Genomic DNA, 51,763 nt, shown 5'->3' with positions numbered 1-51,763 from the left:
CGATGTTCGGCCATTTTTTCATATTTTGTTCCCGGTCTGCCGTAGTTTGTATACGGGTCAATGGAGATTCCGCCTCTAGGCGTGAATTTGCCCCATACTTCAATGCAGCGGGGGTTCATTAATTCGATCAAGTCATTCATGATGATGTTCATGCAATCCTCGTGGAAGAAAAGGCAGGTCAAAGTCTTGTCCCATAAGTACTTGCTCTAGACATTAATCATGAAGTCACACCAATTTCACACCTTACCAAACGATTGATTTTAACCTTTTTTGGGGACTATTTGTAATCTCTACGAAGTGAAATTATACCTGTGCTAGCCCGCCATCTACGAACAATTCAACACCCGTCAAGTAACTGCTTTCGTCTGAAGCAAGGAAAGATACAGCGTTTGCTACTTCTTCAGGTGTCCCAACTTTTCCAGCTGGAACAGTATTTCTGCTATTTTCCATTACTTCTTCAAGTGCATCACCAAAAAGCTCATCGTAGGCAGGTGTAAGAATAGCTCCTGGACTAACCACATTTACACGGATTTCAGTACCTTTTAGGTCAAGAATCCAGTTGCGAACTAGTGCTCTTAATGCTGCTTTAGATGCTCCATATACACTAAACGCTGGGTTGCCAATTGATCCAGCAGTAGAGCCCGTTACAATAATAGAACCTGCTTTGTCCGGGAATAGTGATAACGCTTTTTGAACAGTAAAGATGGTTCCTTTAACGTTAATGTCGAACGTTCTATCAACCTGCTCTTCAGTAATTTCACCTAATGGAAGGAAGTTGCCGATGCCTGCATTAGCAAAAAGAATGTCCAACTTACCTTTTTCCTGCTTTATAATGTCATATAGTTTGTCTAAGTCTTCAAGCTTAGAAATATCACCTTGAACACCGGTTACGTTCTTGCCAATTTGGTTAACAGCTTTATCAAGTTCGTTTTGTCTACGTCCCGTGATATAAACATATGCACCTTCGTTTACAAATTTTTGTGCTGTAGCAAGACCAATCCCACTTGTTCCACCCGTTACAAGCGCTATTTTACCTTCAAATTTACCCATACTTAACACTCCTTTAGAATTAATATTATTTTATGTCTAGTACCTTTAAGTACTTGAAGAACAACTTACAAGATATAGTATCCTTCAGTAAGCACATTATCGGAAGTACCCACTTTTTTGTGATATAGTAACTAAAAAGTAATAAATGTGGAATGGAGAGCTTTAGACATGAAAAAATTTAGCTGTGGGTTTGAAGTGACAAAGGAAGTTATTGGCGGAAAATGGAAAGGCCTTGTATTATACTTTTTAATGAATGGACCAAAGAGAACGAGTGAATTAAAGCGCATTATCCCAAATATAACTCAGAAAATGCTGATTCAAACACTTAGAGAGCTTGAAGCCAGTGGACTTGTGAGCAGAAAGATGTATAATCAAGTACCGCCGAAGGTTGAATATTCATCCACTGAACTTGGAGAATCTCTTAAACCTATCTTGCAGGAGCTCTGTCAATGGGGAGGCTATTATGCGGAGCAAGAGTATGCAGAAGGTGAATATGAAATTGTACAACCAGAACAACTAAGTTAGGATTGATGTAGCTGCTGAAGTAAATGCTAAACAACTTCAATACCATCACCTAACAGATGAAGAACAGTCAGAAATAAATGAGATATTGATAATAATATTTAATGCCTATGATCTCTAGATAGGCATTTTTTCTTTCGGATAAAAAAGAAAAGACGTACAAATTGTACGCCTTAATCTGCTTCTGTACTATCAATTTTTCACTGCATAAAAGTCACAGTTCAGGTTGCACCAGGTCACACTTTTATTGAGCTTAGTGCGGGTCACACTCCGTATCACACAACGGAATAATTACCGATTATCAATCGTCTCCGGATACATATCATGATTCATCATCCGATGTTCGGCCATTTTTTCATATTTTGTTCCCGGTCTGCCGTAGTTTGTATACGGGTCAATGGAGATTCCGCCTCTTGGCGTGAATTTGCCCCATACTTCGATATAACGCGGATCCATTAATTCGATCAAATCATTCATGATGATGTTCATGCAGTCCTCGTGGAAATCTCCGTGGTTGCGGAAGCTGAAAAGATACAGCTTCAGCGATTTGCTTTCCACCATTTTTTCATCCGGAATATAGCTGATGTAGATAGTTGCGAAGTCCGGCTGTCCCGTTTTCGGGCAAAGCGACGTAAATTCCGGGCAGTTGAATTTAACGAAATAATCACGGTTCACGTGTTTATTCGGAAATGATTCCAAAACCTCCGGCGCATATTCAAATAAATAGTTTGTTCCTTGATTCCCCAGGAGCGTAACTCCTTCTAATTCTGATTCTTTTCTTGTCATATAAATCTCCCTTTCTATTAAACTCCCCGTTTATTGCCCCAAAGCAATGTATGCAGCTGAGGCAGGACTCTGACGAGATTCAGATCCGAATCGGCAGAAACCTTATCAACAAGTGTTTCGTATTTTCCGAGCAGATGTGCGATCAATGCCCGGTCGTCCGTCGTATGGACGTTATCGTTTCCGACCTGAAGGTAAAATGGAATATTCGGATACCGCTTGTGCACGGTTTTCGCAAATTGCAGATCTTCATCATTAAAAATGACGACCTTTAAGCTGACCGCGTTAAGCCTTTCTGCCGCATCAAGCGAAGACACAATGTGATCGAGCTTTGCAAAATCGGTTGTCATCCCCGAACTTGGCGGCTTCGGTGAAATCGTCAGGTCGTTAATCATTGTGAACCAATCCTGATAGACCGTTCCCTGCGTTTCTAAAGCGGCGCGCACCCCGTGCTCTTTCAGCAGCAAAATCAGCGCGTCAAGCTGCTTTAACAGCGCCGGGTTTCCTCCTGAGATGGTGACATGAGAAAAGGCGTCTCCGCCGATTTCTCTCAGCTCGCGGTAAATGTCTTCCGCTGTCATCCAGCGGATATCTTTTTTGGCTGAGCCGTCCCATGTAAAAGCGGAGTCGCACCAGCTGCAGGAGTAGTCGCAGCCCGCCGTGCGGACGAACATGGTTTTCTGGCCGATAACCATGCCCTCCCCTTGTATCGTCGGGCCGAAAATTTCTAATACCGGAATTCCTTTAGCCATTCCTATCACCTTTTTTCGGGCGGTATACGCAATAGCTTGTCGGGGTTTCCCTGACAAAAATCTGCACGCAGACCGGCTGATTCTCCAGTGTTTCGAGGTAGGACTGCACCTTATCGTAAATCGTTTTGGCCACGACCTCGGTCGTCGGCAGTGAATATCTGTCATCATCAGAAAATTCCTCATGGTCATTCAGCAATGTATGGTCATAAGCGCCGTGCACCAATTTCTTCAGCACGCTGAAATTCACGAGAAAGCCTGAATCGTCCAGTTCATCCCCCGCAACTGTAATATTTACTGTATACGTGTGCCCGTGGACTCTGCTGCACGCTCCGGCGCTTTCGCGGGGAATAAAGTGCGCGGCTGAAATGTGCATATCCTTATTCAACTCAAACGAATAAGGATGCTGAACCTGCGGGTAAATTTGAGAAAGCAATTAGTTCCGCTCTCCTTTCATTTTCATATATTCATCATATCCTTTATTGCGGAGCAGGCATGCCGGGCATTCGCCGCATCCGTCCGCAATGATGCCGTTATAGCAAGTCAGTGTGTTATTCTTTACAAAATCAAGCGCGCCGAGCTCATCCGCAAGTTTCCACGTTTCCGCTTTGTTCAGCCACATAAGCGGCGTATGAATGACGAACGGCTTTTCCATCGCCAAGTTGACGGTGACGTTGCAGGATTTGACAAACTCGTCACGGCAGTCCGGGTAGCCGCTGAAATCAGTCTCGCAAACACCGGTGATAATGTGGCGCGCGCCGATTTGATATGCAAGAATCGATGCAAAGGATAAAAATACAAGGTTTCGTCCCGGCACAAAGGTTGTCGGCAGTTCCCCGTCCTTCGCTTCAATTTCGATATCATCTCTTGTCAGCGCATTCGGCGCGAGCTGATTTAAAAGAGACATATCAAGCAAGTGATTTTTGACACCGAGCTTTTCGGCAATCGATTTTGCCACATCGATTTCTTCTTGGTGACGCTGATTATAATGGAATGTAACGGTTTCCACTTCTTCAAAGTTTTGCAAAGCCCATAATAAACAAGTCGTGCTGTCTTGGCCTCCGCTGAACACCACAACTGCTTTTTCTTTTTTCATGTCTTTCTCTCCCTTATCTATCATTCCATAAAAAAAGCGCCTTTTTCGGAGAAGGCGCCCTAAAAAACATAAAAAAAACCGTATCCAAGGATACAGCTCGTCCTTAGTTTTTTATAGAGGGTGTAGCTAGAACCTCTCCCGCATACATACGGATTTTCTTCTTTTTTCACTTTCGCTATCATACCATAATGTTGTTTCCCGTGACAATAAAAAAACAGCCTGAACCTGTGTCAGGCTGCAAAAGCGGGATTAGGCCCCGCGTTTTTTCCCGGGAAATACCATCAGCGCAATCCCGATCAGAACAAATAAAGCAGGCCAGAAAACAGAAACCGGGATGATCGGCTGAGACGTCATCATAAAGCAAAGTGCTGTCAAGGTCAGCACCGCAATCGGGATGAGCAGCGCCTTCTCTTTCCCGCCGAACAGCCACAGCTCAAATAAACCGAATGCCGTTGCAAGCAGGTAAACAGGCCATGTCACACCGGAGTAGGACCAATTGGTTGCCGTTTCAAAGACAAACAAGATCCCCGTAATCAACAAGATGCCGCCCGGTACGAGAAGTCCTGCGTTTTTGACAGGTTTCGGGCCGAAAATCGGAATGTGAAAAGCGGCGCCCAGCAAAAGAATGAGAGCGGGCCAGCCGCGTTCGCTGATGACTTCATTTGCATTGGTGAATATGCCGAAAATGCCCGCGGCGCACAGAACCGCAGCAGCAGTCAAAAGCCCCCTTTTCCTTCTGCCGAACAGCCAAGCTTCAAACAGGCCGAACGCAACGGCAAAGAGGTAGACAGGCGATGTCACATTTGCGTATGTCCAATCCGTCAGCGTTTCAAACCATAACAAGCCGCCCGTCACAAGCAAAATGCCGCCCGGAATAAGAAGGCCCGATCTTTTTTTCGGCTGCATAAAGGCAGCGGCGTGAAACAAAAGCGCGGCTGCGATGATCAAAAGCGGCCACAGCCCCGGCATCAGCATTCCGGCAAAGCATAGTGCTCCCGCGGCTGTCAGGATGAAAGCAGGAATCAATACGCCGATCTTTCTCCCGCCGAAATACCACAGCTCAAACAGACCGAGAGCAGGCGCCCATATATAAACAGGCCACGTCACGCCTGAATACGTCCATCCCGTTGCGGTCTCAAAACAAAACAGGCAGCCCAGCACAAGAAACATACCGCCGGGAACGAGCAGTCCCGCCTGTTCAGTCGTTTTTTTCGCAAAAATAAATCCGGCGTGAAATCCTGCGGACATTATAATGAAAAGAAACGGCCACGCCGAACCTGCGGATATATGTATAACTCCCGCCTTCTGTAAAAAAAATACAATTCCGATACAAATAAAAATAAATCCCAATAATACACGTCGATCCTTCATCTCTTACTCCTCCCCATCATTTCCCAATTCATTATACAGAAATGGCAGGAAAAAAGAAGGGGAATTCCCAAAAAATACAGACATTTTCCTTATATCCTTATTTTTCTTTCGGGATTTTTTTGCAAATCAATGCGCCGATAAAAGCGAGGCTCACATACCCAAACACCGGGTAAACGGTGGAAATCAGCTGTCCGTAGCCGATTTGGCTGATAATGAAAGCAAACGCCAAAATGCCGCCATAAATATATGTACTTTTTATATGAAGAAAACTGTTTAATTGTTTTTCCAATCCGTATAGATTGCCGATGACCGACGTAAACACTTCCCCGAAAATAATAAACAAATAAATGATATGAAGCGAACGCGAATACGAATAGACAACTTGAGCCATCGGAATGTCAAACTCCAGCACATCCGGCAGCACCGATAATGATAAAAAGCTCGCGGCAAGCACCAGTGTCAAAAGAACACCGCCTAAATAAGCCCCCTTTCTGATCACCTTCTCTGAAGACATTTCGTTCGCAAGCGGCACAAGGACGGCTTGGGCGAGCGATAAATTTAACGCGCCGTAAGAGACGGCGGACAAAAGCCAGTTCCACTTGTCAGGCCATACCCATTCGTCCGCGTTTCTCGTGCTTGTAAATACAAATGAATCAGCTGTCACGATAAAAGAGAAAGAAATTAAAAGCGGCACAACCAATATATTGACGCCGAACACACCTTTAACACCGCTTGTCATGACGGCAAAGCTCAGTACGATCGTCAAAAGGATCCCCGCTTGTGCGGACCATCCAAGCTGTTCATGAAACAGCGCCCCCGCTCCGGACAGCATGACAGAGGTCACTCCCAGCAATATAAACATCATAAACATGTTTACGGCACGGCCGATGGACTGGCCGAATAAATATGTGTTCAATTCCTGATAAGATGCTGCGTGAATCCGTTTGGAAATGATCATGATTTTGGCGCCTAAATACGTAAACATCAGACCGCTTACCACGATACCGAACAGACCGATCCAGCCAAACTTCAGAAAAAACTCAACGATTTCCCGTCCCGTGGCAAAACCGGCTCCTACAACCGTGCCTACGTATACAAATGCAAGCTGACTTGCAGAACCTTTTGTTTGTCCCATTTCACCCTCCGGCTAAGCGCAGATTTGTCCAGGCCTTTATATATGCTTATGAGACAAGTCGCCCGAAAAGACGAACAAATCGTCCTTCCCCGGAGAAAACAGATTCAGCTCTCTCCTCTAAGCAAAAATATTGAAAGAAAAAAAGGGCCGGCGTATACTCTTCATCAAGAAAGGTCAAAGCATTTCATTTCCTTTCTGACTATATTGGTCAAAAATAATCAAACCTCACAAATATCACTTATCATGCTGTAAACATTTATTTTTCGGGGTTTGAAACAAAATACTTGAAAGTCAAAGAAGGTCAGAGTATACTATTAATCAAAGAAGGTCAAAGTTAAGACCTTATTTTCTAATCCATTTGGTCAAAGATGATCAAACATTTTTCAAGGAGGTTTTGGCAAATGCGTTGTCAACATTGTCAGAAAAACGAGGCGACGATTCGCCTGAACATGCAAGTCAATTCCATTCAAAAACAATTCGTTTTATGTGAAACATGTTATACAGAATTAACCCGAAAACCGTCTATGAGCATGGGGCCGCAATCATTCGGATTCCCGTTTGAGCAAGGTTTCGCTCCCAATCAAAATAAACAGCAGGCCGGCCCTGAAAAAGGCCTGCTCGACGAGCTCGCTCAAAACGTCACAAACGGCGCAAAAGCAGGTCTGATTGACCCTGTGATCGGCCGCGATAATGAAGTGGCGCGCGTAATTGAAATTTTGAACCGCCGGAATAAAAACAATCCGGTGCTGATCGGTGAGCCGGGCGTCGGTAAAACGGCTATTGCAGAAGGCCTCGCGCTTAAAATCGCTGAAGGCGATGTGCCGAACAAATTGAAAAACAAAGAGCTTTACCTGCTTGACGTCGCTTCTCTCGTCGCCAATACAGGGATCAGAGGCCAGTTTGAAGAAAGAATGAAACAATTAATGAACGAATTAAAAGAACGGAAAAACGTCATCTTGTTCATTGATGAGATTCATCTTCTTGTAGGCGCCGGCTCTGCCGAGGGATCAATGGATGCCGGGAACATCCTGAAACCGGCGCTTGCCAGAGGCGAGCTGCAGGTCATCGGGGCGACAACGCTGAAAGAGTACCGCCAGATTGAAAAAGATGCGGCGCTTGAAAGACGCTTCCAGCCCGTCATGGTTCACGAGCCTACAATAGAACAAGCCATCAGCATTCTGGAAGGCATTAAAGATAAATATGAGAAATACCACGGCGTCACATTCAGCAATGAAGCGATAAACGCCTGTGTTACGCTTTCATCCCGTTACATTCAGGACCGCCACCTGCCGGATAAAGCGATCGACTTATTAGATGAAGCCGGCTCTAAGGCGAACTTGGAGCTTGATACCGTAAATGAAGAAGATGCGGCTGAGAGACTCAAAGCAATTGACGCGGAGAAAACAAAAGCGCTTCATGAAGAAAATTATGAGCTTGCCGCGAAACTGCGTGATGAAGAAGCGGCGTTGGAAAAGCAGCTGGCGCATGAAACACCGGCCTCTTCACCTGAAATCGGGGCGGAGCATATTCAAGCCATCATTGAACAGAAAACAGGCATTCCGGTCGGAAAACTCCAGGCTGATGAACAAGTAAAAATGAAGGAACTTGAAGAGCATCTTCATCAGCGCGTCATCGGTCAGGAAAAAGCCGTGAAAAAAGTGGCGAAAGCGGTCAGACGAAGCCGCGTCGGCTTAAAATCCAAAAACAGACCTGTCGGCTCCTTCCTCTTTGTCGGACCGACCGGAGTCGGAAAAACCGAGTTATCAAAGACACTCGCAGATGAACTGTTCGGTACAAAAGATTCCATTATCCGTCTCGATATGAGTGAATACATGGAAAAACACGCCGTATCAAAAATCATCGGTTCACCGCCGGGATATGTCGGACACGATGAAGCCGGTCAATTAACGGAAAAAGTGCGCCGCAATCCGTACAGCATCGTGCTGCTCGATGAGATTGAAAAAGCCCACCCTGATGTCCAGCATATGTTTCTGCAGATTATGGAGGACGGCCGTCTGACAGACAGCCAGGGCAGAACGGTCAGCTTCAAAGATACCGTTTTGATTATGACAAGCAACGCTGGAACCGGCGAAAAACAGGTGAAAGTCGGATTCCAATCTGAAGAGAGCGTCCTGGAAGAACAAACGCTGATTGATTCACTGAGCGCGTTCTTCAAACCGGAGTTTTTAAACCGGTTTGACAGCATTATTGAATTCCAATCCCTGAAAAAAGAACATCTCGTGAAAATCGTCAGCCTGCTTCTCACAGAGCTTGAAGACACATTAAAAGAGCGCGGCATCAGCCTGAGCGTCACCGATGATGCGAAAGAACAAATCGCTGAAATCGGCTACCACCCAGCTTTCGGAGCACGCCCGCTCAGAAGAACCATCCAAGAATTGATCGAGGACGAAATGACAGATCTCTTATTGGATGACAACGAAATAAAAGCCTTCCGTGTCGTAATGGAAGAGGACGGCATCAAAGTCCGGGCACAATAAGAAAAAAGCGGTTCCCTCCTTTCGGGGAGCCGCTTTTTTGTTTCTTTCTCCATGCCGGAAGGGAGAAACTGTGAAGAATTCGGGAACAATTTCTCAATCACCCTAAAGTTCCATGCACTGCCACCGATATTAACCATAGAAAGCTAGTATAAAGGATTTGGTGAAAACTATGGATAAAACATCGATTATCGGTATCATCCTCGCCTTGATTGCTTTAAGCGTGGGCATGGTGCTGAAAGGGGTCAGCTTAAGCGCACTCGCTAACCCGGCAGCTATTCTGATTATTTTGTTCGGTACGATTTCTGCGGTGATCATCGCATTCCCCGGAAAAGAAATCAAAAAAGTGCCTGCCCTTTTTAAAGTGCTGTTTAAAGAAAACAAACAGCTGACAATTGCGCAATTAATTCCTATGTTCTCTCAATGGGCGCAAATCGCCAGACGTGAAGGTCTGCTCGCATTGGAAGCAAGCATTGAAGACGTGGATGACGCATTTTTGAAAAACGGCCTGAGCATGGCGGTTGACGGACAAAGCGCAGAATTTATCAGAGATATTATGACTGAGGAAGTTGAAGCGATGGAAGACAGACACCAGGCCGGCGCAGCCATCTTTACACAAGCCGGCACATATGCGCCGACACTCGGCGTTTTGGGTGCGGTCATCGGCCTTATCGCCGCTCTTTCCAACATGAACAACACCGAGGCGCTCGGACATGCCATCAGTGCGGCGTTTGTCGCCACCCTTCTCGGGATTTTCACAGGATATGTACTATGGCATCCCTTCGCCAACAAACTGAAACGCAAATCAAAGCAGGAAGTCAAACTGCGTGAAATCATGATCGAAGGCGTTCTGTCAGTGCTTGAAGGACAGGCTCCGAAAGTGATCGAACAAAAACTTCTCATGTATCTTCCTGCGAATGAACGCGCAAAAGTCGCTGAACAAGAAGGAGAGGCAAACAATGGCGAGAAAAAAGAAGAAGAAGCATGATGACGAGCATGTGGATGAGTCTTGGCTGATCCCGTACGCGGATTTGCTCACCCTTCTTTTGGCTCTGTTCATTGTATTGTTCGCCATGAGCTCGGTCGATGCGGCGAAATTCCAAATGCTGTCTAAATCATTTAACGCCGTGTTTACCGGAGGCACGGGTGTTCTTGAATATTCAAGCCTCACCCCTCCTGAAAACGAAAAAGACGGCGTTGATCAGTTAAAAAAAGACAAGGAAAAAGATAAAGAACAGAAAAAGAAAGAAAGAGAAGCAGCCGACCGCGAAGAACTTGAAGGCGTGCAAAAGCAAGTCAATCAATTTATAAAAAATAAAAAGCTTGAAACTCAGCTTGAAACAAAGCTGACTAAAGAAGGACTCTTAATTACGATTAAAGACAGTATCTTTTTTGATTCCGGACGGGCGGATATCCGTCAGGAAGATATTCCGCTTGCCAAGGAAATCTCGAATCTCCTTGTGCTGAATCCGCCGAGGAACATTATCATCAGCGGACATACGGACAATGTACCGATTAAAAACTCACAATATCAATCTAACTGGCATTTAAGCGTCATGCGGGCCGTCAACTTCATGGCTATTCTGACAGAAAACCCGAAACTTGACGCAAAAGTTTTCAGCGCCAAAGGTTTCGGAGAGTATAAACCGGCCGTGTCGAACAAAACCGCTGAAGGGCGCAGCAAAAACAGGCGCGTCGAGGTATTGATACAGCCTAGAAACGCCGCGACTGACCAAAATCAGTAATATAAAAAAGGAAGCCTTTCAAATGGCTTCCTTTTTTATTTCTGATGAAAATGTTTAGCGTTTAATCCCACTCTTTTCAGCATTTCCGTACACATTTCTATCTCTTCATCACTCAGCACACTGATCATTTCTTTAATTTCTTCAGCATGATCAGGGAAAATATCGTCCAAAAGACGGATTCCCTTTTCGGAAATCTGTGCGAAAGTCACTCTTCTGTCAGTCGGCGAAGCTTTTCTGATGAGAAGTTCTTTTTTCTCTAATTTGTCAACAACGTATGTAATACTTCCGCTCGCTAATAAAATTTTGTCGCCGATCTGCTGAAGCGGCTGGTTGCCTTTGTGGTACAGCAGCTCAAGCACCGCAAATTCCGTCGGGTTCAGGCCGTGCTTATGAATATGTTTATTCATATGGTCGTTAATAGATCGGTACGCACGTGACAGTACAATAAATAATTTCAATGAGTTTTCTGTTTTATCCGTCATACATTCAATCATCCTTTTACAAAAGAAACCGTTACAGAGAAACATTAATAAACAAAATGAAAAATGTCAACAAAAATGTTTCCAAAATTTCTCTTCTTTTTGTCTGACCTTAATAAAATAATTTGTTTTTCTATCATTTTGGTTATTTTTTCTTATTAAAGAAGTATAAAAATGATATAATACCTCTATTCAAGTGTAATGTTGGAGCGATGCAGAGTGAATACATTTAAAGGTGCCCGGGGAAAGATCAAGCTTTATCTCATATTGGTGATCATCCCGGCACTTATTATCAGCTTTTTCATTTATGAAAAAGAAAAGCAGAAAATAGCCGATAAACACATACAGGAAGCCAGTATGATGCTCAACCTTCACCGCAATAAGCTCAATTATTTAATCGGTGAAACAAAAGCCCGGATGACAACACTTGCGATCGCTGTCGATAAGCCTGTCAATGAAGAAAAGATCATTGACATTCTCGATCAGGCTTTTGAGGATGAACCCAGATTCAGCGGTCTGTATATGCTGAATTCCAAAGGTGATGTCATCGCAAGCACAACTGATCTGAAATCAAAGGTGAATTTGGCCGACAGACCGTATTTTACGAAGGCGAAAAAGACGAAAAAAACGGTCATCACAAATGACTACTCCAGCAGAATTACAGGCCAGCGCATCTTCACGATCTGCGTGCCGGTGTTAGACGCAAAACGGGAAGTCACGGATTATTTAGTAGCCGCCATACAAGTCGATTATTTGAGAAATATGATCAATATGCTGAGCCCTGACGTTTATGTCAAGGCAACCAATCAGAATAAAGTGATATTTGCCAGCGGACGGGCTGATCAATCAGAAGGTGTGAAACCGGTCAGCGGCTATCTGGATGATATTAATTGGAATATCAATGTTTATCCGAAACCGGTTGAGCTGAATGAGCTGACCAAAAGCGTGCTGCTGCCGATGTCCAGTATTGCCGTGCTGCTGAATATTCTGTTCATCCTCGTTCAATATTATCTGCTTAAGCGCAAGACCCAGCTGGAGCGTGCTCAAAATGAAGCGCAGAAATTGGAGCTGATCGGAACGCTTGCCGCCAGCACCGCCCATGAAATCCGCAACCCGCTTACAGGGATCAGCGGCTTCATTCAGCTTTTGCAGAAAAAATACAAATCGGAGGAAGATCAGCTGTATTTCTCAATTATTGAGCAGGAGATTAAACGGATCAATCAGATTGTCAGTGAGTTTTTAGTGCTTGGAAAACCCACTGCTGAACGGTTGGAAGTGAACTCGCTGCAGGATATTCTTGATGAGATTATGCCGATTATTTATTCTGAAGGGAATCTGTATAATGTGGAAGTGAATGTGGAGATTCTCGTCAATCGGCCGCTCAAGGTCAACTGCACGAAAGACCATATTAAACAGGTGATTTTAAATGTCGCGAAAAACGCGCTGGAATCCATGCAGGAAGGCGGCCGGCTGTCCATCTATTTAGAAGCCCGCGATCATAAAGCAGTCATTAAGGTGGCCGACAACGGAATGGGCATTTCTGAAGATATGCTTGAGCACATTTTTCTTCCGTTTGTAACGTCAAAGGAAAAAGGCACCGGCCTCGGCCTTGTCGTATGTAAACGAATCATGCTGATGTACGGCGGTTCGATTGACATTCAAAGCGAAGTCGATAAGGGCACAGAGGTCACCATTGCCCTCCCTGCCGCTTCTCGATGAAAAAAACACCCTGGATCGGGGTGTTTTTTTATTTAAAGAAGAATATGTGTAAGAGGATATACCAGAGGAACGGCATCATAGCCGGCAGATAGTACGAGGCGCTTCGTGAGCCGTGCCAGCGGAAAAATCTGCTGACTGTACGCGGTCATCTTTCGGATGCGGCGCTTGATCAGGAAGCGCATTCAGTCTTCGTTATCTGTTTTATCATCAATCATTTGTTTGCTTCATATGCAGGCATGACGTCACCGCGGGAGAACAAGCCTATTTTCTTCACAAGGCCCTGTATTCCTTGGTGATGTGTACGATCACGGTTTACCAGCTGCTGATACGCGTTCATCAGACAGTCCAGTTCCTGGCTGTGCCTGATCGTGTCATATCCTGTAAACCCTTGCCTGTTAGCTGCATCTATCATCATTTTTCTTTTTTTATCAATAGATACAAGCAATTTTTCTTGTTCAGAATAACTGCCCATTCACTTCACCCCTCACCGCTAAAAGAATAGGAAACAAGTTTGATTGGGTTATTGAGCATTATTACAGATTATACTTTATTTGTAAACATTTTTTTACTAAATAACTTATTTTTTCATTTCATATTGGAATCTTTAGCATGAATACGAGAATAATACCCATTCGGGTAATGATATAAACAGAATGCGGCATATTCAAGATTTAAAAAACAGCCACAGCTGACTTTATATTACAATAAAAAACCTCTCATGCCGGTGGGTGCATGAGAGGTTCGGGCGTCTATCAGTTTTGCACACTTTCATTTTCGTAAATCGGCACCCAGCCCTCAGTCGTCACAAAGATTCGGATTGCGACGACCCGGCGGTCTTCCTGAAGCGTAAAGTAGTGGCGGATGTTCTCCGGAACTGAAATCAAATCTCCCGGATTTAAACGGACGTCGAAAAATGTGCCGTCTTTGCCTTGAATGACGAAGATGCCGTGTCCGCTGACGATAAAGCGGACTTCATCATCCGTGTGGTGATGTTCTCTTTGGAAATTTTTTAATAATTCATCAAGATTCGGCGTGGTATCTGATAAAGAAATGACATCCTGAGACTGATATCCGCGCCGGGCTGAAATGTCCTGAATCTCCGTGTCAAACGCCGCGAGAATCCGTTCTTTTTCATCTTCGGTTAGATCGTATTTTTCCGAAAGCTCAGACGGAAGTTTTTCAATGTTCCACTGCTCATAGATTACCTCTTGCTCGTCTAAGAAGCGCGCTACTTCTTCCTGATGTTCAATGATCGTATTCTTTTCGTCATGAATTCTGATGGTCGCCATTTTCTATTCCTCCTTTTATTTTACCAGCTGCGGACGAAGTGCCAGAAGCTTGAGGTGACAGCTGAATAAAAATTCATAGGCTTCCAGCACCCTTTTCGCTTCAAATGCGGTCCGCCCCCATGCCGTAATGCCGTGATTGCGGATTAACACCGCGCCTGATCCGGCGTCCGCATGGTGCGCGAAATTTTCGGCCAATGCCGGGATGTGCGCCGGATTGTCAATGATCGGAACGGTCACGGACGCGTTTTCCTCCCATAATCCGAGCGCCTTAATCATCTCCTGCCCCTGAAAAGTGATTTGTTTTTCATCCCCGTAAAGCTCTGAGATGACATTATTATTGACGGTATGGACATGCAGACAGCAGCCGGCGTCTGTCTTTTGGTATAAGTAAGTATGGAGAAGCGTTTCCGCTGAGGGTTTTAAAGAATGGCCGGTCTCAGCGGGCTTCCCGTTCTCATCGATTAAGAGAAAATCTTCGTCTGTTTCTTTTCGTTTGTCTTTTCCGCTCGCCGTAACGAGAAAAGTCAGCGGCCCGTCGGATACTTTGATGGAAAGATTCCCGCTCGTTGCCGGGAACCAGTCTCTTTCGGCCAGCTCGCGCTTTACCTCAGCAAGTTCGCGCCAGCGTTCTTCTTTTGCAGCCATGCCTGCACCTCCCCGATGTTTTCAATGCCTGTTTTCACCTCATGAAAATCTTGAAAAGGCAGATGCCGGAGGCCGAGTTCTTTGCATTCAGTCAAAAGATAATCTCTCGCAAAACACATATCGGATAACTTTGCAGCCTCGACATCCGTGACCGAATCACCGATCATAACGAGAAATTTCTGCTGATCGGATAGCTTCCGGATGACTGACGGTTTGCAGCAGCCGCATTGATTGGTACAGTCTCCGTCACAGGCATGCGGCCAGTCTATATGAATATATTCATTGTCAAAGGATGCATGATTGCAGAAAATCCGCTCCTTTTCTACGATCCCTTCCAAAAGCGGATGCACAAAAAAGTCCATTCCTCCGCTTACGATATAAAACGGGAGGTCGTTTGAGCGGACAAACGAGACAAAATCCAAAAAGCCGTCCCGTATTTTCGCATCCTTCAGGATAAAGCCGGTCAGTTCTTCTTTTAAGCTGCTCGGCAGCAGTCCGAACATCCGGCCGACTCCTTCTTGGATTGATATGCTTTTAGACAGAACACCGTCTTTTAATTCAAGCCACTCAGGAGGCGCGAATTCTTTCATCATGCTGACAATGTTGTCGTTCATGGTGACCGTTCCGTCGAAATCACAAATAATCAGCGGTGTGCGGGTCATACGGCTTCCACCCTTCCCCATTTGTCTAATGCGAGCTGAAGATCTTTGCACGACGCGGCTTTTTCTTCAATCGGCTGCGCTTCAAGCACCGCATCAATGACGGCGCGGAACGCTTTTCCGCCACCCTCGGCTCCTTTCGGGTGGCCGTGAATGCCTCCGCCGGCATTGATGATGTGATCGATGCCGAAATCGCGCATCAATAATGGCACCATACCGGGATGAATGCCTGCTGACGGGACGGCAAACGACGGATGAAAGACATCGTCTTTTACACATTCATCATGGATTGCAAGCGCGGACTCCTTCGGAAGAGCAACGGTTCCGTAAGGTGACGGAAATAAGCTGAAATCAGCGCCGCAATAGCGGTTCAGCTTGCCGAGCAAAAGCGCATGCGACAAGCCGTAAACGGGAGATGATGTGAACGCGCCGCTGACTGCCGGATGCGCCATGATCGGAAGCGGGATTTCCCTGTCTTCAGCAAGGCTCTGCATCACATCTAAACCGTAAGCGAACACATTCAATAAAAGCGCGTCCGCCCCGAGTTCTGCCGCGCGCCTCGCTTTATCCCGCAATTCAGCGGTCCTTCCCGTAAGGTTTACGGCATACAGCGTTTTATGCCCCGTCTCCTCCCGGGTTTCCTTCAGGACTTGTTTTCCTTCGATAATGCGGGTTTCAAACGGAGCCAGTTCATTTTCAAAGAAAATTTCGTCATCTTTAATAAGATCCACGCCGCCGAGCGCCTGCTGTCTGAGCTGTTCTTTAATGTCGGCGAGATCCCGTCCGATCACGCCTTTAAATATGCTCATCAGAAGCGGTCTTTCAAATTCGCCCAGCAGTTTGCGGATGCCGTATATACCGAATTTCGGCCCGGGAAGGGAGCGTTTAAACCCTTCGGAAAATTCAAGATCAGTCAATTTTATTTTTCCGTCCAGTGACAGCTTTCCGAATACCGTCGTCAGGACGGCCGGAATATCTCTTGAAAAGTTCGCCTCGGGATAGGCGATGGTGATGACGGATTGTTGTTCGTTTTCTGAGGTTCCTTCTTTCTCCTCAACTTTTACGACCCGCCCTTTATGTTTTCTGAGCTGTTCCTGCTTCACCAGGGGCAGGTCAGTCCAGGAGCCTACCGTCAGCCCCGCCGCAATCTGTTCCGCCCGCTTTTCACTGTCCGTTGTGTCTGTCAGAAGATATGTTGCCAATACTTCGCTCATGCGTGAACGCCTCTCTTTCTTTCGCAAAACATAAAAAAACCTCTTCCGTATGAGCAGAAAGAGGCTTCGTGTTATGTCCGAATCTTATCTCTCAGCTCCTGCTGCAAGAATTAGCACCGTGCTTTATCAGTCGGTTGCCGGGCTTCATCGGGCTCGTCCCTCTGCCTGCTCTTGATAAGAATAATGATTTTATAAAGTATTTTGAATTATCGCATTGTTATCCTGATATGTCAATGCTTTTTCGGGTGAAAAGATTCAGTTTCCCGATCCGTTCCGCAGCTTCTTTAAGTCTTTCTTCACTTGTCAGAAGACCGACTCTTATATAGCCTTCCCCCCATTTTCCGAACCCGTTTCCGGCAGCGACCGCGACATCCGCTTTCTCGAGCAGCAGGTCTGAAAACGACTGTGACGTATAACCGTCAGGCACAGGGAGCCATGCAAAAAAGGAGCCCGCCGGAGCCGTCACATCCCAGCCGATATCGCGGCAGGCTTCAATCCATGCATTGCGTCTCGATTCATATCTGTCATTTTGCGCTGCGACGCATGCCTGATCCGCTAAAAGAGCGGCTGCCGCCGCCTGCTGCGCCGCGGGAAACAAACTGACAAACATATGATCCTGATAAAGGTTGATCGCTTCGATGACAGAAGCGTTTCCGACGGCAAATCCGACCCGCCAGCCCGCCATATTATAGGTTTTAGACAAGGTATAGATTTCGATTCCCGTCTCTTTTGCGCCTTCGGTCTGCAAAAAGCTCAGCGGTTTATGCCCGTCAAAGCCGACGGCTCCGTACGCGAAATCATGAACGACACAAATGCCGTTTTGCTCCGCAAAACCGACCGTCTCCTCGAAAAACGCCTCTGTCGCCACAGCGCCGGTCGGATTATTCGGATAATTGAGATACAGCAGCTTCGCCTCGCTCCGCACCTTTTCAGGAATTACGCTGTAATCAGGGAGAAACCCTCTTTCCTCCGTCAGCGGCATCATTTCCATTTTCGCTTTCGCAAGGGCGACGCCTGACCAGTAATCAGGATATCCGGGATCAGGCACCAGAATGGTATCTCTAGGGTTTAAAAGACATTGCGGAAGCTCAACAAGTCCCGCCTTGCCTCCGAACAGCACGGCGACTTCCGTTTCCGGATCAAGCGTGACCCCGTACTCCCTTTCATAAAATGCAGCGGCTGCTTTTTTGAAGCTGTAAGCGCCCCGGAATGATGAGTATTTATGATTTTCCGGCCTTTCGACGGCGCGCTTCATTTCTTCAACGATATGCTGAGGCGTCGGCTGATCAGGGTTTCCCTGCCCTAAATTGATGACGTCTCTGCCTTCTTTCAGCTTTTGATTCACTTTTTGCACCAATGATGCGAAAAATTGTTCCGGCAGCTGTTTGAGTACATCTGAGATTTCAAAGTTCATATTTTCACCTTCTAAAAATGTCTTGAAATGATAGTCCATCATCATATATGGTTAAATAAAAAAAGTAAAGAGAAACTTGAGGTGTTAAAAAATGAAATGGACCGTTTCCTGTTTGCAATTTGATATTTCATACGGAAATCCTTCAGAAAACTTTAAAAAAACAGAATCTTTGATTGAGCAAGAAAGCCGCCATGCGGATGTAATCGTGCTTCCTGAGTTGTGGACGACCGGCTATGATCTCACACGGCTAGATCAGCTGGCGGATGAAAACGGCAAAGTTTCGGAACAATGGCTTAAAGAAACGGCAAAAACATACAACGTACACCTCGTTGCCGGATCTTTTGCGGTCAAAGAAGGCGAAAATGTCTATAACACCATGTACATCGCCGATAACAGCGGACAGATCGTGAAGCGGTATCAGAAAGCACATCTGTTTCAGCTGATGGATGAACACCTTTACTTGTCAGCAGGAAACAGTGACGGTTCCTTTGAGCTTGACGGTGTCAAGTGCGCCGGGCTGATCTGCTATGATATCCGTTTCCCCGAATGGATCAGAAAGCATACGTCCCAGGGCGCGAATGTCCTGTTTATCTCTGCTGAATGGCCTCTGCCCCGCCTTGATCATTGGCGAAGCCTGCTTATCGCCAGAGCAATTGAAAACCAATGTTTTGTCGCAGCCTCTAACTGCACGGGGTCCAATCCCGATAATGAATTTGCCGGCCACAGCCTGATTATTGACCCGTGGGGCCGGATTTTAGCCGAAGGAGACCGGACGGAAGGCGCAGTCCGGGCGGAAATCGATGTGTCAGAAAGCGCGGCCGTTCGCGGAACCATTCCGGTTTTCCAAGACTTGCGGCGTGATTTATATTAATTTTCAAAAAAACGTTGACAAGAATATCCGGCACCTGCTAATATTTTCATCAACTGATTAATCCGAATTGTGATACAAATCAATATATTTTTCTCTTATCGAGAGTTGGGCGAGGGATTGGCCTTTTGACCCCAACAGCAACCGACCGTAATTCCATTGTGAAATGGGGCGCGTACATTTTGCGCCGAGACGATTGTCTCATAAGGCACGGTGCTAATTCCATCAGATGTTATCTGAGAGATAAGAGGCGGACTGCACTGTTTCAGCCTCCTTCTCTTTCAGAGAAGGAGGCTTTTTTTCGGGCGTATTCTCCGTCACGATCTCTTACTGCCACTACATAATTGGAGGGTAAATCCATGTCAGCAACTAAAACAAGTCTTTATGAACAATTAACAGAAAGCTCCGCCGCCGCGTTAGCCGTCAAGCTCGGCTTATTCCAAAGCAAAAGCACTCTGACATGCCGTGAAATCGGCGACGGCAATTTAAATTACGTCTTTCATGTTTACGATAAAGAAAACAAAAAAGGACTGATTATTAAACAGGCAATCCCTTACGCGAAAGTCGTCGGTGAAAGCTGGCCGCTTACCATTGACCGGGCGAGAATCGAAAGCAGCGCCCTCATCCGCCAGGGCGAACACGTGCCGCACCTCGTTCCGGCCGTTTACTATTCCGATACTGAAATGGCCGTCACGGTAATGGAAGACCTCTCCCATTTGCGGATTTCAAGAAAAGGGCTGCTGGAAGGGCAGCATTATCCGAACTTATCGGTTCATATCGGTGAATTTTTAGGGAAAACGCTTTTTTACTCATCCGATTATGCGCTTGATGCGAAAGTAAAGCAGCAGCTCGCAAAGCAGTTTACAAATCCTGAGCTTTGCAATATTACAGAAAGGCTTGTGTTTACAGAACCGTTTCTCGACCATGAGACAAACGATTTTGAAGAGGAGCTGCGCCCATACGCAGAAAAAGTTTGGAACAATTCCCGGCTGAAAGAAGGCGCTGACGAATTGAAAGCCATCTTTCTGAATTCCGCGGAAACATTGGTTCACGGCGATCTGCACACGGGAAGCATCTTCGCCGATGAACATGAAACAAAGGTGATTGATCCCGAGTTTGCTTTCTTCGGACCGATCGGGTTTGACATCGGCCAATTTATCGCCAATCTGCTGTTAAACGCCCTCAGCCGCGACGGTGACGACAGACAGCCGTTATATGACCATACTGCCGCCGTATGGGATACATTTGTGAAAACATTCAGTGAAGCATGGGAGAAAGACTGCTTGCCTTCCCGCAGACACCTGCTGGAAGACACACTGAAAAACGCATTTGAGGAAGCGGTCGGTTTTGCGGGATGCGAATTGATCCGGCGCACGATCGGACTCGCCCATGTGGCTGACTTAGATGAAATCACTCCGTTTGACAAACGAATCGAACGGAAGAAGCTGGCGCTTGACATCGGCGCCTATTATATCGAAAACAGAAAAAAACTGAAGCATATCACCGAGGTTCTGGACCAATTTAAGCTCCGTGTAAAGGAATGATGCAGCATGACCAATGAATTTGCCATCCCCCGTTCTGTGGAATGGAAAGAAACCTACATCCGCATTTTAAATCAGCAAAAGCTTCCCGACGTCACTGAATATGCGGAACTTGAAACAAAGGAAGATGTATTCGACGCGATTGTCACGCTGAAAGTAAGGGGCGCCCCGGCCATCGGTATAACCGCGGCGTTCGGACTCGCGCTCTCCGCCAAGTCATTTGAAGCCCGCGACCTTTCAGATTTCCGACGTCAATTCGCGGATGTCAAAGCGTATTTAAACAGTTCGAGGCCCACTGCCGTCAACCTTGCGTGGGCGCTTGACAGACTTACGGATTCGATCAGGGATGCGATCTCAATCAATGAAGCGAAGACAACGCTCGTTCATGAAGCCATTCAAATTCAGATTGAGGATGAAGAAACATGCCGAATGATCGGCCAAAATGCTCTGCACCTTTTTAATAAAGGCGATCAGATCATGACCATCTGCAATGCGGGCTCGATTGCCACAAGCCGGTACGGTACGGCGCTTGCTCCCTTTTACTTAGCGAAACAAAAAGACCTCGGCCTTCATATCTACGCATGTGAAACAAGACCCGTTCTTCAAGGATCACGGCTGACGGCGTGGGAGCTGATGCAGGGCGGAATTGATGTCACGCTCATTACGGACAGCATGGCCGCCCATACAATGAAGGAAAAACATATTTCTGCGGTCATTGTCGGCGCTGACAGAATTGCAAAAAACGGTGATACGGCCAACAAAATCGGAACGTACGGCCTCGCTATTTTGGCAAACGCCTTTCAAATTCCGTTTTTTGTGGCCGCACCGCTTTCGACATTTGACTTGCAGATTGAAAACGGCGATCAGATTCCGATTGAAGAAAGAGATCCGGATGAAGTCAGACAGATCTCCGGCATACGCACCGCTCCCGAGGATGTTCCGGTCTTCAATCCGGCCTTTGACATCACACCGGGCAGCCTGATTTCCGGCATAATAACCGAGAAAGGAATTGTGACCGGTTCTTACACGGAAGAAATTGAACAATTATTCGCTGACTGCCAGCTGAGCTGAAAAACCGCTGATGATATTGCCTCAGGCAATGTCAGCGGTTTTTTTGTCTGCACAATGTAATCACTTCATCTTTTTGGGCGGCTGTAATGAGATGCATTTTAAAAAACAGCTCTGCATAACCGGCTATCTTTTGCGGACGGCTCATTTTCATCAGGCTTCGTCCTCCTTTTTCATCAGGGCAACTTTTTTCACTTAATAAAATGATATGTCGGACGCGAAAAAACGGAACGTGCCATACGCTTTATTTTTCTTTATAGGATATTTGTTCGATGTTCAGCAGCACCGCTTTTACATCCGTCTTCGTGCCTGCGTATCCCGTTAAGGCGCTGTTTTTGCCGATTACCCGATGGCACGGGATCAAAATCGGCAGCCGGTTTCGTTTATTGGCTTGTCCGATGGCGCGCACCGCTTTCGGTTTTCCGATCGCTTCAGCCATATCGCCGTAGCTTCGGGATTCCCCGTAAGGAATCATCGTCAGCGCGTTCCACACCCTTTCCTGAAAGGGTGTGCCTTTTTGTCTCAGAGGCAGAGAGAATTGCTTTCTTTCTCCTGAAAAATATGATGCCAACTGCTGTTTCGCCTCCGACAGCAAAGCGGTTTCGCACGGCTTTACGCCGGGCGCGTCTTTCCGCCATTCCTCAAAATCTTCCCCGGTGAGAAACAGGCCGGTAATAAAGCTCTCTTCCTCTGTTACGATGACGGTTCCAAACGGCGCTCTTACACTTGTAAAACAGATCATTCCCCGCTCCTTCTTTCTTCCGTATTCTGCCGGATCGGAAGCGTCAAATGAAAAACGGTGCCCTTCCCTTCTTCACTTTCCACATGAATGCGGCCCTGATGCTCTTCGATGATTTTATAACTGACCATGAGGCCGAGGCCCGTTCCCCTGTCTTTTGTCGTGTAAAATGGTTCACCCAGACGTTTTAATTTGTCTTCGGAAATGCCCGTTCCTTCATCTTGAATAGAAATCAAAATGTGGTCTTGATCAGAAGACTGAATGGTCACGTAGATATTGCCGCCGCCCGGCATGACTTCAATGGCGTTTTTTAAAATATTGATAAACACCTGTTTTAATTGATTCGGTTCACAGTAAATCGGCGGGATGTTTCCGGTCAGGTTCAGATGGATCTGCACATTGACAAGATTGGCCTGGGCATTCAAAAGATCAGCCGTGTCTTTCATAATCTGCGTCACGTCTTTTTCTTCATATAGTATCGCTTGGGGTTTCGCTAAAATTAAAAATTCAGTGATGATAGACTCGATGCGTTTTAATTCTGAGGTAATGACGTTAAAGTACAGAGAATATTCGCCTTCAATGCTTCCTTGAAGAAGCTGAATGAACCCTTTCAGCGCCGTCATCGGGTTTCTGATTTCGTGGGCGATGCCCGCCGCCAGCTCCCCTACAACATGAAGAGTATCGGATTTCCGCAGCCTCTCTTCAAGCTCTTTGGCCTCTGTGACATCTTTAAAGATGGCCAGATTCATATTTTGAATGATATTTCTTTTGAAGGAGAATTCCAGTTTGCGGCTGTCGCTGCTGCTTAACAGGAAGGGGATTTCATTATCCATTCCTTCTAAATCAATCTTTCTGGCGGGAACACCCGCGTTTTCAATATCAAATAAAGAAAGAATATCCGGAACGGTGTACGCTCTCAGCTCCTCATCCGGCATACCGAGTATACGGCTTGCGAGAGGATTCGCGTCAATAATGCGGAATTGGTTGTCAAATAAGACCTTGCCGTCCATTGAGCCGTTGAATACTTTTCTGAATTTCAGCTCGCTTTCCCGCAATTCTTTTTCCATGCGCTTACGATCGCTGACATTTCTTAAAATGGTTAAATGCTGACCTTCAAGTATGGTTCGTTTTGATGTGAATTCCAGCTCTTTAAATTGGCCGTTTGCCATCTGAAACAGCATTTCTTCACGGATTTCCCCGTATTTTTCATATTTCTTCTTAATCTGCTTGTATTTTTTCTGCGGATCAACGATAAACGTACATAAATTCGTCTCCACCAGCTTATCCATCGGCAGTTCGAAAATGCGGCACGCCGATTCGTTTGCTTTGGCAATCTTTCCGTCATCAGACCAAATGACAATCGCGTCCATGGCGTTTTCAAAAATTTCGCGGAATCGCTCTTCGCTTTTAAAGAGTTTCAATTCCATCAGCCGTTTCTCTGTTATGTCTCTCATAATGGACATGTAGAACCCGCTGATTAAGTTGGACGTAATCGTAAATTCAAACAGCTTCTCTTCGCCGGACCGAAGCTTGACGGGCAGTTCTCCTTTGGCGTTTCCTTTTCTGCGGAGGGTTTCCCAGATTTCTTTCAGATGCTTTTTGTTTTCTCCGTCGGTAAAATGGCGGAGCGACAGATGGGACAATTCATTCTGGCCGATCTCAAAGCTTTTGCAAAAAGAGAGGTTCGCATCAATAAACCCGCCGTCCTTATCAAACAGCACGATGCCGTCGACAGCCCTGTCAAACAAATCTTTAAACAGCTGCTCGTTCATGGAGAATTCGCGCTCTAATATTTTTTTAGAGGAGATATCCCTCATCACCACAAAAAAATAATCCTCCCCAATTCCGTCTCTGGCGAGGAATTCAATGTATTTCGTCGCGCCGCTGTCAAGCTTAATCGGCACCTCTTTCCACAGATGGCCTTTTTTTAAAAACTTTTTCACGGCCTTATTCAGTTCTTCCTGAGGCACGGAATATAAAAAATCCAGGACGGAGCGGTTAATGAGGTTCTCTGCCTCAATCTGCATCATCCGGGCCGCAGCCTCGTTCGCCTGGACGATTTTCATTTCCTTACGGCATATAAAAATGGCATCAAGCGTGTTATTCATAATCATGTGATACCGGTTCAAATCACTCTTCAGGCGGTCATTTTCCTCTTTCATCCGCTTCAGCTGCTCTTTCAGCGACTCGTTTGTTTGCAAATCCAGAGTTTCAGCCATTCAGTACACTCCTTCTTCAAAAACCTATCCTTCAATATTTCTACAAAATACCTCATCTTCCTTCATTCGCCCTATACATTTCAGAAAATTTCAATGATATGACAAGTTAAAGTCTTTTTCTACGATCCTTACCTCCCCGTTACATCATCCTAACAATCCCTTTTGTCCTCCTTCAATTTTTTGTTTTTTATTTTAAAATGAACACCAACAGGAAATAATCATGCAGTGGATGATTTTTGAAGAGAAGGTGATGCTATGACAAAATCGCGAGACAGTTACTTTGACAACGCCAAGTTTATCTTGATTTTTCTGGTGGTGTTCGGCCATATCCTCCGGTCATTTATTAACGGAAATGAGTTTATGCTCCATCTCTACAAATTCATTTATACTTTTCATATGCCGGCCTTTATCCTGGTTTCCGGCTATTTCGCAAAAAACTTTAAGCGGACAGGTTATGTGAAGAAGCTGGCTGTGAAGCTGATTATTCCGTACCTGATTTTTCAGGGCATTTACTCAGTTTTTTACTATTTGATTCAGGATGAAAGCATGGCAAGCGTCAATCCGATTGATCCGCAGTGGTCTCTCTGGTTTTTAGTCAGCTTATTCTTTTGGAATCTGCTGCTTTATCCCTTTACGAAGCTGCCGAAAATGTGGGCGCTTGGGGCGAGCTGCGGGCTTGCCGTCATGATCGGGTATCTTGATTTTATCAGCAGCACGCTGAGTCTTTCACGGACGTTTGTTTTTCTTCCGATGTTTCTCGTCGGGTTTTATTTAAAGAAACAGCACTTTGATTTGCTTCGGGCTAAAAGAGGCAGGCAGATTGCCGCGGGCGTGCTGGGGATTGTTTTCCTGTTATGCTGGTGCATTGACTTTGATTACTCGTGGCTGTTCGGATCGGAGCCTTATTCCACATTCGGCACAGTGTCGCTGTTGAGCGGTCTGTCGCGCATCGGCTGGTATGTTTTGGCCTTTGCCGCCACTTTCAGCTTTTTGGCGCTCGTTCCGCAAAAGCGTTATTTCTTTACGAAATGGGGGACGAGAACGTTTTACGTATATCTGCTGCATGGATTCATTATAAAAACGCTGCGGCAGATCGGGCTTGAAGATCACTTGTCTGATTATCAGAATTTAGTCATACTCTTAATGTTAACGGCCGCTCTTACGTCCATTCTCTCCAGCAATGCGGTGAAAACGGCCGCACAGCCGTTTATTGAGCTGCGGATAACCGGCTTGCTTGAAGCGGTGAAAGGAACAAGAAACGGTGCTTATTCGAAATAATGCAAAATACCTCTTAAGCGTTGCCGCCTAAGAGGTATTTTTTATTTTTTGCCGTCTTCTTTTTTCTTTGGCTTCGTCTGTTCAAGCGTTTCAATCCATTTTCCGGCGTTATAATCACCGAGCTCGCTTGCAAACTCTTCTTCAAGCAATTTAGGGTCCATCGGCTTTTTATGGTTTTGCATGTCTTTGCTGTGGCGGTTTTTTTTCGTCATGTTACTCGCCTCCTTGTTTGCCGTGTTTTGATTTGCGGTTTGCGCCTCTCAGTCCGGGATCACCGTCATATTGTGTTTTGTATGCATCTTTGTCCATGCTCTCAGTCGGTGTGTTGTTATTGGTTAAAGCTTCATTCTTTGCTGCTTTGCGTTTCATTTGATTTCCTCCTTCTGTCAGCAAATCTGTTTTGAATTCATCAAGCATTTTTTTCAAGTCGCGCACTGTCACGTTTTTGGCCTCATCAATGAGTTCATAGCCGATCTGTCCGTTCGGCTCAAGCAGCACATATTTAAAATCTTGAATGTCTCCGAGGCCTTCCTGTCTGATCCTCATTGACAGCTGATCTTCGGTAAAACGCATTTTTTTTAAGTTTTCCGGGATGATTTTTCCGTTTCTGACAACGGCGACGGTTTTTCCTGAAAATAAAAACTCAAAAAAGCTTGATTTGATTTCTAAATATTCCATCAGGATTAACACCGCAATAAAAATCGCCGCCGCGAAAATGGTTTCCCATAAATTATGTTCAATAAACGGCTGAATAATAATCGAGCCGATCGAAATCATGATGACTGTCTGGGTCACCGACAGCTGGCTGATTGATTTCCGTCCGGCAATCCGCAATAAAAAGGTACCGACCGCTATCATAACTACCGACTTCCAAAATACGGCAAACAATGACGTCACCTCTTTACAAGTAGAATCTCCAAAGAAACTGTTTCCACACATCCATTTTACAGCAATAAAAAACACCGCTTTCTGAAAAGCGGTGTCAGCCGATAATCATTCTTTCCTTCGGATAGTGATAATTTGCTTCGATTTCTTTTCGGCCGATCAAATAAAGGAACGTCAAAATGCCGATCCGGCCGATAAACATCACAATCATGATCACGCATTTTCCGATGTCGCTTAAATGCGGAGTAATCCCGAGCGACAGGCCGGTCGTTCCGAAAGCGGAACACACTTCAAAAAGCAGTCCGAGCAGCGTCTGATTTTTCTCCGTCACGGCCAGAATCAGCGTCGATCCGAACACGAGCAGAATCGCCATCATCGTAACGACCAGCGACTTCATGACATCAGCCTGGTGAAGCTCGCGTTTAAAGACCTTGACCGCTTTATTCCCCCGGGCAAAATGAAACAGAGCAAGAAGGTTAAGCGCAAACGTCGTCGTACGGATTCCGCCGCCGACCGAGCTCGGTGATGCGCCGATAAACATGAGGGCACAGATGAAAAATAATGTCGGCGCCGACAGCTGGCTGATATCAATTGTCGCAAGCCCGCCGCTTCGCGTAGCGGTTGATTGAAAGAGACATAAAAATAAAACATCATGCCAGCTTTTCCCCTTCATGACATGGCTTGCTTCAAGCGCGTAAATGCCCACGGCTCCGAACAAAACGAGCATTCCGAACGTAACGGTCGTAATTTTCGTAAACAGCGTGAATGAATATCTGCGCTGTTTTGAAAACAAAAAGTCCTTTACTTCAACGAGCACCGGAAAACCGATCGCACCGAAAATAATCAGAAGCATCGTAATAAACTGCACGAAATAGTCATGTCTGAACGGGACGAGTGAATTTCCCGTAATATCAAAACCGCCGTTTGTCGTGGCGCTGACGCTCGCAAAGAATCCGTGCAAGTATGCCTGTTCAAACGAATCATAATACGTTAAAAAATATGTTCCTAAGATGATGCCGCCTAAAAACTCGATTAATAAAATCAAAAACAGCACTTGCTTCATCAGGTTGACGATACCGGAAAACTGCGATTGATTCTGATCCACCATGATGAGCTTCCGTTCCCGCAGACCGATCCGTTTGCCCATAATGAGCCAGACGAATGTTCCGAGCGTCATGATGCCGATTCCGCCGAATTGAAGCACGAAAGCCAAAATGACAATCCCGGCCGTGCTGAATGTATCAGCCGTGTTGACGACCGTTAAACCGGTGACACTGACTGAGCTGACAGCCGTAAACAGCGCGTCTATAAACGACCAGCTGGCCCCTTGTTTGTGGGCGGCCGGCAGACTTAGCAAAATAAATGCCACCGTCACAGCAAGAAAATAATATAATGCAATCAGCTGTGCTGGCGACAAGATCTGTATGAATTTCTTCAGTTTTAATTTCATAAGATAGTTCCTTCTGCCTCTCAAATGTAGTACGTAATTATTCTAATGATATTGGGAGAATTTTTAAAGGTCTTTTTAGAAAGATTTTTCATTACCTTATGTAATTTGCCGATCTTTAAACAAAAAACCTCTGAAACGATTGTCAGAGGTTTTGTTGATTATTTTGCTTCCAGCCTGCGAATGCGCTCATCGAGATCAGGGTGTGTGGAGAACAATGACGAATGCTTTTTGCCGTTAATTTTTAACGTCTGCACTGCCGTCTGGTCTTCTTCATTCACATGTCCTGTATAAGACTTCAGCGTACGCAGGGCGTGAATCATTTTATCCTTGCCGGCAAGGTCTGCACCGCCGCGGTCAGCGTGAAACTCTCTGTGGCGCGAGTAGGCGAAGACGACAAGACTGCCGAGAATGGAAAAGATAATCTGAAACACGATCATCGCGATAAAATGCACGACCGGTGCGAGGTCTTCTTTGACAAAGCGGCTTGCAACCCATGCCGCGATTCGGGAAAGGAATACGACGAACGTATTGACGATTCCCTGCAGCAGCGTCATCGTGACCATATCACCGTTTGTGATGTGTGCGACTTCATGGGCAAGAACCCCTTCCACCGCAGCATCATCCATCTGCTGCAATAAACCTGAAGAAACCGCGACAAGCGAACGGCGCTTAGAAGGCCCGGTCGCAAAAGCATTGACCTCCGGGGAATGATAAATGCCGACTTCAGGCATTTTCGTCATCCCTGCGGCACGGGACAATCTGTGCACACGGTCAACCAATTGCTGTTCTTCATAGCTGAGCGACTGTTTCTTCGGATTTAACACCCGGACGCCCATCATCGTTTTGGCCATCCATCTGGACATTCCGAGAGAAATAAAAGAACCGACAAAACCGACGACAAGACTGAACACGAGCAATGCCATCAGATCAATGCGGCCATTTTGTATATACGAGCCGACACCGGTAACGCTTGTAATAATCGTAAGCACAATTCCGATTGTCGTAATGACCAAAAGGTTCGTTAAAATAAACAGAAATATTCTTTTCGCCATAATTACCTCCGTCTTTTTTAAGATCAAAAGAACTTATTTACTTAAATTATAAATGATCTGTTTGAAAATGCAACAATTTCGACGTATGATGTTAATGTAATTCTCAGTGATATTAAAAAGTGAACACGTAATCAATCAGAGGTGAACCATGAACACGTTTAAACTGACCCGAACTGATATGGTCCGGCTTCTTTACGCGTTAAAAGGCCAAGGAGACGCAACTCCTCTCCAAATCTTATTGCACTCAGCGGATATGACCTTGGATGAAGCGGAAAGCCGTCTGCATATCCCTGAATTTCTGACGAGATTCGAACGAAAAAAAGAGAAAAAGGAATACGGGCTTTCAACTAACGAGATTGTCGAGCTGGGAAATCTGTGCGAGCTGACGTCTTTAAAATCAACCGCCGTCCAAAACTGGGTGAAGCGCGATATTAAAGATTTAATCGGCCACCCCTTACTCGGCAAAAAATATACAATTGAACAAGCTGTCATCCTTCTCATTGTACGTGATTTAAAATCAATTTATGACTTCGAACATATACGCGGCATATTAAAAATCGCTTTTAACACGATCACAGACAGATCAGACGACGTCATCAGCCCGATCAGCTACTATGAAAGCTGCGCCCAAGTGATTGATTATCTTCATCATAAGGCAAACCCGCCGATGAAGGAAACGAGCCTGCAGGAGCTCGTCGAAGAGCAGACGGACAAGCTCAAAGGCTGCTTTAAAGAACTCGGAAGCGGACAATGGAACAATATCAGATCCATAATCGCCGTCACGGTGCTCTCCGTTTTGACTTTCCATATTCAAGCCTCAGCCTACAAAATGATCAGCCATTTATTATAATTCATAACGCTTCTTCGCCCCGGTGTCTGCGCCGGGGTTTTTTTGCTGTACAACAATTGCCAGCATAATCAATACCGTTCCGTTTGAAACTAAAATGCGAAAACACATCTTGCCAGAGAAAAGGAGATGAAAAAGATGGCGAGCAGAAATAAACTCTTAGTTCCAGGGGCTGAGCAGGCACTTGACCAATTTAAATACGAAGTGGCTCAAGAATTCGGCGTGAACCTTAGCTCTGATACAGCAGCACGCGCAAACGGCTCTGTAGGCGGGGAAATGACAAAACGTCTTGTACAGCAGGCTCAATCACAATTAAACGGGAAAAATCAATAATGCAGCTTATTCGCCGGGACTTCTCGGCGAATTTTGATATTTATCGGCATTCTCCTTTCCGTGCCGGTAGCCGTTCGGATTCCTTCGGTCTGACGAATCTTCATGATGCCGATAGGATTCCCAATGTTCATTGCGATCATGATTCCAGTAATGATTGTAATACTTTTGCTTAGGCTCTTTGTCATTTCCGTTTTCCTGAGGATTTTGTGTTGGGGGCTGCTCTGTTTCCCCATCTTGTTCCTTTTGTGTGTTTTCCTCTGATCCGGAAGCTGCATTTTTTTCGGTTTGCTGATTGCCGTCCTGACTGTCCGGCTTCGCTTCTTCCGTACCGGGCGTTGTTTCATTGTTTCCCGGCTTCTCTGCTGCCTTGTCTTCATCAGGAGCTGTCTTTTCATCAGCCGCCGGCTTGTCTGTGTCCGGCTGCTCGCTTTGATCAGCGTCTGTTTCGGTATCTTTTTGATCTGTTTCATTGCCGTCGGTTTGCTTTTCAGGCTGTTTTTCTTCTGTTTTCTTTTCGTTTCTTCTTATGTAGCTGCCTGTTGACATCCCTTCCTGTTTTGCTTTTTCTCTTGTTTCCATATCAGATTCAAGCGATTGGACCTGGTAGGTGCCCTTATATTTTTCAGTCATGTCGGCCAGCTGTTTTTTAACGCCTTTTTTATATGTATTGTCATCTGTATTTTCATAAACCGTGGAAATTAAAATCTCTTTTGATTCCTTTACATATCCATGCTTGCTGCAATCGGTAATAATATTACTGATGACTTCCTTAAAATCGCTGCTTTTCCAATCTCCGATGTCACTGATGACCTGTTTGGCGTCATGGTTCAGCGGTGTCAGTTCAATGACTTCATATTTGCTGTTTAAAGCCATTTCAATACTGGGATTAATGTCAAGCGTCATATACGCGTAAGCTTTGTTATCAGAAAAAACCGGGAGCAAAATTAAAATAAACAAAATAATAGCAGTCATCGTAAACACTCCCAATTTAAAAGGGCGCAGTTTCAGAAAATCAAAAAAGCTGGCCCTTCTTCCCATACGCGTTTCGCCTTCGAACGTAATTTCCTCTCCGATTTCACAAGTGCGGTGATCATTTTTTGTTTTTAAAAATTGTCCGTCAGGGGTTAGCAACGTGACGAATTTTTTATTTTTCTCTACTATGATCCCTCTTCTCATGAGTGCAACACCCCTTTAAGATAATCTTTTAAATAAATATAATCACCGGTAATAATAATACTCATGGCGATGATATATTTTCGGTTCCGTTCGATCGTTTTTCTGCTGACCGACACGAGCTGCTCCAGCTGTTTGACAGGAAGCTGTTTTTTCTGGTGCAAAATGGACGCCAGCTCTTCATTTTCAACAAGCGTGTAGGCTACCTTAATCGCATTCTGCCTCGCATCTGTATGCTTCGGCGATTGTTCCAGCAGCTCTTTAAAAGACAGCCCGTATTCTTTGAGCTGCTTCTGAAAAAAAAGAATTTCTTCCCGGCGCTGTTCCTGTTCTATCTGTTTGCGGTATTCATCAATGGAAAGCTCCGCTTCGATAAGGCTCTGCGAAGATTCCTGGTCGTCGCCTTCCTGCACATCCATATTGATATGCTGAGCGGTTCTTGCTTCTTTTCTGATATAGTCTATCACTTTTCTTTTTATAATCAGCTCTGCAAATGCAAGCAGCGAATTACCTTTTTCAGCCGAATACTTTTCAATGGCTTCGTTAAACGCGATCAGCCCGATGCTGAATTCGTCGTCTTTTTCATCTATATATCGTTTACAAACGGATGAAACCGTCTTCGCGATAAAAGGCTTATATTGCTGTATTAAATCGTTCTGCAGATCTTTGTCGCCTTTTTGTATTTTTTCAACAGATGTTTCAAGCGTTTGCTTCTTTTTTCCCAATTTAAACAAAAGGCTAAGCACTGGTTTCACCTCAGTTCCTCCCTATAACTACTCATAATCATAGCTAATTTAGTAGGGATTCGCAAAGGAAGAAAAAGAGAAATCGATTCCATTTGTCTCAATTATGACAAGCCAATAAGACGTACTATACATGATTTCGTGCCCCCATGCAGAATTAAGGGGGTTTTCTCTGTGTTTTTTGTAACAATGCTGTTATAAAATTGTTATCATATGTCTTAAATGTAAGCGTTTCAAACAAAAAAAGGGAACCTGCTTTTTAAAAAGCCAGACTCCCTTTTTGATCATTTTACGCGTGTTCTCTTTTTTCCGATTCCGCGCCAGACTCTATTTGTTTTGCTCCTGACATAAACCATCCGCAAACCGCGATGGCAGCCAGAACCGCCCAGAAAATGATTTTCCAGGCCGCCGAATGGATGACATCTGCCGGAATTATACCGAGTTCCTCATGGGCCAATGTATAAAGAGCGAGCTTTACGCCTACCCATCCGACAATCACAAATGCCGCCGTTTCAAGGCCCGGCCTGGTTTTCAGTAAGGATACGAACATTGATGCCGCAAAACGCATAATGATTAAACCGATTACGCCGCCGGCTAAAATAACGAGAAACTGACCGCCGTCCAAGCCGCCGATGGCAGGAAGCTCTGTTCCCGGGAGCGTTACGGCAAGCGCGACCGCCGCTAAAATGGAGTCAACGGCAAAAGCGATGTCCGCGAGCTCCACTTTCAAGACAGTCTGCCAAAACCCGCTTTCTTTCTGCGTTTTCTGACCGGCGTTATCTTTAAATACATACCGCTTCAGCAAATGGCTGACCGCAATGTAAAACAGATATAAAGCGCCGACGGCCTGGACCTGCCAAACATTCACCAGAAAAGAAATGGCGAACAGCGACCCGAAACGCAAAATAAATGCGCCCGCCAATCCGTAAAATAAAGCCTTCTTCCTTTTTTTTTCAGGAAGATGCTTCACCATCACAGCCATCACCAGCGCATTATCCGCCGCCAAAATCCCTTCCAGCCCGATTAAAACGAGAAGAACCCATCCATACTCCAATAATAATGCAAAGTCCAATCCATTCCCTCCGTTTCTTTTTTCTATCATCCGAGCTTATACCGGCGGTTTTTTACGCAAAAAAGACCTTTGCCGATATAAGGCAAAGGTCTTGCTAGACATGAATGATTGGCATGCCAACAAAGCCGATGGATATGATCCATGAATTGACGACTTTGTTTCCGGAATATCCGGACGCTACTCCCCTTTGGGATTTCAAGAAATATTTGTTTATACGCTCATGATAAAGCCTGTTTCATCATTTGTCAACGCTTAACTTTTTTAACAAATTGAGAATTTTTTTCTGTTTTGGCCCGCTGTTTTCTTCTCTTTAAAAACATCCAAAGAATGAGAAGCAACACAATGAATATACCGAGCGGCAGCATATATTGATCGAGAATGGAACCGACGCTTTTCCAATTTTCCCCGAGTTTCATTCCGAGGTATACGTAAGCAAATGTAATCGGCAGCATCGCTGCATATGTATATAGAGAGAACACCCAGACATTCATCTTCGCAATGCCGCACGGCAAAGAAATCAGCGTCCTGACCCCCGGTATAAAACGGCCGCTGAACGCGACCAAACCTCCGTGCTTCTGAAAGAAATCATCTGATTTCTGCAGGGATTCGGGTTTTATCCATATATACTTTCCATATTTCAGCAAAAACGGCCGACCGCCCAGCCTGCCGATTCCATATAAGACAAGCGGACCTGAAACACCGCCGAGCGAACCGGCAAACACGGTCCCGGCAAGCGTCATATCCCCTTTTGAGACCCAATAGCCCGCAAGCGGAAGAACAATTTCCGCCGGGATGAATTCTATACTGAGCGCCAAAAAAATCCCGGCGTAAGATAAGCTTTTAAACGCCTCTATTATTGATATGATGAAATCTTCGATGATCTATCACTCCCGGCTTACGTCTATATTCCGAAACTTAAGAATGATTTTAACACAAAACCTTGAGGCTGAAATATCTTTTAGACATGCCCGTTATAAATGTGAGTCGTTTCAGATCGGTATAGCGGGAGGGAATGACATGAGCAATACAACGTCCCGCCTGTCTCCTGATTGCTTGTCTGGCGGCGTTTACATCACTGAAGATCTCCGGAAAAGTTACCCTTCGCGGGAAGCGGCGGCTGACCGCGGATTCAGTTCATATGGGAGCGGGAAATTCTCTCAGTCACTACATGGGAATGCGTGGGCATTTCCCGGGGAATGATTTTGTATAATCTTTTTGATTACCACTGATGATTTTCAGGGACTTCAGCGCTTTAAAGAACTTACCGATTCACTGATTGTAAATAGAGAATTCATTTGCTTTTCAGCCGACCATTGCCGCCTGAGGAAATGGAACAGCCGCTCCATGAAGCGCCGCAACACCCATAAGTTGCTACACATGGAACGGACCCGTTTATCCACAATAAAGACAAAAAGGAGTTTTTATTCATGCACACGATGTGGAAGGGTTCGATCAGTTTCGGTCTCGTCAATATCCCGGTCAAGCTCTTTGCGGCCACTGAAGATAAAGATATAAAATTCCGCAGTCTTCATAAAGAAGACCATGCGCCGATTAAATACGAAAAAATCTGCACCGGATGTGAAAAAAGTCTGGAACCTGACGAAATCGTGAAAGGCTATGAGTATGTAAAAGGGAAATACGTCATTATGACAGACGAAGACTTGAAAGACGTAAAACAGGAACATGAAGAAAAAGCGGTTGAGATTGTTGACTTTGTCCAGCTGCAGGAAATTGATCCGATTTATTTTAACCGGTCGTATTATGTCGGGCCGGGAGATAACGGCACAAAAGCCTATACACTTCTGCGGGAAGCGCTGAGAACGACGGGTAAAATCGGGATTGCCTCCATTACGATCCGCTCTAAACAGCAGCTTGCGATTCTTCGCGTGTATGACAACTGCATCGTGATGGAATCCATTCATTATCCGGATGAAGTCAGAAATGCCGGACATGTGCCGGGCGTTCCCGAGCAGACAGCCGTTAATGAAAAAGAGCTGCAGACGGCGATTACGTTAATTAATGAACTGACAACCGAGTTTGACCCGGAACAATACGAAGACACATACCGGAAAGCCCTTCTCGCTAAAATTAACGATAAGCTCGAACATGAAGAAGCGGGCGTGACACCGGCTGCTGCCGGTCCGCGCGAAGATGTCATCGATCTTGTCAGCGCGCTTCAGGCAAGCATTGACCGGACGAAGCGGCCGGATCGCGAACAGGCTGCACCGGCGCGGACAAAAGACGCCGCGTCAGCAGGCGGCGGAGGCAAAAAGCAAAAGACGACCAGACAAAAAGCCGGAACGTCTTAATCATGGTGCTGACGATGCAGCCGATTTTGACCTCTGTACCGCCTGAAGGCAGTGAGTGGCGCTATGAGGTAAAGTATGACGGATTCCGCTGTCTTCTCCGCATAGACGAAAGCGGCGTTACATTAACCAGCAGAAACGGACAGACGCTGACGAATCAATTTCCGGAAATCACGGCTTTTGCGGCCCGGTGTTTTCAGCACATGAAAGACAGGTTCCCCATTACGCTTGACGGAGAGCTTGTCTATTTAATCAATCCGTACAGAGCGGACTTTGAGCATCTTCAAATCCGCGGACGTTTAAAACGGACGGAAGCAATTGAAAGCACCGCTGATAGACGGCCGTGCCGCTTTCTGGCATTTGATCTCCTCGTTCTGGAAGGCGCCGGCACCGTCTCATTACCGTATGTGAAACGGAAGCGCGCCCTTTCCAAACTGTTTAAAGAAGCAAATCTTCCCGCCTGCCCTCATCACTTAGCGGAAGAAGCGATTCAATACATTCCGGAACACACTGACTTTGATGCGCTTTGGGACAAGGTCGTCCGCCATGACGGAGAAGGTGTCGTAGCAAAAAGAGCATCAAGCGGCTGGGCGGAAAATAAACGCTCTCCCGACTGGCAAAAGTATAAACATATGAAAACGGCACATGTGCTATTAACCGGGTTTAATCCGAAGAACGGGTATGTAACAGCCTCTGTTTTAAAAGACGGCACCGCCATCCCGATCGCTTCCGTTTCCCACGGCATGCAGGCGGAAGAAAAAAACGCCGTCAGAACCATTATGGAGACCCACGGAAAAAAACTGCCAAGCGGCGAGTATACACTTGAGCCTTCTATCTGCATGACCGTGCAGTATTTAACCATATTGCAGGACACGCTGCGTGAAGTATCTTTTGTGTCTTTTCAGTTTGAAATGGATTGGACAGAATGCACGTATCAGCAGCTTATCCTCCGCTCTAAAACGCTGCCGCCGAAGCTGCAGTTCACAAGCCTGGATAAGATCGTTTTTAAAAAACGTGAAAAAACGAAAGCAGATTTCCTTAGTTATATGGTGAAAATGAGCGATTTTCTTATGCCCTTTCTTAAAGATCGGGCCGTCACGGTGATCCGTTATCCGCACGGCGCGCCTGGCGAATCTTTTTTTCAAAAAAACAAACCGGACTACACGCCGGACTTTGTCTCAAGCGTGTTTGACGGGAGCCACGAGCACATCGTATGCAGCAGCATACCGTCACTTCTATGGCTGGCTAATCAGCTGGCGCTTGAATTTCACGTTCCGTTTCAGAAAGTTCATTCTGAAAGGCCCGCAGAAATCGTCATTGACCTTGATCCTCCGTCAAGGAATGATTTTCCCATGGCAGTGGAGGCTGCGCATGTGCTGAAACAGCTGTTTGACTCATTCAGCATTACGTCATTCCCGAAGCTCTCCGGAAATAAAGGCATTCAGCTCTACATCCCGCTTTCACCGGAAGCATTCACCTATGAAGAAACCCGTGCGTTCACAATGCTCATCGCCGATTATTGCGTCAGGACGCGCCCGGATCTTTTTACGACAGAGCGGTTTATCAAAAACCGAAACGGCAGGCTCTACCTAGATTATTTGCAGCATGCCGAAGGGAAAACCATTATCGCCCCCTATTCGACCCGGGGCAACGAATTGGGAACGGTTGCGGCTCCCCTTTATTGGAGCGAAGTCAACTCCTCTTTAACACCTGATGATTATACGATCGATACAGTAGTGAACCGCGTCAGGACAGAGGGAGATCCGTTTTATGATTTTTACCGGAATCCGCAGGACGGCCCGCTTTCAATCGTGCTTGAGCAAATCAAGAGAAAGAGCTGACGCTTTTTGTCAGCTCTTTTCAGTCTGATACGTGCACATCAATTTTTCTTTGGAAATAAATAAATAGCAGGAGTAAGGAATGTTTTTGAGGGTGAGCTGTTTTGCAGTAAAGTATAAAATCGGAATATGGGCCGCTTTCTTAAACAGCCTGTAGCAGCCGCTGGACGGTTTTATCACATCAAAACCGAGTCTCGCCGCTCCTTTATGAAGCATTGTAATGCCGACGACTCCCTTAATCTCGTCTTTCCGTTTATGCTGGTTAATATAATCCGCTAAATGAGGCATGGATTGATATACCTTCTGATATAGCATAATCCCCCTTCTGACCGCGCTTTCAATAGGCTGCAGCTCTTTCAGGAGTTTGACATTATGAAGATGAATCTTAACTAACACGTCGTTTTTTTTAATTCTGGTTCCGTCGCTCAGGATGACTTCTTTTCCTTTATATCTTGTCAAACGGACGCGGAATACATTCGATTGCCGTTTATCAATCAGCGTCAGCCGGGTAAAGAAGAAATAAAGCGGATCAAGTAAGTACCATATAGACAGCAGACAGCTTCTCACATGTTCACCTTCTTTATATTCAAAGCACCCTCATATTTTGGCATGGGGCATGTCACATTATGATTGGTAAATAATGATGCCGACCTGTATCAGCTTATGCAAAAACCGCTTCAGGCTCTACTGTCCGGAACAGAAAAAAACACTCTTCCTGAAGAAGAGTGTTTGTATCCGCTTTCTTTTAACGGAAAAGCAAATGCTGGCTGTGAATTCCCGCTTTTTTCAGTAAGGCTATCAGCTGTTCCTGTTCTTCAGGCATAAGTCCTGAAAACGCTCTCGCAATTCTCAATGAATGAATCGGATAAATTTTATCCAAATACTCGTTTCCTTTATCAGTTAAATGGGCGTAAACAGACCGTTTGTCCTTCGGGTCTTGTTCTCTGACCAAAAACCCGTTTCTTTCAAGCTTGTCGATGACATAGGTGACATTCCCGCTGACAAGCAAAAGACGCGACCCGATTTGCTGAAGCTTTTGCGGTCCTCTCGTATAGAGCAGCTCCAAAACGGCAAATTCAGTCGGATTAAAACCGTGTTCTTTACTGTCGCGGATGCTGTGTTCAGACACACTCTTGAAAGCCCTTGCAAAAACTTTGTACAAATTCATCGAACGCATCACTTCTTCTTCGTTAAATGATAATCTCATCATATCTACCCCGTATTTAAGATTTTTATAAAAAAATAATGTAAACCCTTACAATTCATAAGAGTCGTTCTTTGTTTTATATTCTATTCGTGCCGTTTTTCAGAATTCCTTCTTTTTTATATAAAAAAATACCCTTATACATCATTTAATTTGTATAAGGGTTCCGTTCTTTATAGGGAATGTTCCGAAAAAAATACGCGTATTCCTTTCTCAGCTCCGTAATTGTCATGGAATTGAGTATTTCTTTCGTATAGACTCCGATCTGCAGAAGCTTTTTGGAATAATGGTTTCTCTCTTTGTCCAATGCATTTTGAAGCAAACGACTCATGGCGGCCTCCTTTGTTTTCCGTTATTCTATGATCAGAATAACGCTTTTATATCAAAGACGTATAAAGCCATTGTAAAACTTCTGTAGATTATGATGTTTTTCGGTAAAGTCCGTTCTGGACGGCTCTGAGCAGCGGAAAAGCGTGTTCCCCGGCAAGCTGCATGAACGCCTCCAGCATTTCATCGCGTTTCATATCTAATTCAATGATTTCTTTTGCCAGCGAAACCGCTTTTTCTTTCTCCATTCCTATCCTTCCTCCTCATTGTGTCTGTACAGTAAGCATAAAACGGGGCAAAGGACCATGCATTAACCTTGTCAATTTTTCTGCCGCTTTTTTTCTAAAATTTTCTATTCCGCGTCAGAAAACCTGACAAGCGTCAGGTTTTTTCTCTTTTTTTCTTATATAATATGAGTAAAAGACATCCAGGGGTGGAAAAATGACGGCAGACGAACAATCTTACAAAGATAAAAAAGTAATCTCGATCGGCATTGTAAGCGAATTAACCGGATTGTCAGTCAGACAGATCAGATACTATGAAGAACGGAAATTAATCTACCCGCAGCGTTCATCACGGGGAACGAGAAAGTATTCCTTCGCGGACGTTGAGCGGCTGATGGATATTGCCAACAAGCGGGAAGACGGCGTGCAGACGGCTGAGATTTTAAAAGACATGCGAAAAAAAGAACAGGCTCTCAAAAACGACCCGCAGCTCCGCAAAAAAATGCTGGAAGGACAGCTTAATGCTCATTTTAAGTATAAAAACCGCTGATCAAAAAAGTCCGCCTCCTGTGAGACGGACTTTTTTTATAAAGCATGAAGAAATGCAGTTGCAATGCCGAAATAAATTAATAAGGACAAAATATCGTTCAGCGTCGTAATCAGCGGTCCTGATGCAATCGCCGGGTCAATGTTCAGTTTATGAAGAATAATAGGGACAATCGTTCCGGCCATCGTACCGATAATCAACGTTGCAAGCAGCGATGAACCGACGACAAAACCGAGCGTTAAGTCTTTCTGCCAGACGGTTGCGACAATCGTAATCGCGATCGCACAGACGATGCCGATATAGATACCGGTTCTTAATTCACGGAAAATCAGTTTAAAGATAGTTTTTTTATTCATTTCTTCTTTAGCCAGTCCTCTGATGACGACGGCGAGTGACTGTGTGCCTGTATTACCCGTTGTTCCCGCAATCATCGGCATGAAAAATGCGAGGGCGACTACTTTTTGCAATGTATCTTCAAAATAATTCAGAATGCTTCCGGAAATCAATCCGATAAACAAAAGCAGAATGAGCCACGGCAAACGGCGGTACGCTGCAACGTACGCTTTCGTATCAAATGTAATCGCCTTACCGGAGGCTGCGAATTTTTCGTAATCTTCATCGGCTTCTTTAATCACGACGTCAATAATATCATCGACAGTGACAATACCGACAAGCACATGATTTTCTTCCACGATCGGAATGGCTAAAAAGTCATACCGCTGGATCAGCCGGGCGACTTCTTCCTGATCTTGGAGCACCCCGGCCGAGATGACACGCGTAAACATGAGATCCTGCACTTTATCCTCAGGCTCGCCAAGAATTAAATCTCTGTAAGAGAGCACTCCGACAAGCTGCTTGCTGTCATTAATCACGTACAAATAATTTATTGATTCTGCGATTTCTGCAAAGCTTTTCAGCTTCACGACCGCATCTTTTACTGTATAATGCTGCGGAATCCAGACGAAGCGGTTCGTCATCATCCGGCCCGCCGATTCTTGCGGATAGTTCATCAAAAGCTGTACGGCCTTTGATTCCTCAGCCTCCATGCTGGATAAAAGCTGTTCTTTCAGTTCTTCATCCATCTCTTCCAGCAATGCGGCGAGATCGTCGTTATCCATTTTATTCATTGCGAGAGTGGCTTTCGTTTTACCGACTTTATGCAAAACGGCAAGCTGAAATTCCCGCTCCAGCTCTCCGATCATGTCGGTGATGTCATCAACCGTCATATATGACAGATAGCGGGCCCGGTGCTTTTCCGGCATTTCTTTAAACAAAAATGCCATGTCATAGGGCTGAAGCTCATCTATCATGTTTCGGAATTCTTTTATTTTTCCGTCCCGCAATAAAATGATAATGCGTAATATGAGTTCGTCATAGGTCATGTTTTGGACCATCGGGACTCGTACCTCCTTTACGGAGACGCGCCGTCCGTCAAGGGAAGTGCGGCGGTTTGTCTCCTCATCATGTCGTCACTGGTTATCTGGCTGTATATGGGTACTTCTTCTGACATACTCGAATGGGGAGAATCCATACTCCGCACCTCCTTATCATGCTCAGTCGTGTACGTTTTGAGGCATAAAAAAAACCTTCCGATATGAAGGCGAAAACAAGCACGGCAAATAAACGTGCGGGGCCTCCAATCGTAGAGCTTTAGCACTGTATGGCATAGGACAGCCATCCAGCTGCGTTAAGAATCACCTTATGTCGATGATTCCTGTTGACCCATTGGCGTCTTTGGACATTTTTGGGCAGCAGCGTATCTCCATACAGGAGCCTCACCTAACGAAGTTCTTATTTGAATTGACACACTGAGATTACAGAAAAAAAAGGAATGTGTCAACCTTAAATTTGTGATTTCAGCACATGCCTATAAAATAAACGGAATAAAGGCATAAAGCCCTTATTCCGGCAAATCGCTTTCATCCTCTTCTGAAAGGAAATGATAGGATTCATGCAGCATGAGCGCGTACTCCCCTTCTTTTGTCGGATGCGGTACATACTCAGCCTCGTTGATATACTGCTCTTCCCTTTTCTTCATATGACAGACCTCCTGTTCAATTTTAGATTGTCCAAAAGAAGACCCGTTATCATAGGAAAAAAAATCACTTGCGGAGGGGGACATGCAGCTATATTTTTCGGATCGTGAAAAAGTTCCTAAGCAGCCACGGGCCCGGTTTGAAACCGAGCGTTAATTGCCACGCGCCGATCGCCTGCAGTCCGAACTCCCGAATGAGAACCATTTTTTCACTCATGCTCCGTACATCCTCAAACCACACTTCATGCGTTCTTCCATTTTCATCAGTATACCGGAAGTAAGGGGAACGCTCCTGCTGAGAATAACGGATCACTGATTGATGCTTCATGGCCGTTTCCATGGCGCGCTGATTGGAGATGGCGGATCCGATCGTTCCCGGACGGGACGGAATCACCCAATCATACCCGTACAGCGGAACACCGAGAATCACTTTTCTTCTCGGCACCCTGCTGATGGCAAAATTGATCGTTTGCCTGACCTCTGTCAAAGGCGCCACGGGTCCCGGCTCACTGCCGGCGTGGTGCCAGTCGTACGCCATAATGAACATATAATCGACGACGGCTCCGATTCCGCCGTAATCATATCCCCTCAGCCACGGCACTGCATCACTTGTTTTCGCCGGAACCGATATCGTTAACGCGAGCTGATGCTCTGAAAGCCGGGTTTTTAACTGTCGGAGAAATCCTGTGAAGAGGTCCCTGTCAGCTTCTCTGACCCGTTCAAAATCGATATTTACACCGCCGTATCCCTTTCTTACGGTTAAGGAGACGATATTGTTGACGAGATTCGTTCTTGCCGTCGGATTTTGCAGCACTTGATGGGCTAATTCCGGACTGAATCCCCCTTCTGTCAAATTTGTAATAACGGCAAGCGGGCGCACTCTGTTCTGCCATGTGGTTTCTATTGCGGTTCTGTCGTTTAAATCGTTAATGATATCTCCGTTCGGGCCAAAATGATATTCAAACAAAGAAATCGCCGAAGAATACGGCGCAAAATCATTAATTAACTCTCTATCCGCTTCAGGCGTCCGAATGACATAAAATTGCAGGGTTCCCGCAAGATAGTTAGAGATATCAGGGATCTTCACTTTCATACCCGCCCGCAGCCGGTTCGGCGGAATATCCGGGTTTGCCTGCATCAGCTGCATCTGCGGCACATAAGCCTTACCTGCGATAACGGCATACGTATCATTCGGCTGAACCGTATATTCATTAAGAGGGATTAAAAGCGCCTGCCCCGGAACGATATTCGTTTCCTCAAGCCCGTTGACGCTTCTGATGCTGTCAACAGGGTATCCGTACTTTCTGCTGATGGAAAATAACGAGTCGCCAGACTGCACTGTATGAACAAACATAGATGTCCTCCGTTTCCTTTTGATCAAAAGGGCTCTTCTTATCTTTATGAATGATCATCCGGTCCGATTCCAAACACTGTTTGGAGAAAGGCTGTTTACAAAACAGACATGATCAACTATGATGATGTCATCATAAAAAACTGTATAGGAAACGCACTAGGGGTGCTGTTATCGGCTGAGATAAAACATGCGGCAGGCGTGTTTTGATCCCTTATAACCCGATCTGGATAATACCAGCGTGGGGAAGTGCAGATTGACCGGAGCGCAGGGTTTTTCCCCATGCGTTTTCGTTCTGCTGCTGCATATTCCCTCGGATATGCAGTTTTTTATTTTTCATTAAAAAACGGGGGAGGACACCGCAATATGAAACTGAATATAAACCGCCTGTAAAATCATCTCTTTCATACATACGACTATCCGATAAGAAAGCAGGAGATCACAATGAAAAATTGGAAAATGAGAGAAATTGTCGTCATGTCCGTCATCAGTGTTGTATTTGCTGTCATTTATTTAGTATCAACTCATGCAAGCAATATAGCGGCAGGGTTTTTCGGCCGAATGAGCTACGAACCGATTTACGGTATCTGGTTTATCGTCTCGGTAATTGCCGCGTACATTATTCAAAAACCGGGAGCGGCTCTTGTTTCTGAAATCATCGCCGCGTTTGTGGAGTGCTTACTCGGAAATCCGTCAGGGCCGATGGTGATTCTGATCGGGATCGCACAGGGAATCGGTGCGGAAGCGGTCTTTTTTGCGACACGCTGGCGGATTTATACCCTGCCCATGCTTCTTTTATCCGGTATGGGATCTTCTGTGACGAGCTTCATTTATGACTTGTTCGTTTCCGGATACTCTGTTTTGAATCCGGGTTTATTAGCCGTCATGCTTCTTGTCCGTCTGATCTCAGGTGCGCTTCTTGCCGGCCTTCTCGGCAAAGCAATCAGTGATGCGCTGGCTTACACAGGGGTGCTGAACGGCATGGCGCTCGGAAAACAATTCAAGAAGAAAAAGAAACAGGTGAACCAAGATGCAGGCATCTGAGCCCCTTCTATCGGCCGGCTGTCTTACCTTTTCTTATGATCAGGATGAAAAGCCGATTCTTCAAAACGTGTCCTTTCAGCTCCGCAAAGGAGAGCGGGCTTTATTGCTCGGGCCGAGCGGATGCGGCAAAAGCTCGCTCGCTCTTTGTTTAAACGGTCTGTACCCGGAAGCATGCGATGGGGTTCAATCGGGCACCGTTTCTTTATACGGAACACCTCTTTCACACCTGACAGAACCCGCCGCCAGATCCATCGGCGTCGTGTTTCAAGATCCGGACCAGCAGTTTTGCATGCTGACGGTTGAAGATGAAATCGCCTTCGGCTTGGAAAATTTGCAATATACAAAAGAAGATATGGACGCAATCATCAATGACGTTTTAGAAAAATTAGAGATCACTCATTTGAAAACGCGAACGATCGCTTCGCTGTCAGGCGGTTCAAAACAAAAAGTGGCGCTTGCCTGTATCATTGCGATGGAACCGGAACTCATTATTTTGGACGAACCGACGGCACAGCTTGATCCATATTCCGCACGTGAATTAGTGCGGCTGATCAAAGATCTTCAAGCAAAAAAAGGCTTCGGCCTTCTCGTTATCGAACATCAGCTTGATCATTGGGCGCCGTGGATGGACAGGACGATTGTCCTTGACGAAATGGGTCAGAAGGTGATGGACGGAGAGACGGACGTTATCTTTGAAACAAAGATTGAAGAGCTGATGCAGCTCGGCATTCCGATTCCGCGTGTGATCTCATTGCAGGAGCACGTCAGCATTCCTTTTACATTGTGTAAAGAAAAGCTGTTTCACGAACCTGTACCATCTCTGCCCGAACCCCGGCCCGCCGCGCTTTCGGCAGAAGACGCGCTGAGCGTTCACGAGCTGTCATTCTCAAGAGGAGCAGACGTCATTTTTCAGGATGTGAGCTTTTCCGTAAAAAAAGGTTCAATCACCGCGATTGCCGGTCCTAACGGAACAGGAAAATCCACGCTCCTTTCTGCCGCGGCCAAGCTCATCCGTCCGCTGAGCGGAGACATCAAAATAGACGGCAGACCGATTGATTCCTATTCTGAAAAAGAGCTGCGGCGGCTGATCGGATATGTTTTCCAAAATCCTGAACACCAATTTGTCACAGATTCCGTCATTCAAGAGCTGATGTTCGGTTTTGAAAGCAGCAGAGCCGCAAAGGAGAAAGCTCTTCAGCTGTTAACCCGATTCGGCCTGAGACGCCATGCCTCACAGCATCCGTTTTCTTTAAGCCAAGGACAAAAACGCCGGCTCAGCGTCGCGACAATGCTTATGCACAATGTGAACGTTTTGATGCTTGATGAACCGACTTTCGGACAGGATGCCAAAACGGCGCGGGAGTGTATGCAAATGCTCCGTGAGATTCAAAAGGAAGGAACGGCTGTTTTGATGGTGACACACGATATGGAACTCGTCTCAGATTATGCCGACACGATCCTTGTGCTCTGCGGCACGAAACTGGTATTCCGGGGAACTCCCGACGCTTTATTTTCTGATAACACCGGGATCGCCGAGCAAGCGCATTTGGCTTTGCCGCTGCGGTATGAATGGATGAAACACGACAGGAGGCGGAGAAATGAACTTGCGGCTGGAGGCTGTTAACCCGTCAATAAAGGCGGCGGCTGTATTGTTATGCGTCATTATGCTGTCGTTTATTTATAATCCGTACACCCCTGCTTTGTTTTATATCATCATTGCGGGAGGCGTCCTCTCGGCGGGGCGTGTGCCGCTGAAAAAATGGCTGCTGTTCACGATTCCGTTTGTCATTCTGGCCTTCGGTTCTTTATGGACAGCCGCCGTATTCGGAAACGTCCCGACAACCGGAAGCAACCTGCTGTTTAAGCTCGGGCCGATTGCCGTCAACAGTGATAACGCGGCGCTCGGGATTTCTATCGCGTTTCGTATTTTATGTTTTTCCGCTTTGTCGATGATGTTTCTTTTCACAACCGATCCGATTCTGTTCATGCTCAGTCTGATTCAGCAGTGTAAGCTGCCGCCCAAGCTTGCATACGGCGTTATCGCGGGGTTCCGGTTTCTCCCTCTTCTGAAAGATGAAATCCTGATCATCCGGCAGGCGCACAGAATCAGGGGCGCGGCGTCTGATTCAGGACTGAAAGGAAAGCTCTCCGCCTTCAGGCGCTTCACCATTCCGCTATTGGCAGGCGCAATCAGAAAGGCGGAACGCACGGCGATCGCGATGGAATCTAAAGGCTTTACGGGGAGCCGAAACCGCACGTTTTACAAAACTGTTACTGTGCGCCGCGCCGACTGGTGTTTTTTCCTGCTCGTGCTTCTGTTATTCGGCGCAAGCTGGCTCATTTCATTGTTGTTTGTATAAAAACAGGCCGCCGGAGTGATTCGGCAGCCTGTTTTGTTATGTATGTTATTGATGATAATTGAGAGCCTGAGCGAGATTGGACTTGATCGTAATATCTGAGAAATTAATGCCGAGCTGTACGGCGGTTTGAGCGATTTCCGGCCTGATTCCGGATAAAGTGGACGTGACGCCGATCAATTTCAGCGCCTCAATTAATTTAAAAATCTGATGCGCCACCATCGTATCGACAACCACTACACCCGATAGGTCAATAAACAGATGTTCAATCAGCCGTTTGGCACATGTGCTCAGCGTATTTTCAAGAATGAATTTGGCGCGCTCCGTGTCAATATCGCCGACAAGCGGCAGCAGCGCCGTCCGTTTGCTCAGCGTGATAACCGGAGAGCTTAACTCCAAAATCATTTCTCTTTGCGCGTTCAGCTGCATTTTCGAGTTATGCTCGGCATGATCGACAAACGTGTAAATCGTAAAATCAAATACTCGTACAATTAAATTCTCCCATTTCTTCCTTTCTCCCTCTGCAAACGAAGATTCATGTTTATCGGCAAACGCATCATAATAACTGATGTATAGCCTCCGGTTTCTCATGAATTCACGGACCACATACTGGACGGGTGTATCCAGATGCTTCTGGTCTTTCGCGAGCTCAATCACCCACTGCTCGAACTCTTCTAAAAATTCTTTTTCCGGCATGATATACATTTTATTAATATGCCGGTAAAATTCTTTATCCTGCTCCGTCAGTTCTTCTGTGATGACAGGATTTGCCAAAGAATAAACCGAATTCGGGTCCGAATCTTCCATCGTTTCGATCCACTCTTCCGCAATTTGATCCGCTTGTTCTGTAAAATAGTCGTATAATGCTTCATTTATCTTCATATCTCTTCTCCTTTCCCATTTCCAATTATAGCGTCAGCGGGTCATGAATGAAAATAAAAGCTGTTAAACTATCCATTTATTTGAAATTTTTTAGTGCAATAGATTACGCCTTTTTTATGAAAATGCTTCAAATGACTCTTTCCGGCCGGCATGCTCTGCCATAAAATAGTAGCAACACCCTTGTATCCACTCGCAAGCATAAAAAAGGAGGGCTTTTTTATGAATGGTGAAATGCATTTGATTCCTTATGTCACGGATGAACAGATCATGGATGTGAACGAGCTTCCAGAGGGTATTAAAGTGATTAAGGCGCCAGAGTTGTGGGCAAAAGGGTTTAAAGGCAAGGATATTAAAATCGCGGTGCTTGACACAGGCTGCGACATCAATCATCCTGATTTGAAAGACCGGATTGTCGGCGGGAAAAACTTCACCGATGATGACGGAGGCAAAGAAGACGCGATTTCCGATTATAACGGACACGGGACACACGTTTCCGGAACGATTGCCGCCAATGATTCAAACGGCGGAATTTCGGGTGTCGCGCCGGAAGCAAGCCTCTTAATTGTTAAAGTTCTCGGCGGTCAAAACGGCAGCGGCAAATACGAATGGATCATTAACGGCATCAACTACGCCGTTGAACAAAAGGCCGATATCATTTCCATGTCACTCGGCGGGCCAAGCGATGTGCCTGAATTGAAAGAAGCCGTCGCAAATGCGGTAAAAAGCGGTGTTCTGGTCGTTTGCGCGGCAGGAAACGAAGGCGACGGAGACGAGCGTACAGAGGAACTGTCGTATCCGGCCGCTTACAACGAAGTGATCGCAGTCGGATCAGTCTCAATCGCCCGTAAATCGTCTGAATTTTCAAACGCCAATAAAGAGATTGACCTGGTGGCTCCGGGAGAAAATATTCTCTCCACCCTTCCCAACCATAAATACGGGAAGCTGACGGGCACTTCAATGGCCGCCCCGCATGTGAGCGGAGCGCTTGCCTTAATAAAAGGGCTTGAACAGGACGCGTTTCAGCGGACGCTTTCTGAGGCTGAAGTCTACGCCCAGCTCGTGCGGCGGACCCTTCCTTTGGACATCGCCAAAACATTGGCCGGGAACGGGTTTCTGTATTTAGACGCGCCTGAAGTGCTGATGGAAAGAGCCGAACAGGCACAGCTGCTGTCTTTCTGATATTTTTCTCATATAATGAATGGTCAACTTGTCACATCACCAATTTTTAAAATGTGAGATTTTCTATTGACAGTGATCTGAATAAGCTGATAAGATAACCAACAAATGATGTAACTTTTCAAAAAAATTGAAATACTTTCTCTTATCGAGAGTTGGGCGAGGGATTGGCCTTTTGACCCCAACAGCAACCGACCGTAATTCCATTGTGAAATGGGGCGCGTGATTTTTGCGCCGAGACGACTGTCTCATAAGGCACGGTGCTAATTCCATCAGACGTGATCTGAGAGATGAGAGAGGCTTACATTTTGAAGTTAAAGCCTCTTTCTCTCATGAGAAAGGGGCTTTTTTGTTACATCTCACTTAAAGGAGGAAACTTAATGACAACAATCAAAACTTCGAACCTCGGTTTTCCGAGAATCGGCTTGAACAGAGAATGGAAAAAAGCGCTTGAGGCTTATTGGAAAGGAAACACTGACAAAGAAACGTTTCTTAAAGAACTTGACGGTTTATTCTTATCAGCTGTCAAAACACAGCTTGACCAACATATCGATATCGTGCCGGTCTCTGATTTCACCCATTATGACCATATGCTTGATACAGCCGTCAGCTTTAACTGGATTCCGGAAAGATTCCGCAGCATCACGGATCCCGTTGATACATACTTTGCGATTGCCCGCGGTGTAAAAGACGCCGTTTCCAGTGAAATGACGAAATGGTTTAATACCAACTACCATTACATCGTTCCTGAATATGACGAAAGCATTGAATTCCGTCTGACGAGAAACAAACAGCTTGATGACTACCGCCGGATCAAAGAAGAATTCGGAGCGGAAACGAAACCTGTCATTGTCGGTCCGTACACATTTGTCACGCTTGCGAAAGGATACGAAGAATCAGAAGCGAAAGCGATTCAAAAACGCCTTGTTCCTCTTTATGTGCAGCTGCTGAAAGAGCTTGAAGCTGAAGGCGTCAAATGGGTTCAGATCGATGAGCCGGCCCTTGTGACAGCTTCTTCTGAAGACGTCCGTGCCGCCAAAGACCTCTATGAAGCGATCACAAAAGAGCTTTCAGGACTGAATGTTCTCCTGCAGATATACTTTGATTCGGTTGATGCATATGAAGAACTCGTTTCTTATCCCGTACAGGGAATCGGGCTTGACTTCGTGCATGATAAAGGCAGAAACCTTGAGCAGCTGAAAAAGCACGGCTTCCCGAAAGATAAAGTGCTGGCAGCCGGTGTGATCGACGGCCGCAACATTTGGAAAATCGATGTTGAAGAACGCCTTGATGCGGCTCTGGATATCCTCAGCCATGCTGACGTTGAGGAGTTATGGATTCAGCCTTCAAGCAGCCTTCTGCACGTGCCGGTGGCAAAACACCCTGACGAGCATCTTGAAAAGGATTTGCTGAACGGCCTGTCATACGCTAAAGAAAAACTGGCGGAACTCGGCGTCTTAAAAGAAGGGCTTCTGTCCGGAAAAGCGGCCGTCAGTGAGCAGATCGAAGAATCAAAAGCGGCACTCAAGGCTTTAAAAGCATTCGCAACAGGAGCGAACTCAGCTCAAAAAGAAGAGCTGAATCAGCTGACGGAAAAAGATTTCTCCCGTCCCGCAAGCTTTGAAGAACGATTGGCGCTGCAAAATGAATCACTCGGTCTTCCCCTTCTGCCGACGACGACAATCGGAAGCTTCCCTCAATCTGCCGAGGTGCGGAGCGCACGGCAAAAATGGCGGAAAAAAGATTGGACGGATGAACAGTACCAAGCCTTTATTAATGCGGAAACGAAGCGCTGGGTTGACATTCAGGAAGAAATCGGCTTAGACGTGCTCGTTCACGGAGAATTTGAGCGGACGGACATGGTCGAATACTTCGGTGAAAAACTGGCTGGGTTCGCCTTTACGAAATATGCATGGGTGCAGTCTTACGGTTCACGTTGCGTACGTCCGCCTGTCATTTTCGGAGATGTCGAATTTATCGAACCGATGACGGTAAAAGATACGGTCTACGCCCAATCGCTGACGGAAAAACACATGAAAGGCATGCTGACGGGACCTGTCACCATCTTAAACTGGTCATTCCCGCGTGTGGATATTTCAAGAAAAGAAATCGCCTTCCAGATCGGGCTTGCCCTCAGAAAAGAAGTAAAAGCGCTTGAAGATGCCGGTATCCAAATTATCCAAGTGGATGAACCCGCGCTCCGCGAAGGACTGCCGTTAAAAACGCAGGATTGGGATGAATATTTAACTTGGGCCGCAGAAGCATTCCGATTAACGACGTCTTCTGTGCAAAATGAGACGCAGATTCATACGCATATGTGTTACAGCAACTTTGAAGATATCGTAGATACGATCAATGATCTTGACGCGGATGTCATTACAATCGAACACAGCAGAAGCCACGGAGGATTTTTAGAATACTTGAAAGAACATCCTTACGTGAAAGGCCTCGGACTCGGTGTATACGACATTCACAGCCCGCGTGTGCCGGCAACTGAAGAAATCTATCAAATTATTGATGACGCGCTTGAAGTGTGTCCGACTGACCGCTTCTGGGTAAACCCGGACTGCGGACTGAAAACAAGACAGCAGGAAGAAACCGTTGCGGCATTAAAAAATATGGTCGACGCCGCGAAACAGGCACGAAAAAAACAAGCTCAGCTTGTATAAAAAAAACAGCCATCCGCAAATTGCGGGTGGCTGTTTTTTCTGGGCGTGCTACTTATTCTTCAGCGCTTCTGCAAGTTCATATAATGAATCATGCTGCTTAATTTGATAGCCCCGCCCTTCTTTTTGCAAATACCCTTTTTGGCAGAATTGCGTCAGCACATGCAAGAGAT

The 51,763-nt window shown here is 45.8% G+C and carries 53 protein-coding genes, 1 pseudogene and 6 riboswitches (1 of these 60 only partly in view); of the genes and pseudogenes, 20 read left to right on the top strand and 34 right to left on the bottom strand.

From position 1 onward, the window contains the following. A pseudogene (locus G9F75_RS08210) lies at positions 1-167 on the bottom strand (tunnelling fold family protein); the annotation flags it as partial. Positions 168-303: 136 nt separating this feature from the next. Then, on the bottom strand, positions 304-1,050 hold the full coding sequence (locus G9F75_RS08205) for an SDR family NAD(P)-dependent oxidoreductase (protein WP_167409034.1): 747 nt from the start codon (positions 1,048-1,050) through the stop codon (positions 304-306). A 168-nt stretch (positions 1,051-1,218) separates the two neighbouring features. Here G9F75_RS08205 and G9F75_RS08200 point away from each other — a divergent pair, with 168 nt between their 5' ends. After that, positions 1,219-1,575 (top strand): winged helix-turn-helix transcriptional regulator, encoded by a 357-nt coding sequence (locus G9F75_RS08200; RefSeq protein ID WP_003245808.1) that lies wholly within the window; start codon positions 1,219-1,221, stop codon positions 1,573-1,575. Positions 1,576-1,863: 288 nt separating this feature from the next. Here the strand turns inward: G9F75_RS08200 and queF are convergent, their stop codons facing one another. The 6 genes from queF to G9F75_RS08170 form a co-directional block, all read right to left on the bottom strand. Beyond that, entirely contained in the window at positions 1,864-2,358 is a 495-nt protein-coding gene (queF, locus tag G9F75_RS08195) for a preQ(1) synthase (RefSeq protein ID WP_003154673.1), read from the bottom strand. Between the two features lie 17 nt (positions 2,359-2,375). Then, the gene (gene queE, locus G9F75_RS08190; RefSeq protein ID WP_003154676.1) at positions 2,376-3,107 is read right to left on the bottom strand and encodes a 7-carboxy-7-deazaguanine synthase QueE; all 732 of its coding nucleotides are present in this window, start codon (positions 3,105-3,107) and stop codon (positions 2,376-2,378) included. Next, positions 3,100-3,540, bottom strand: coding sequence for a 6-carboxytetrahydropterin synthase QueD (queD, locus tag G9F75_RS08185; RefSeq protein ID WP_014417585.1), 441 nt, complete (start codon positions 3,538-3,540; stop codon positions 3,100-3,102). The genes queE and queD overlap by 8 nt, the downstream gene beginning before the upstream one ends. After that, positions 3,541-4,200, bottom strand: a complete 660-nt coding sequence (queC, locus tag G9F75_RS08180; protein WP_003154679.1) for a 7-cyano-7-deazaguanine synthase QueC — start codon at positions 4,198-4,200, stop codon at positions 3,541-3,543. 97 nt (positions 4,201-4,297) lie between these two features. Then, positions 4,298-4,342: riboswitch (PreQ1 riboswitch) on the bottom strand. Positions 4,343-4,449: 107 nt separating this feature from the next. Beyond that, entirely contained in the window at positions 4,450-5,571 is a 1,122-nt protein-coding gene (locus G9F75_RS08175) for a hypothetical protein (protein ID WP_154817631.1), read from the bottom strand. A gap of 97 nt (positions 5,572-5,668) precedes the next feature. Continuing rightward, positions 5,669-6,706, bottom strand: coding sequence for a YkvI family membrane protein (locus tag G9F75_RS08170; protein WP_017417655.1), 1,038 nt, complete (start codon positions 6,704-6,706; stop codon positions 5,669-5,671). Positions 6,707-7,107: 401 nt separating this feature from the next. Here G9F75_RS08170 and clpE point away from each other — a divergent pair, with 401 nt between their 5' ends. The 3 genes from clpE to motB all read left to right on the top strand — a co-directional run bounded on the left by clpE (position 7,108) and on the right by motB (position 10,946). Further along, entirely contained in the window at positions 7,108-9,204 is a 2,097-nt protein-coding gene (gene clpE / locus G9F75_RS08165; protein WP_154817630.1) for an ATP-dependent protease ATP-binding subunit ClpE, read from the top strand. Between the two features lie 169 nt (positions 9,205-9,373). Continuing rightward, positions 9,374-10,189 (top strand): flagellar motor stator protein MotA, encoded by an 816-nt coding sequence (motA, locus tag G9F75_RS08160; RefSeq protein ID WP_007408461.1) that lies wholly within the window; start codon positions 9,374-9,376, stop codon positions 10,187-10,189. Then, the gene (gene motB, locus G9F75_RS08155) at positions 10,161-10,946 is read left to right on the top strand and encodes a flagellar motor protein MotB (RefSeq protein ID WP_017417652.1); all 786 of its coding nucleotides are present in this window, start codon (positions 10,161-10,163) and stop codon (positions 10,944-10,946) included. Before motA ends, motB begins: the two co-directional genes overlap by 29 nt. Positions 10,947-10,981: 35 nt before the next feature. Here the strand turns inward: motB and mhqR are convergent, their stop codons facing one another. Then, positions 10,982-11,428, bottom strand: a complete 447-nt coding sequence (mhqR, locus tag G9F75_RS08150) for a MarR family transcriptional regulator MhqR (RefSeq protein ID WP_003154686.1) — start codon at positions 11,426-11,428, stop codon at positions 10,982-10,984. A gap of 198 nt (positions 11,429-11,626) precedes the next feature. On the opposite strand from mhqR, the gene G9F75_RS08145 reads away from it, so the two are divergent. Next, on the top strand, positions 11,627-13,144 hold the full coding sequence (locus G9F75_RS08145) for a sporulation kinase KinD (RefSeq protein ID WP_029974827.1): 1,518 nt from the start codon (positions 11,627-11,629) through the stop codon (positions 13,142-13,144). A gap of 211 nt (positions 13,145-13,355) precedes the next feature. On the opposite strand, the gene spo0E is transcribed toward G9F75_RS08145, so the two are convergent. The 6 genes from spo0E to G9F75_RS08115 form a co-directional block, all read right to left on the bottom strand. After that, positions 13,356-13,616, bottom strand: a complete 261-nt coding sequence (gene spo0E / locus G9F75_RS08140) for an aspartyl-phosphate phosphatase Spo0E (protein WP_003154690.1) — start codon at positions 13,614-13,616, stop codon at positions 13,356-13,358. Between the two features lie 280 nt (positions 13,617-13,896). Then, entirely contained in the window at positions 13,897-14,433 is a 537-nt protein-coding gene (locus G9F75_RS08135; protein WP_029974828.1) for a 1,2-dihydroxy-3-keto-5-methylthiopentene dioxygenase, read from the bottom strand. Between the two features lie 15 nt (positions 14,434-14,448). After that, on the bottom strand, positions 14,449-15,078 hold the full coding sequence (locus tag G9F75_RS08130; protein ID WP_061862129.1) for a methylthioribulose 1-phosphate dehydratase: 630 nt from the start codon (positions 15,076-15,078) through the stop codon (positions 14,449-14,451). After that, positions 15,036-15,740, bottom strand: a complete 705-nt coding sequence (gene mtnX / locus G9F75_RS08125) for a 2-hydroxy-3-keto-5-methylthiopentenyl-1-phosphate phosphatase (RefSeq protein ID WP_154817629.1) — start codon at positions 15,738-15,740, stop codon at positions 15,036-15,038. The genes G9F75_RS08130 and mtnX overlap by 43 nt, the downstream gene beginning before the upstream one ends. Beyond that, positions 15,737-16,951, bottom strand: coding sequence for a 2,3-diketo-5-methylthiopentyl-1-phosphate enolase (gene mtnW, locus G9F75_RS08120; RefSeq protein ID WP_038461403.1), 1,215 nt, complete (start codon positions 16,949-16,951; stop codon positions 15,737-15,739). The genes mtnX and mtnW overlap by 4 nt, the downstream gene beginning before the upstream one ends. 81 nt (positions 16,952-17,032) lie before the next feature. Continuing rightward, positions 17,033-17,132: riboswitch (SAM riboswitch) on the bottom strand. A 36-nt stretch (positions 17,133-17,168) separates the two neighbouring features. Continuing rightward, a complete protein-coding gene (locus tag G9F75_RS08115) occupies positions 17,169-18,365 on the bottom strand; it encodes a pyridoxal phosphate-dependent aminotransferase (protein WP_167409033.1) in 1,197 nt (398 codons plus the stop codon). A gap of 91 nt (positions 18,366-18,456) precedes the next feature. Between G9F75_RS08115 and G9F75_RS08110 the strand changes: the two genes are divergently transcribed. The 3 genes from G9F75_RS08110 to mtnA all read left to right on the top strand — a co-directional run bounded on the left by G9F75_RS08110 (position 18,457) and on the right by mtnA (position 21,845). Then, a complete protein-coding gene (locus tag G9F75_RS08110; RefSeq protein WP_167409032.1) occupies positions 18,457-19,236 on the top strand; it encodes a carbon-nitrogen family hydrolase in 780 nt (259 codons plus the stop codon). A gap of 92 nt (positions 19,237-19,328) precedes the next feature. Continuing rightward, positions 19,329-19,483, top strand: a riboswitch (SAM riboswitch). Positions 19,484-19,592: 109 nt separating this feature from the next. Continuing rightward, the gene (mtnK, locus tag G9F75_RS08105; RefSeq protein WP_014417574.1) at positions 19,593-20,777 is read left to right on the top strand and encodes an S-methyl-5-thioribose kinase; all 1,185 of its coding nucleotides are present in this window, start codon (positions 19,593-19,595) and stop codon (positions 20,775-20,777) included. Between the two features lie 6 nt (positions 20,778-20,783). Beyond that, a complete protein-coding gene (gene mtnA / locus G9F75_RS08100) occupies positions 20,784-21,845 on the top strand; it encodes an S-methyl-5-thioribose-1-phosphate isomerase (RefSeq protein WP_017417644.1) in 1,062 nt (353 codons plus the stop codon). 241 nt (positions 21,846-22,086) lie between these two features. Here the strand turns inward: mtnA and G9F75_RS08095 are convergent, their stop codons facing one another. Beyond that, the gene (locus G9F75_RS08095; protein WP_007610941.1) at positions 22,087-22,584 is read right to left on the bottom strand and encodes a methylated-DNA--[protein]-cysteine S-methyltransferase; all 498 of its coding nucleotides are present in this window, start codon (positions 22,582-22,584) and stop codon (positions 22,087-22,089) included. Continuing rightward, entirely contained in the window at positions 22,581-24,800 is a 2,220-nt protein-coding gene (locus G9F75_RS08090) for a PAS domain-containing sensor histidine kinase (RefSeq protein ID WP_095061351.1), read from the bottom strand. Before G9F75_RS08090 ends, G9F75_RS08095 begins: the two co-directional genes overlap by 4 nt. A 255-nt stretch (positions 24,801-25,055) precedes the next feature. On the opposite strand from G9F75_RS08090, the gene G9F75_RS08085 reads away from it, so the two are divergent. Beyond that, positions 25,056-26,078 carry an acyltransferase family protein gene (locus G9F75_RS08085; RefSeq protein ID WP_014417570.1) on the top strand — a complete coding sequence of 341 codons (1,023 nt, stop codon included), beginning with the start codon at positions 25,056-25,058 and terminating at the stop codon, positions 26,076-26,078. 41 nt (positions 26,079-26,119) lie between these two features. Here G9F75_RS08085 and G9F75_RS08080 read toward each other — a convergent pair whose 3' ends face one another. From G9F75_RS08080 to htpX, 4 genes are all read right to left on the bottom strand, one after another. After that, complete coding sequence (locus G9F75_RS08080) at positions 26,120-26,290, bottom strand: hypothetical protein (protein ID WP_014417569.1); 171 nt, start codon at positions 26,288-26,290, stop codon at positions 26,120-26,122. Position 26,291: 1 nt separating this feature from the next. Further along, positions 26,292-26,966 carry a DUF421 domain-containing protein gene (locus G9F75_RS08075; RefSeq protein ID WP_072177543.1) on the bottom strand — a complete coding sequence of 225 codons (675 nt, stop codon included), beginning with the start codon at positions 26,964-26,966 and terminating at the stop codon, positions 26,292-26,294. 94 nt (positions 26,967-27,060) lie between these two features. Then, a complete protein-coding gene (locus G9F75_RS08070) occupies positions 27,061-28,413 on the bottom strand; it encodes a TrkH family potassium uptake protein (RefSeq protein ID WP_007408478.1) in 1,353 nt (450 codons plus the stop codon). Positions 28,414-28,571: 158 nt separating this feature from the next. Next, positions 28,572-29,465, bottom strand: coding sequence for a protease HtpX (htpX, locus tag G9F75_RS08065; RefSeq protein ID WP_007407207.1), 894 nt, complete (start codon positions 29,463-29,465; stop codon positions 28,572-28,574). Positions 29,466-29,613: 148 nt separating this feature from the next. Here htpX and G9F75_RS08060 point away from each other — a divergent pair, with 148 nt between their 5' ends. Then, a complete protein-coding gene (locus G9F75_RS08060; RefSeq protein ID WP_014417567.1) occupies positions 29,614-30,315 on the top strand; it encodes a DUF1836 domain-containing protein in 702 nt (233 codons plus the stop codon). A 135-nt stretch (positions 30,316-30,450) separates the two neighbouring features. Further along, complete coding sequence (locus G9F75_RS08055; RefSeq protein WP_003154717.1) at positions 30,451-30,645, top strand: alpha/beta-type small acid-soluble spore protein; 195 nt, start codon at positions 30,451-30,453, stop codon at positions 30,643-30,645. A 6-nt stretch (positions 30,646-30,651) separates the two neighbouring features. Here the strand turns inward: G9F75_RS08055 and G9F75_RS08050 are convergent, their stop codons facing one another. The 4 genes from G9F75_RS08050 to G9F75_RS08035 form a co-directional block, all read right to left on the bottom strand. Beyond that, the gene (locus G9F75_RS08050; RefSeq protein ID WP_103526947.1) at positions 30,652-31,821 is read right to left on the bottom strand and encodes an anti-sigma factor domain-containing protein; all 1,170 of its coding nucleotides are present in this window, start codon (positions 31,819-31,821) and stop codon (positions 30,652-30,654) included. Further along, complete coding sequence (sigI, locus tag G9F75_RS08045; RefSeq protein WP_003154719.1) at positions 31,818-32,573, bottom strand: RNA polymerase sigma factor SigI; 756 nt, start codon at positions 32,571-32,573, stop codon at positions 31,818-31,820. Before sigI ends, G9F75_RS08050 begins: the two co-directional genes overlap by 4 nt. A 277-nt stretch (positions 32,574-32,850) precedes the next feature. After that, positions 32,851-33,633 carry a TerC family protein gene (locus G9F75_RS08040; protein WP_021493790.1) on the bottom strand — a complete coding sequence of 261 codons (783 nt, stop codon included), beginning with the start codon at positions 33,631-33,633 and terminating at the stop codon, positions 32,851-32,853. A gap of 245 nt (positions 33,634-33,878) precedes the next feature. Further along, positions 33,879-34,514, bottom strand: coding sequence for a DedA family protein (locus tag G9F75_RS08035; protein ID WP_370736862.1), 636 nt, complete (start codon positions 34,512-34,514; stop codon positions 33,879-33,881). A gap of 136 nt (positions 34,515-34,650) precedes the next feature. Between G9F75_RS08035 and G9F75_RS08030 the strand changes: the two genes are divergently transcribed. The 3 genes from G9F75_RS08030 (at position 34,651) to G9F75_RS08020 (ending at position 37,780) form a co-directional block, all read left to right on the top strand. Then, complete coding sequence (locus tag G9F75_RS08030; protein WP_021493792.1) at positions 34,651-34,833, top strand: hypothetical protein; 183 nt, start codon at positions 34,651-34,653, stop codon at positions 34,831-34,833. A 227-nt stretch (positions 34,834-35,060) separates the two neighbouring features. After that, on the top strand, positions 35,061-35,942 hold the full coding sequence (gene ku / locus G9F75_RS08025; protein ID WP_007610913.1) for a non-homologous end joining protein Ku: 882 nt from the start codon (positions 35,061-35,063) through the stop codon (positions 35,940-35,942). A 2-nt stretch (positions 35,943-35,944) separates the two neighbouring features. Further along, on the top strand, positions 35,945-37,780 hold the full coding sequence (locus G9F75_RS08020; protein ID WP_021493793.1) for a DNA ligase D: 1,836 nt from the start codon (positions 35,945-35,947) through the stop codon (positions 37,778-37,780). Positions 37,781-37,789: 9 nt separating this feature from the next. Here G9F75_RS08020 and G9F75_RS08015 read toward each other — a convergent pair whose 3' ends face one another. The 4 genes from G9F75_RS08015 to G9F75_RS08000 form a co-directional block, all read right to left on the bottom strand. Next, a complete protein-coding gene (locus G9F75_RS08015) occupies positions 37,790-38,344 on the bottom strand; it encodes a YkoP family protein (protein ID WP_007407215.1) in 555 nt (184 codons plus the stop codon). 178 nt (positions 38,345-38,522) lie between these two features. After that, the gene (locus G9F75_RS08010) at positions 38,523-38,987 is read right to left on the bottom strand and encodes a MarR family winged helix-turn-helix transcriptional regulator (protein WP_007610911.1); all 465 of its coding nucleotides are present in this window, start codon (positions 38,985-38,987) and stop codon (positions 38,523-38,525) included. 142 nt (positions 38,988-39,129) lie between these two features. Further along, positions 39,130-39,312, bottom strand: a complete 183-nt coding sequence (gene fbpA / locus G9F75_RS08005; RefSeq protein ID WP_003154731.1) for a Fur-regulated basic protein FbpA — start codon at positions 39,310-39,312, stop codon at positions 39,130-39,132. Between the two features lie 88 nt (positions 39,313-39,400). Then, on the bottom strand, positions 39,401-39,556 hold the full coding sequence (locus tag G9F75_RS08000) for a hypothetical protein (protein WP_003154733.1): 156 nt from the start codon (positions 39,554-39,556) through the stop codon (positions 39,401-39,403). Between the two features lie 193 nt (positions 39,557-39,749). On the opposite strand from G9F75_RS08000, the gene G9F75_RS07995 reads away from it, so the two are divergent. Then, entirely contained in the window at positions 39,750-40,082 is a 333-nt protein-coding gene (locus tag G9F75_RS07995; protein WP_014417562.1) for a MerR family transcriptional regulator, read from the top strand. Positions 40,083-40,117: 35 nt separating this feature from the next. Here G9F75_RS07995 and mgtE read toward each other — a convergent pair whose 3' ends face one another. From mgtE to G9F75_RS07975, 3 genes are all read right to left on the bottom strand, one after another. Then, entirely contained in the window at positions 40,118-41,473 is a 1,356-nt protein-coding gene (gene mgtE / locus G9F75_RS07990) for a magnesium transporter (RefSeq protein ID WP_012117400.1), read from the bottom strand. A 234-nt stretch (positions 41,474-41,707) separates the two neighbouring features. After that, positions 41,708-41,873: riboswitch (M-box (ykoK) riboswitch) on the bottom strand. A gap of 106 nt (positions 41,874-41,979) precedes the next feature. Beyond that, a complete protein-coding gene (locus G9F75_RS07980; protein WP_003154740.1) occupies positions 41,980-42,117 on the bottom strand; it encodes a transcriptional regulator SplA domain-containing protein in 138 nt (45 codons plus the stop codon). Positions 42,118-42,205: 88 nt separating this feature from the next. Beyond that, positions 42,206-43,468, bottom strand: a complete 1,263-nt coding sequence (locus G9F75_RS07975) for a glycoside hydrolase family 18 protein (protein WP_160216825.1) — start codon at positions 43,466-43,468, stop codon at positions 42,206-42,208. Between the two features lie 148 nt (positions 43,469-43,616). Further along, positions 43,617-43,730: riboswitch (TPP riboswitch) on the top strand. A 179-nt stretch (positions 43,731-43,909) separates the two neighbouring features. Between G9F75_RS07975 and G9F75_RS07970 the strand changes: the two genes are divergently transcribed. The 3 genes from G9F75_RS07970 to G9F75_RS07960 are packed head-to-tail and all read left to right on the top strand — an operon-like array spanning position 43,910 to position 46,869. Further along, the gene (locus G9F75_RS07970) at positions 43,910-44,509 is read left to right on the top strand and encodes an ECF transporter S component (protein WP_021493795.1); all 600 of its coding nucleotides are present in this window, start codon (positions 43,910-43,912) and stop codon (positions 44,507-44,509) included. Beyond that, positions 44,496-46,133: an ABC transporter ATP-binding protein gene (locus G9F75_RS07965; RefSeq protein ID WP_160182612.1), complete on the top strand. Its 1,638-nt coding sequence runs from the start codon at positions 44,496-44,498 to the stop codon at positions 46,131-46,133. Before G9F75_RS07970 ends, G9F75_RS07965 begins: the two co-directional genes overlap by 14 nt. Next, positions 46,108-46,869, top strand: a complete 762-nt coding sequence (locus G9F75_RS07960; RefSeq protein ID WP_014417558.1) for an energy-coupling factor transporter transmembrane component T family protein — start codon at positions 46,108-46,110, stop codon at positions 46,867-46,869. The genes G9F75_RS07965 and G9F75_RS07960 overlap by 26 nt, the downstream gene beginning before the upstream one ends. Positions 46,870-46,914: 45 nt before the next feature. Here the strand turns inward: G9F75_RS07960 and G9F75_RS07955 are convergent, their stop codons facing one another. After that, positions 46,915-47,748: an STAS domain-containing protein gene (locus tag G9F75_RS07955; RefSeq protein ID WP_014417557.1), complete on the bottom strand. Its 834-nt coding sequence runs from the start codon at positions 47,746-47,748 to the stop codon at positions 46,915-46,917. A 219-nt stretch (positions 47,749-47,967) separates the two neighbouring features. Here G9F75_RS07955 and G9F75_RS07950 point away from each other — a divergent pair, with 219 nt between their 5' ends. After that, complete coding sequence (locus G9F75_RS07950; protein WP_014417556.1) at positions 47,968-48,927, top strand: S8 family peptidase; 960 nt, start codon at positions 47,968-47,970, stop codon at positions 48,925-48,927. A gap of 139 nt (positions 48,928-49,066) precedes the next feature. After that, a riboswitch (SAM riboswitch) is annotated at positions 49,067-49,221 on the top strand. A gap of 83 nt (positions 49,222-49,304) precedes the next feature. Next, the gene (metE, locus tag G9F75_RS07945) at positions 49,305-51,593 is read left to right on the top strand and encodes a 5-methyltetrahydropteroyltriglutamate--homocysteine S-methyltransferase (RefSeq protein ID WP_167409031.1); all 2,289 of its coding nucleotides are present in this window, start codon (positions 49,305-49,307) and stop codon (positions 51,591-51,593) included. A 48-nt stretch (positions 51,594-51,641) separates the two neighbouring features. On the opposite strand, the gene yeiL is transcribed toward metE, so the two are convergent. Further along, positions 51,642-51,763: the final stretch of a transcriptional regulator YeiL gene (yeiL, locus tag G9F75_RS07940; RefSeq protein ID WP_029973055.1), read on the bottom strand. Its footprint extends 550 nt past the window's final position; 122 of the gene's 672 nt are visible here — the last part of the coding sequence; its start codon lies off the right edge, out of view — the gene reads right to left on this strand; the stop codon is at positions 51,642-51,644.

Source organism: Bacillus sp. EKM208B (assembly GCF_011800725.1).
In the GTDB taxonomy this organism is placed as follows: domain Bacteria; phylum Bacillota; class Bacilli; order Bacillales; family Bacillaceae; genus Bacillus; species Bacillus velezensis.
Note: the sequence above shows the minus strand (reverse complement) of the source record. Positions and strands in the feature narration are given on the sequence as shown.

Bases quoted from the DNA above. Each gene is read 5' to 3' on its own strand.
- G9F75_RS08205 (WP_167409034.1), bottom strand. From the start codon at position 1,050: ATGGGTAAATTTGAAGGTAAAATAGCGCTTGTAACGGGTGGAACAAGT.
- G9F75_RS08200 (WP_003245808.1), top strand. From the start codon at position 1,219: ATGAAAAAATTTAGCTGTGGGTTTGAAGTGACAAAGGAAGTTATTGGC.
- queF (WP_003154673.1), bottom strand. From the start codon at position 2,358: ATGACAAGAAAAGAATCAGAATTAGAAGGAGTTACGCTCCTGGGGAAT.
- queE (WP_003154676.1), bottom strand. From the start codon at position 3,107: ATGGCTAAAGGAATTCCGGTATTAGAAATTTTCGGCCCGACGATACAA.
- queC (WP_003154679.1), bottom strand. From the start codon at position 4,200: ATGAAAAAAGAAAAAGCAGTTGTGGTGTTCAGCGGAGGCCAAGACAGC.
- G9F75_RS08175 (WP_154817631.1), bottom strand. From the start codon at position 5,571: ATGAAGGATCGACGTGTATTATTGGGATTTATTTTTATTTGTATCGGA.
- G9F75_RS08170 (WP_017417655.1), bottom strand. From the start codon at position 6,706: ATGGGACAAACAAAAGGTTCTGCAAGTCAGCTTGCATTTGTATACGTA.
- clpE (WP_154817630.1), top strand. From the start codon at position 7,108: ATGCGTTGTCAACATTGTCAGAAAAACGAGGCGACGATTCGCCTGAAC.
- motA (WP_007408461.1), top strand. From the start codon at position 9,374: ATGGATAAAACATCGATTATCGGTATCATCCTCGCCTTGATTGCTTTA.
- motB (WP_017417652.1), top strand. From the start codon at position 10,161: ATGGCGAGAAAAAAGAAGAAGAAGCATGATGACGAGCATGTGGATGAG.
- mhqR (WP_003154686.1), bottom strand. From the start codon at position 11,428: ATGACGGATAAAACAGAAAACTCATTGAAATTATTTATTGTACTGTCA.
- G9F75_RS08145 (WP_029974827.1), top strand. From the start codon at position 11,627: ATGTTGGAGCGATGCAGAGTGAATACATTTAAAGGTGCCCGGGGAAAG.
- spo0E (WP_003154690.1), bottom strand. From the start codon at position 13,616: ATGGGCAGTTATTCTGAACAAGAAAAATTGCTTGTATCTATTGATAAA.
- G9F75_RS08135 (WP_029974828.1), bottom strand. From the start codon at position 14,433: ATGGCGACCATCAGAATTCATGACGAAAAGAATACGATCATTGAACAT.
- G9F75_RS08130 (WP_061862129.1), bottom strand. From the start codon at position 15,078: ATGGCTGCAAAAGAAGAACGCTGGCGCGAACTTGCTGAGGTAAAGCGC.
- mtnX (WP_154817629.1), bottom strand. From the start codon at position 15,740: ATGACCCGCACACCGCTGATTATTTGTGATTTCGACGGAACGGTCACC.
- mtnW (WP_038461403.1), bottom strand. From the start codon at position 16,951: ATGAGCGAAGTATTGGCAACATATCTTCTGACAGACACAACGGACAGT.
- G9F75_RS08115 (WP_167409033.1), bottom strand. From the start codon at position 18,365: ATGAACTTTGAAATCTCAGATGTACTCAAACAGCTGCCGGAACAATTT.
- G9F75_RS08110 (WP_167409032.1), top strand. From the start codon at position 18,457: ATGAAATGGACCGTTTCCTGTTTGCAATTTGATATTTCATACGGAAAT.
- mtnK (WP_014417574.1), top strand. From the start codon at position 19,593: ATGTCAGCAACTAAAACAAGTCTTTATGAACAATTAACAGAAAGCTCC.
- mtnA (WP_017417644.1), top strand. From the start codon at position 20,784: ATGACCAATGAATTTGCCATCCCCCGTTCTGTGGAATGGAAAGAAACC.
- G9F75_RS08095 (WP_007610941.1), bottom strand. From the start codon at position 22,584: ATGATCTGTTTTACAAGTGTAAGAGCGCCGTTTGGAACCGTCATCGTA.
- G9F75_RS08090 (WP_095061351.1), bottom strand. From the start codon at position 24,800: ATGGCTGAAACTCTGGATTTGCAAACAAACGAGTCGCTGAAAGAGCAG.
- G9F75_RS08085 (WP_014417570.1), top strand. From the start codon at position 25,056: ATGACAAAATCGCGAGACAGTTACTTTGACAACGCCAAGTTTATCTTG.
- G9F75_RS08080 (WP_014417569.1), bottom strand. From the start codon at position 26,290: ATGACGAAAAAAAACCGCCACAGCAAAGACATGCAAAACCATAAAAAG.
- G9F75_RS08070 (WP_007408478.1), bottom strand. From the start codon at position 28,413: ATGAAATTAAAACTGAAGAAATTCATACAGATCTTGTCGCCAGCACAG.
- htpX (WP_007407207.1), bottom strand. From the start codon at position 29,465: ATGGCGAAAAGAATATTTCTGTTTATTTTAACGAACCTTTTGGTCATT.
- G9F75_RS08060 (WP_014417567.1), top strand. From the start codon at position 29,614: ATGAACACGTTTAAACTGACCCGAACTGATATGGTCCGGCTTCTTTAC.
- G9F75_RS08055 (WP_003154717.1), top strand. From the start codon at position 30,451: ATGGCGAGCAGAAATAAACTCTTAGTTCCAGGGGCTGAGCAGGCACTT.
- G9F75_RS08050 (WP_103526947.1), bottom strand. From the start codon at position 31,821: ATGAGAAGAGGGATCATAGTAGAGAAAAATAAAAAATTCGTCACGTTG.
- G9F75_RS08030 (WP_021493792.1), top strand. From the start codon at position 34,651: ATGAGCAATACAACGTCCCGCCTGTCTCCTGATTGCTTGTCTGGCGGC.
- ku (WP_007610913.1), top strand. From the start codon at position 35,061: ATGCACACGATGTGGAAGGGTTCGATCAGTTTCGGTCTCGTCAATATC.
- G9F75_RS08020 (WP_021493793.1), top strand. From the start codon at position 35,945: ATGGTGCTGACGATGCAGCCGATTTTGACCTCTGTACCGCCTGAAGGC.
- G9F75_RS08010 (WP_007610911.1), bottom strand. From the start codon at position 38,987: ATGATGAGATTATCATTTAACGAAGAAGAAGTGATGCGTTCGATGAAT.
- fbpA (WP_003154731.1), bottom strand. From the start codon at position 39,312: ATGAGTCGTTTGCTTCAAAATGCATTGGACAAAGAGAGAAACCATTAT.
- G9F75_RS08000 (WP_003154733.1), bottom strand. From the start codon at position 39,556: ATGGAGAAAGAAAAAGCGGTTTCGCTGGCAAAAGAAATCATTGAATTA.
- G9F75_RS07995 (WP_014417562.1), top strand. From the start codon at position 39,750: ATGACGGCAGACGAACAATCTTACAAAGATAAAAAAGTAATCTCGATC.
- mgtE (WP_012117400.1), bottom strand. From the start codon at position 41,473: ATGGTCCAAAACATGACCTATGACGAACTCATATTACGCATTATCATT.
- G9F75_RS07980 (WP_003154740.1), bottom strand. From the start codon at position 42,117: ATGAAGAAAAGGGAAGAGCAGTATATCAACGAGGCTGAGTATGTACCG.
- G9F75_RS07975 (WP_160216825.1), bottom strand. From the start codon at position 43,468: ATGTTTGTTCATACAGTGCAGTCTGGCGACTCGTTATTTTCCATCAGC.
- G9F75_RS07970 (WP_021493795.1), top strand. From the start codon at position 43,910: ATGAAAAATTGGAAAATGAGAGAAATTGTCGTCATGTCCGTCATCAGT.
- G9F75_RS07965 (WP_160182612.1), top strand. From the start codon at position 44,496: ATGCAGGCATCTGAGCCCCTTCTATCGGCCGGCTGTCTTACCTTTTCT.
- G9F75_RS07960 (WP_014417558.1), top strand. From the start codon at position 46,108: ATGAACTTGCGGCTGGAGGCTGTTAACCCGTCAATAAAGGCGGCGGCT.
- G9F75_RS07955 (WP_014417557.1), bottom strand. From the start codon at position 47,748: ATGAAGATAAATGAAGCATTATACGACTATTTTACAGAACAAGCGGAT.
- G9F75_RS07950 (WP_014417556.1), top strand. From the start codon at position 47,968: ATGAATGGTGAAATGCATTTGATTCCTTATGTCACGGATGAACAGATC.
- metE (WP_167409031.1), top strand. From the start codon at position 49,305: ATGACAACAATCAAAACTTCGAACCTCGGTTTTCCGAGAATCGGCTTG.